The 57671-nt window shown below is 33.3% G+C and carries 62 protein-coding genes and 1 riboswitch (2 of these 63 running past the window's edge); of the genes, 29 read left to right on the plus strand and 33 right to left on the minus strand.

What is annotated here, in order from left to right; all coding sequences use genetic code 11:
* Together WKH56_RS06210 and WKH56_RS06215 are read right to left on the minus strand one after the other, a co-directional pair.
* A protein-coding gene (locus WKH56_RS06210) for a hypothetical protein (protein ID WP_342834906.1) crosses the window boundary here: on the minus strand, nt 1-684 show its 5' portion. The gene continues 60 nt to the left of window position 1, outside the view; the window shows 684 of its 744 coding nt (coding positions 1-684); the start codon lies at nt 682-684; its stop codon lies beyond the left edge, outside the window.
* A gap of 11 nt (nt 685-695) precedes the next feature.
* Nucleotides 696-1322, minus strand: a complete 627-nt coding sequence (locus WKH56_RS06215; protein ID WP_342834907.1) for a hypothetical protein — start codon at nt 1320-1322, stop codon at nt 696-698.
* A gap of 193 nt (nt 1323-1515) precedes the next feature.
* Here WKH56_RS06215 and WKH56_RS06220 point away from each other — a divergent pair, with 193 nt between their 5' ends.
* The gene (locus WKH56_RS06220; RefSeq protein WP_342834908.1) at nt 1516-1806 is read left to right on the plus strand and encodes a hypothetical protein; all 291 of its coding nucleotides are present in this window, start codon (nt 1516-1518) and stop codon (nt 1804-1806) included.
* A gap of 81 nt (nt 1807-1887) precedes the next feature.
* On the opposite strand, the gene WKH56_RS06225 is transcribed toward WKH56_RS06220, so the two are convergent.
* Together WKH56_RS06225 and WKH56_RS06230 are read right to left on the minus strand one after the other, a co-directional pair.
* The gene (locus WKH56_RS06225; protein WP_316910659.1) at nt 1888-2100 is read right to left on the minus strand and encodes a hypothetical protein; all 213 of its coding nucleotides are present in this window, start codon (nt 2098-2100) and stop codon (nt 1888-1890) included.
* A 175-nt stretch (nt 2101-2275) separates the two neighbouring features.
* Entirely contained in the window at nt 2276-2620 is a 345-nt protein-coding gene (locus WKH56_RS06230; RefSeq protein ID WP_342834909.1) for a hypothetical protein, read from the minus strand.
* A 528-nt stretch (nt 2621-3148) separates the two neighbouring features.
* Between WKH56_RS06230 and WKH56_RS06235 the strand changes: the two genes are divergently transcribed.
* Nucleotides 3149-3595, plus strand: a complete 447-nt coding sequence (locus WKH56_RS06235; protein ID WP_342834910.1) for a hypothetical protein — start codon at nt 3149-3151, stop codon at nt 3593-3595.
* Nucleotides 3596-3738: 143 nt separating this feature from the next.
* Here the strand turns inward: WKH56_RS06235 and plsY are convergent, their stop codons facing one another.
* Nucleotides 3739-4329 carry a glycerol-3-phosphate 1-O-acyltransferase PlsY gene (plsY, locus tag WKH56_RS06240; protein WP_342834911.1) on the minus strand — a complete coding sequence of 197 codons (591 nt, stop codon included), beginning with the start codon at nt 4327-4329 and terminating at the stop codon, nt 3739-3741.
* Nucleotides 4330-5074: 745 nt separating this feature from the next.
* On the opposite strand from plsY, the gene WKH56_RS06245 reads away from it, so the two are divergent.
* Nucleotides 5075-5266, plus strand: a complete 192-nt coding sequence (locus tag WKH56_RS06245; protein ID WP_316910655.1) for a hypothetical protein — start codon at nt 5075-5077, stop codon at nt 5264-5266.
* Nucleotides 5267-5380: 114 nt separating this feature from the next.
* Here WKH56_RS06245 and WKH56_RS06250 read toward each other — a convergent pair whose 3' ends face one another.
* The gene (locus tag WKH56_RS06250) at nt 5381-5881 is read right to left on the minus strand and encodes a hypothetical protein (protein ID WP_342834912.1); all 501 of its coding nucleotides are present in this window, start codon (nt 5879-5881) and stop codon (nt 5381-5383) included.
* 211 nt (nt 5882-6092) lie between these two features.
* Between WKH56_RS06250 and WKH56_RS06255 the strand changes: the two genes are divergently transcribed.
* The gene (locus WKH56_RS06255) at nt 6093-7055 is read left to right on the plus strand and encodes an ROK family glucokinase (RefSeq protein WP_342834913.1); all 963 of its coding nucleotides are present in this window, start codon (nt 6093-6095) and stop codon (nt 7053-7055) included.
* Between the two features lie 86 nt (nt 7056-7141).
* Here WKH56_RS06255 and WKH56_RS06260 read toward each other — a convergent pair whose 3' ends face one another.
* Together WKH56_RS06260 and WKH56_RS06265 are read right to left on the minus strand one after the other, a co-directional pair.
* Nucleotides 7142-7555, minus strand: coding sequence for a hypothetical protein (locus WKH56_RS06260; protein WP_342834914.1), 414 nt, complete (start codon nt 7553-7555; stop codon nt 7142-7144).
* A gap of 162 nt (nt 7556-7717) precedes the next feature.
* Complete coding sequence (locus WKH56_RS06265) at nt 7718-7852, minus strand: anti-repressor SinI family protein (RefSeq protein WP_342835591.1); 135 nt, start codon at nt 7850-7852, stop codon at nt 7718-7720.
* Between the two features lie 278 nt (nt 7853-8130).
* Between WKH56_RS06265 and WKH56_RS06270 the strand changes: the two genes are divergently transcribed.
* Nucleotides 8131-8298, plus strand: a complete 168-nt coding sequence (locus WKH56_RS06270) for a hypothetical protein (protein ID WP_316910651.1) — start codon at nt 8131-8133, stop codon at nt 8296-8298.
* A gap of 135 nt (nt 8299-8433) precedes the next feature.
* Here WKH56_RS06270 and WKH56_RS06275 read toward each other — a convergent pair whose 3' ends face one another.
* Both WKH56_RS06275 and WKH56_RS06280 read right to left on the minus strand, forming a co-directional pair.
* Nucleotides 8434-9042, minus strand: a complete 609-nt coding sequence (locus WKH56_RS06275) for a rhomboid family intramembrane serine protease (RefSeq protein WP_342834915.1) — start codon at nt 9040-9042, stop codon at nt 8434-8436.
* A gap of 287 nt (nt 9043-9329) precedes the next feature.
* Nucleotides 9330-10079, minus strand: a complete 750-nt coding sequence (locus WKH56_RS06280) for a DUF4931 domain-containing protein (protein ID WP_342834916.1) — start codon at nt 10077-10079, stop codon at nt 9330-9332.
* Nucleotides 10080-10423: 344 nt separating this feature from the next.
* On the opposite strand from WKH56_RS06280, the gene WKH56_RS06285 reads away from it, so the two are divergent.
* Nucleotides 10424-11275: a hypothetical protein gene (locus tag WKH56_RS06285; RefSeq protein WP_342834917.1), complete on the plus strand. Its 852-nt coding sequence runs from the start codon at nt 10424-10426 to the stop codon at nt 11273-11275.
* 150 nt (nt 11276-11425) lie between these two features.
* Here WKH56_RS06285 and WKH56_RS06290 read toward each other — a convergent pair whose 3' ends face one another.
* The 3 genes from WKH56_RS06290 to WKH56_RS06300 form a co-directional block, all read right to left on the minus strand.
* Nucleotides 11426-12895 carry a DHA2 family efflux MFS transporter permease subunit gene (locus WKH56_RS06290; protein ID WP_481861959.1) on the minus strand — a complete coding sequence of 490 codons (1470 nt, stop codon included), beginning with the start codon at nt 12893-12895 and terminating at the stop codon, nt 11426-11428.
* A 201-nt stretch (nt 12896-13096) separates the two neighbouring features.
* On the minus strand, nt 13097-13762 hold the full coding sequence (locus WKH56_RS06295) for an HlyD family secretion protein (RefSeq protein WP_342834919.1): 666 nt from the start codon (nt 13760-13762) through the stop codon (nt 13097-13099).
* 24 nt (nt 13763-13786) lie between these two features.
* Nucleotides 13787-14215 carry a MarR family winged helix-turn-helix transcriptional regulator gene (locus WKH56_RS06300; RefSeq protein ID WP_342834920.1) on the minus strand — a complete coding sequence of 143 codons (429 nt, stop codon included), beginning with the start codon at nt 14213-14215 and terminating at the stop codon, nt 13787-13789.
* A 297-nt stretch (nt 14216-14512) separates the two neighbouring features.
* On the opposite strand from WKH56_RS06300, the gene WKH56_RS06305 reads away from it, so the two are divergent.
* A complete protein-coding gene (locus WKH56_RS06305; RefSeq protein WP_342834921.1) occupies nt 14513-14722 on the plus strand; it encodes a hypothetical protein in 210 nt (69 codons plus the stop codon).
* A gap of 35 nt (nt 14723-14757) precedes the next feature.
* Complete coding sequence (locus tag WKH56_RS06310; protein WP_342834922.1) at nt 14758-14955, plus strand: hypothetical protein; 198 nt, start codon at nt 14758-14760, stop codon at nt 14953-14955.
* 66 nt (nt 14956-15021) lie between these two features.
* Here WKH56_RS06310 and WKH56_RS06315 read toward each other — a convergent pair whose 3' ends face one another.
* On the minus strand, nt 15022-15807 hold the full coding sequence (locus WKH56_RS06315; protein ID WP_342834923.1) for a nucleotidyltransferase domain-containing protein: 786 nt from the start codon (nt 15805-15807) through the stop codon (nt 15022-15024).
* Nucleotides 15808-15966: 159 nt separating this feature from the next.
* On the opposite strand from WKH56_RS06315, the gene WKH56_RS06320 reads away from it, so the two are divergent.
* Nucleotides 15967-16905: a hypothetical protein gene (locus tag WKH56_RS06320; protein WP_342834924.1), complete on the plus strand. Its 939-nt coding sequence runs from the start codon at nt 15967-15969 to the stop codon at nt 16903-16905.
* 55 nt (nt 16906-16960) lie between these two features.
* Here WKH56_RS06320 and WKH56_RS06325 read toward each other — a convergent pair whose 3' ends face one another.
* The 3 genes from WKH56_RS06325 to WKH56_RS06335 all read right to left on the minus strand — a co-directional run bounded on the left by WKH56_RS06325 (nt 16961) and on the right by WKH56_RS06335 (nt 19408).
* Entirely contained in the window at nt 16961-17458 is a 498-nt protein-coding gene (locus tag WKH56_RS06325; RefSeq protein WP_342834925.1) for a hypothetical protein, read from the minus strand.
* 451 nt (nt 17459-17909) lie between these two features.
* Nucleotides 17910-18461, minus strand: coding sequence for a hypothetical protein (locus WKH56_RS06330; protein WP_342834926.1), 552 nt, complete (start codon nt 18459-18461; stop codon nt 17910-17912).
* Nucleotides 18458-19408, minus strand: coding sequence for a hypothetical protein (locus WKH56_RS06335; RefSeq protein WP_342834927.1), 951 nt, complete (start codon nt 19406-19408; stop codon nt 18458-18460). The genes WKH56_RS06330 and WKH56_RS06335 overlap by 4 nt, the downstream gene beginning before the upstream one ends.
* A 260-nt stretch (nt 19409-19668) precedes the next feature.
* Here WKH56_RS06335 and WKH56_RS06340 point away from each other — a divergent pair, with 260 nt between their 5' ends.
* Together WKH56_RS06340 and WKH56_RS06345 are read left to right on the plus strand one after the other, a co-directional pair.
* Nucleotides 19669-20163, plus strand: a complete 495-nt coding sequence (locus tag WKH56_RS06340; protein WP_342834928.1) for a hypothetical protein — start codon at nt 19669-19671, stop codon at nt 20161-20163.
* Between the two features lie 390 nt (nt 20164-20553).
* On the plus strand, nt 20554-21093 hold the full coding sequence (locus tag WKH56_RS06345; protein ID WP_342834929.1) for a hypothetical protein: 540 nt from the start codon (nt 20554-20556) through the stop codon (nt 21091-21093).
* A 111-nt stretch (nt 21094-21204) separates the two neighbouring features.
* Here the strand turns inward: WKH56_RS06345 and WKH56_RS06350 are convergent, their stop codons facing one another.
* On the minus strand, nt 21205-21627 hold the full coding sequence (locus WKH56_RS06350) for a hypothetical protein (protein ID WP_316910636.1): 423 nt from the start codon (nt 21625-21627) through the stop codon (nt 21205-21207).
* A gap of 348 nt (nt 21628-21975) precedes the next feature.
* Between WKH56_RS06350 and WKH56_RS06355 the strand changes: the two genes are divergently transcribed.
* Together WKH56_RS06355 and WKH56_RS06360 are read left to right on the plus strand one after the other, a co-directional pair.
* Nucleotides 21976-22554, plus strand: coding sequence for a hypothetical protein (locus WKH56_RS06355; protein ID WP_342834930.1), 579 nt, complete (start codon nt 21976-21978; stop codon nt 22552-22554).
* 150 nt (nt 22555-22704) lie between these two features.
* The gene (locus WKH56_RS06360) at nt 22705-23145 is read left to right on the plus strand and encodes a YkoF family thiamine-binding protein (RefSeq protein WP_342834931.1); all 441 of its coding nucleotides are present in this window, start codon (nt 22705-22707) and stop codon (nt 23143-23145) included.
* A 47-nt stretch (nt 23146-23192) separates the two neighbouring features.
* Here the strand turns inward: WKH56_RS06360 and WKH56_RS06365 are convergent, their stop codons facing one another.
* Nucleotides 23193-24083 carry a peptidylprolyl isomerase gene (locus WKH56_RS06365; protein WP_342834932.1) on the minus strand — a complete coding sequence of 297 codons (891 nt, stop codon included), beginning with the start codon at nt 24081-24083 and terminating at the stop codon, nt 23193-23195.
* 308 nt (nt 24084-24391) lie between these two features.
* On the opposite strand from WKH56_RS06365, the gene tkt reads away from it, so the two are divergent.
* Both tkt and WKH56_RS06375 read left to right on the plus strand, forming a co-directional pair.
* Nucleotides 24392-26386: a transketolase gene (tkt, locus tag WKH56_RS06370; RefSeq protein ID WP_342834933.1), complete on the plus strand. Its 1995-nt coding sequence runs from the start codon at nt 24392-24394 to the stop codon at nt 26384-26386.
* Nucleotides 26387-26562: 176 nt separating this feature from the next.
* Entirely contained in the window at nt 26563-27147 is a 585-nt protein-coding gene (locus tag WKH56_RS06375; protein ID WP_342834934.1) for a hypothetical protein, read from the plus strand.
* 31 nt (nt 27148-27178) lie between these two features.
* On the opposite strand, the gene WKH56_RS06380 is transcribed toward WKH56_RS06375, so the two are convergent.
* Nucleotides 27179-27535: a YolD-like family protein gene (locus WKH56_RS06380; protein WP_342834935.1), complete on the minus strand. Its 357-nt coding sequence runs from the start codon at nt 27533-27535 to the stop codon at nt 27179-27181.
* Between the two features lie 165 nt (nt 27536-27700).
* Here WKH56_RS06380 and WKH56_RS06385 point away from each other — a divergent pair, with 165 nt between their 5' ends.
* Nucleotides 27701-28264 carry a cob(I)yrinic acid a,c-diamide adenosyltransferase gene (locus tag WKH56_RS06385; protein ID WP_342834936.1) on the plus strand — a complete coding sequence of 188 codons (564 nt, stop codon included), beginning with the start codon at nt 27701-27703 and terminating at the stop codon, nt 28262-28264.
* A gap of 1373 nt (nt 28265-29637) precedes the next feature.
* On the opposite strand, the gene WKH56_RS06390 is transcribed toward WKH56_RS06385, so the two are convergent.
* Nucleotides 29638-31101 carry a hypothetical protein gene (locus WKH56_RS06390; protein WP_342834937.1) on the minus strand — a complete coding sequence of 488 codons (1464 nt, stop codon included), beginning with the start codon at nt 31099-31101 and terminating at the stop codon, nt 29638-29640.
* Nucleotides 31102-31774: 673 nt separating this feature from the next.
* Nucleotides 31775-32965, minus strand: a complete 1191-nt coding sequence (locus WKH56_RS06395; RefSeq protein ID WP_316910627.1) for a replication initiator protein A — start codon at nt 32963-32965, stop codon at nt 31775-31777.
* A 753-nt stretch (nt 32966-33718) separates the two neighbouring features.
* Between WKH56_RS06395 and WKH56_RS06400 the strand changes: the two genes are divergently transcribed.
* Nucleotides 33719-35278: an ATP-binding protein gene (locus tag WKH56_RS06400; protein WP_342834938.1), complete on the plus strand. Its 1560-nt coding sequence runs from the start codon at nt 33719-33721 to the stop codon at nt 35276-35278.
* A 70-nt stretch (nt 35279-35348) separates the two neighbouring features.
* On the opposite strand, the gene WKH56_RS06405 is transcribed toward WKH56_RS06400, so the two are convergent.
* The 5 genes from WKH56_RS06405 to accD all read right to left on the minus strand — a co-directional run bounded on the left by WKH56_RS06405 (nt 35349) and on the right by accD (nt 40067).
* Entirely contained in the window at nt 35349-36335 is a 987-nt protein-coding gene (locus WKH56_RS06405; RefSeq protein ID WP_342834939.1) for a hypothetical protein, read from the minus strand.
* A 122-nt stretch (nt 36336-36457) separates the two neighbouring features.
* Nucleotides 36458-36901, minus strand: a complete 444-nt coding sequence (locus WKH56_RS06410) for a Dps family protein (protein ID WP_342834940.1) — start codon at nt 36899-36901, stop codon at nt 36458-36460.
* 157 nt (nt 36902-37058) lie between these two features.
* Nucleotides 37059-37754 carry a hypothetical protein gene (locus tag WKH56_RS06415; protein ID WP_342834941.1) on the minus strand — a complete coding sequence of 232 codons (696 nt, stop codon included), beginning with the start codon at nt 37752-37754 and terminating at the stop codon, nt 37059-37061.
* 498 nt (nt 37755-38252) lie between these two features.
* Nucleotides 38253-39203: an acetyl-CoA carboxylase carboxyl transferase subunit alpha gene (accA, locus tag WKH56_RS06420; RefSeq protein WP_342834942.1), complete on the minus strand. Its 951-nt coding sequence runs from the start codon at nt 39201-39203 to the stop codon at nt 38253-38255.
* Nucleotides 39204-39215: 12 nt separating this feature from the next.
* Nucleotides 39216-40067 (minus strand): acetyl-CoA carboxylase, carboxyltransferase subunit beta, encoded by an 852-nt coding sequence (gene accD, locus WKH56_RS06425; protein WP_342834943.1) that lies wholly within the window; start codon nt 40065-40067, stop codon nt 39216-39218.
* 169 nt (nt 40068-40236) lie between these two features.
* On the opposite strand from accD, the gene WKH56_RS06430 reads away from it, so the two are divergent.
* Nucleotides 40237-40944 (plus strand): hypothetical protein, encoded by a 708-nt coding sequence (locus WKH56_RS06430; protein ID WP_342834944.1) that lies wholly within the window; start codon nt 40237-40239, stop codon nt 40942-40944.
* Nucleotides 40945-40998: 54 nt separating this feature from the next.
* Here WKH56_RS06430 and WKH56_RS06435 read toward each other — a convergent pair whose 3' ends face one another.
* Entirely contained in the window at nt 40999-41778 is a 780-nt protein-coding gene (locus tag WKH56_RS06435) for an SDR family oxidoreductase (RefSeq protein WP_342835592.1), read from the minus strand.
* Between the two features lie 159 nt (nt 41779-41937).
* Here WKH56_RS06435 and WKH56_RS06440 point away from each other — a divergent pair, with 159 nt between their 5' ends.
* Nucleotides 41938-42204: a hypothetical protein gene (locus tag WKH56_RS06440; RefSeq protein WP_342834945.1), complete on the plus strand. Its 267-nt coding sequence runs from the start codon at nt 41938-41940 to the stop codon at nt 42202-42204.
* Between the two features lie 344 nt (nt 42205-42548).
* Nucleotides 42549-43220: a hypothetical protein gene (locus WKH56_RS06445; protein WP_342834946.1), complete on the plus strand. Its 672-nt coding sequence runs from the start codon at nt 42549-42551 to the stop codon at nt 43218-43220.
* Between the two features lie 38 nt (nt 43221-43258).
* On the opposite strand, the gene WKH56_RS06450 is transcribed toward WKH56_RS06445, so the two are convergent.
* Nucleotides 43259-43408: a hypothetical protein gene (locus WKH56_RS06450; protein ID WP_342834947.1), complete on the minus strand. Its 150-nt coding sequence runs from the start codon at nt 43406-43408 to the stop codon at nt 43259-43261.
* A 146-nt stretch (nt 43409-43554) separates the two neighbouring features.
* Between WKH56_RS06450 and WKH56_RS06455 the strand changes: the two genes are divergently transcribed.
* Complete coding sequence (locus tag WKH56_RS06455; RefSeq protein ID WP_342834948.1) at nt 43555-43836, plus strand: hypothetical protein; 282 nt, start codon at nt 43555-43557, stop codon at nt 43834-43836.
* Between the two features lie 145 nt (nt 43837-43981).
* Complete coding sequence (locus WKH56_RS06460; protein ID WP_342834949.1) at nt 43982-44887, plus strand: hypothetical protein; 906 nt, start codon at nt 43982-43984, stop codon at nt 44885-44887.
* A 183-nt stretch (nt 44888-45070) separates the two neighbouring features.
* Here WKH56_RS06460 and WKH56_RS06465 read toward each other — a convergent pair whose 3' ends face one another.
* Nucleotides 45071-45805 carry a hypothetical protein gene (locus WKH56_RS06465; protein ID WP_342834950.1) on the minus strand — a complete coding sequence of 245 codons (735 nt, stop codon included), beginning with the start codon at nt 45803-45805 and terminating at the stop codon, nt 45071-45073.
* Between the two features lie 403 nt (nt 45806-46208).
* Here WKH56_RS06465 and WKH56_RS06470 point away from each other — a divergent pair, with 403 nt between their 5' ends.
* The 5 genes from WKH56_RS06470 (at nt 46209) to WKH56_RS06490 (ending at nt 51343) form a co-directional block, all read left to right on the plus strand.
* Entirely contained in the window at nt 46209-47516 is a 1308-nt protein-coding gene (locus WKH56_RS06470) for an efflux RND transporter periplasmic adaptor subunit (RefSeq protein ID WP_342834951.1), read from the plus strand.
* A gap of 2 nt (nt 47517-47518) precedes the next feature.
* A complete protein-coding gene (locus WKH56_RS06475) occupies nt 47519-48205 on the plus strand; it encodes an ABC transporter ATP-binding protein (protein WP_342834952.1) in 687 nt (228 codons plus the stop codon).
* Nucleotides 48202-49374, plus strand: coding sequence for an ABC transporter permease (locus WKH56_RS06480; protein WP_342834953.1), 1173 nt, complete (start codon nt 48202-48204; stop codon nt 49372-49374). The genes WKH56_RS06475 and WKH56_RS06480 overlap by 4 nt, the downstream gene beginning before the upstream one ends.
* 372 nt (nt 49375-49746) lie before the next feature.
* Nucleotides 49747-50358 carry a SafA/ExsA family spore coat assembly protein gene (safA, locus tag WKH56_RS06485; RefSeq protein ID WP_342834954.1) on the plus strand — a complete coding sequence of 204 codons (612 nt, stop codon included), beginning with the start codon at nt 49747-49749 and terminating at the stop codon, nt 50356-50358.
* A gap of 413 nt (nt 50359-50771) precedes the next feature.
* Nucleotides 50772-50855: riboswitch (cyclic di-GMP riboswitch) on the plus strand.
* Nucleotides 50856-50878: 23 nt separating this feature from the next.
* Nucleotides 50879-51343, plus strand: a complete 465-nt coding sequence (locus WKH56_RS06490) for an intermediate filament family protein (RefSeq protein WP_316910605.1) — start codon at nt 50879-50881, stop codon at nt 51341-51343.
* A gap of 294 nt (nt 51344-51637) precedes the next feature.
* Here WKH56_RS06490 and WKH56_RS06495 read toward each other — a convergent pair whose 3' ends face one another.
* Nucleotides 51638-53311: an IS200/IS605 family accessory protein TnpB-related protein gene (locus WKH56_RS06495; RefSeq protein WP_342834955.1), complete on the minus strand. Its 1674-nt coding sequence runs from the start codon at nt 53309-53311 to the stop codon at nt 51638-51640.
* A gap of 430 nt (nt 53312-53741) precedes the next feature.
* Between WKH56_RS06495 and WKH56_RS06500 the strand changes: the two genes are divergently transcribed.
* Nucleotides 53742-54737: an acyltransferase family protein gene (locus WKH56_RS06500; protein WP_316910603.1), complete on the plus strand. Its 996-nt coding sequence runs from the start codon at nt 53742-53744 to the stop codon at nt 54735-54737.
* Nucleotides 54738-54952: 215 nt separating this feature from the next.
* On the opposite strand, the gene WKH56_RS06505 is transcribed toward WKH56_RS06500, so the two are convergent.
* The gene (locus WKH56_RS06505; protein ID WP_342834956.1) at nt 54953-56620 is read right to left on the minus strand and encodes a DNA cytosine methyltransferase; all 1668 of its coding nucleotides are present in this window, start codon (nt 56618-56620) and stop codon (nt 54953-54955) included.
* 216 nt (nt 56621-56836) lie between these two features.
* Between WKH56_RS06505 and WKH56_RS06510 the strand changes: the two genes are divergently transcribed.
* A complete protein-coding gene (locus WKH56_RS06510; protein ID WP_342834957.1) occupies nt 56837-57511 on the plus strand; it encodes an SOS response-associated peptidase in 675 nt (224 codons plus the stop codon).
* 64 nt (nt 57512-57575) lie between these two features.
* Here WKH56_RS06510 and WKH56_RS06515 read toward each other — a convergent pair whose 3' ends face one another.
* On the minus strand, nt 57576-57671 hold the end of the coding sequence (locus WKH56_RS06515) for a sunset domain-containing protein (protein WP_342834958.1). The gene runs 99 nt beyond the window's last position; the window shows 96 of its 195 coding nt (coding positions 100-195); the start codon falls outside the window, past its right edge — the gene reads right to left on this strand; its stop codon occupies nt 57576-57578.

The raw sequence follows: 57671 nt of genomic DNA on the forward strand, positions 1-57671 counted from the left end.
ACTTGTGGTTTCAAAATGATTGTGATGGTGAGGGTGATGATGATTTCCTTGATTATAATAGTGGTGTTTATCGACAAACACAGTGCGGAAATCGTCTCCATTATCAATGTTATTTCCTCTGTCCTGTTTAATACGATTACCTTTTCTGGTTTCAGCTCTTTTATAGTGTTCAATGGCACCAACTACAGTTAAACACAATATCATAACTAACATACAATTTGAATTTAATAAAAGAGAATCTTGCGAAGGATCAAACAAAGTCTTAATGCTGCCTTCGTGAAAATTTGCGATTAAATACCCCCAAAAGATGCTCATAACAATAGAAATACTGTATGTTCCTGCTTTAAAGATAAAAGAATATGCAACAAAACCTAGTAGAAATAACGCGTGATATTTGTTGTGTAATGGATGAAATTTGTATCCTGTACAAGTGAGGAATAGGAAATAACCTAATAAACTATAACTTAATACACTTGCGCCTAAATTACCTGTAACTTTATTCGTCAGTGTAAGACAAGATAAGAAAAATAATACGAGACCTAAAGTCATTCCATTTGAGAAAGAAATTCCGATATCTGTAGTTTTTTCTGAAAGTAAATTAATTAAGTCGTTTGCTGCAGTGTATAGAAGAAATAGTGAGCTTAATCCTATTAGTATCCAATCGTATCCTTTAATTAGTTTCATTTGAATTCTCCTTAGAAATTATATTTATTATTTTCATTTGTTTTAAAGTTGGTTTCTTTCGTCTTAAAATTATTTTTATTTTTACTATATGATTCTTTTCTCTTGTTCTGAGTATTAGCTGTTTTTTTAGCTTTTGTGTTTCTTTTTTTAAGTAATAAATACTGAATCGCTAAATAAATAGACGCAACGAGCATCATTGAACCAACTATTTTTAGTTTTTCAACTAGTATTGGGTTGTGTAAATCAAAAATAAAATTAATGTTTTTACTATTAAATAAAGTAATGAATACGTAAGTCCAAAAACCAGTTAGAGCACTTGTTATTACATCTGTTTTAAATCTTCCTGCTGAGGCAAACGCGGCACCGCCAAGCGAAGTAGCGGCTATTTTCCAACTCGGTAAACTAGTAAAGTCAAATAAAATATCTAATAATAAATAGATGATTGCTAAGTAACTAACGAATGTTAAAGCGCCGGAAATAAACGTGTTGCTCCTTCTAGAAAAAACAGAAGATAGTGAAATAATAAAAGGCAACATCCCTAAAAAGGTAAAAGGGTACTCGGTTGGAGAACTTGAATACCAAAATGCTCCAAACAATATACTTATTGATACGAAACACCAATCTAACAATTTAAACATTATAAAAACTCCTTTAATAGTGATTTCTTTTGTACTTGTGCATTCTGAGTATAATTTAATTTTTGCTTTTTTAAGGAAATAGAGAAAATATTAGAACGTATAAATAGAGGATATTAGCTAGTAAGTTGGGCGCTAAATATATAAGCACTGGTAGAAAATTTTAACGTATGTATAAGAATTGTAGGTGACATAAATGGAGCGGAAAGTGAGACGTTTAAATTATAATTTTTACGAAATGGACAAATATGCAAAAGAATCGGGTAAAAAACTAAAAGATTTAAGTGACGATGAAAGGGAACCTTTTGTTTTAGGACCCTTGCCATTCAATCACTGTTGTTTAAGAATGCTTAAATATGCTCCTTGTTATATTTGTGAGAAAGAGACGCCTTGGTTAGACCGCAAACACGGTATTTATCTTTGTAATAAGGAATGTATGAAGGTAGCAGATCTTAGGTATGAGGTGGGGGAGGACTTTAATACATAAACCGTTGACCTTAAGATAGTTTAAAAACAAAAATGCGGAGCTGTAATAAGCTCCGCATTTTTGTTTTTAGTTCGCAAATTTTTAACTACTTACTCTAAAATTAGAGTGTACAACATAATCATCATTGTTCAACATAAGAACATTTTGAGTGTTCAATAATAACGCTAATGCATTGCTATCTAAATAAGAGTCAACTTTATAAAAAGAAAGGGTAGACTTTTCTATCTTAAAGATGCCTTTTGTTACTTCTCTTACTACTATGTCCGACTTATTGAAAATAGGATTATTTCTCATAAGAACCTCCTCTGCGTAGGGTGTATGAATACTAAAACGGGGAATATAAACATCGCTTTAATATTGTTAGTGTAAGCAAACTAAATTTAAAGATACCTTCTGTTATTTCTAAAATGCTTATCTTGCTAAAAAGAAAAAGAGACAGTTCCTATTACAAGGAAGTCTCTTTTTGTATTCAAAACCATTTAGTAAAGTCCTCTTCAATAACTGGTTTTTCAATTGCTATCAATTTGAATTGCTCCAGATTAATGCATCTTGGTACACCGTGTAAATCAATTACATAGCAACTACTCGCCATTAGTTTTAAGGCTTTCTCTTTTTGGAATGTTGTTTGGTAGGCCGCATATATACTATTGGATTTAAATAACACAAAGTCGTTTTCTATTTTTATGTGAGAAAAGTTGTTGAACAGAATTGTGGGGCCAGTATTTTGTACGTAAAACTTATGTTGTACAATGCCTTGTTCAAGGTGCAGCATATATTGGGTTTTAGTTTTCTCTTCTATTAGAGAAGTATTCATAATATCTAGCTCCTTAGAAAAAATGAAAATAACAGCACAGCATAATTAAAAATTAGGTTGTTGTTAAAAAGATATGAGAAGCACTATTGAAATATGTCTAATCTACATTTGTTAAGTCATTTGTTGATAGATATATTTCTTAACTAATGAAAATGTAATAAGTAGAAGGGATAGTTAGCATTGCAGACGGTTAGTTTTAATAATGCGAATGCTCCCAGCTGCTATTTAGTAATGAGGGATTTTTAGGTTTAAATTGCTTATGACAAGTGTGTAGTAGGGGAGAGAGAGTTTTGATTAGTGAATTTTAATTATATTAATTTTTATAAAGAGAAAAAATAGATAAGTGAGAGGTTTTAAACCTTCTCCTATCTCCTATCTATTCTTAAGATGTAATTAAATATAGTTATTGTTATTACTTTTTTAGCAGTTGAAATTTCGTGTTCTTCTATCTGCTCATCAGCTTCTTCATTTTAAACACATATTTTTTCCAAATGAAGGCAGAATAAAGAAAAAACGCAAGGGAAAATAATGATAGGACTTATTCTAGCTATTACGGTATTTAATCTTCTTTTATTTATCTTTAAAGTAAAGCTTCCAAAGCAACACATTGCTCATATTTGGATGTTTACTGCAGCTTTTCAAGCGACGTTTGATTTCTATGTTGATATTAAATATCAAGGATATTGGTACTTTTCTAAGAGTGTTGATTGGGCTTCGCTACCAACGTATTTGGTATTGGTACAACCAGTTAATGTATTATTTTTAAATTTCTATCCCTTTCAAGCTTGCAAGAGAAAGAAAATAAAATATGTCCTTTGTTGGGAAGTTGCTTTACTATCGTATGAACTTATAACGCTGTTACCAGCTCCTTGGGGATATTTTCATTATGGGTGGTGGAATATATATTATTCTGCTCTTATTAACCCGCTGCTGCTGTATATCTTAGTGACTTACTATAAACACTTTATAAAATAGGGCACCGTTTATATGGACAGATAATAAAGGGTTTAGTGTTCAAGAAACAAAAAGTATACTTTGGCTAACATAAGAGGAGGCTAGCTAAAACCGTAAATAAAGAAGACCATTTCATATTATAAATGAAATGGTCTTCTCTGTGGTTATATCCAGGTTACTTTGGGCTCTGTACCCTTTGCAATACGTTTAAAATTCTTTGTATGTTTGACCGTAATAAATATAGCAATAATGGCTGCAAATATAATTAGTACTATATCTCCTACAAAAAATGATGTTAGAAATACAACTAAAGCGCCGATTGAAGAGGATAGGGACACATATTTAGAAAATTTCAATGTAATTAGAAAAGCTAAAATCCCTAAAATAAAAGATAAGGGGGAGAAAGCAAGGAATACACCAGCGGTAGTTGCTACTGACTTTCCACCTTTAAACTTTGCAAAGATCGGGTAACTGTGTCCTAGAATTGCAATGAATCCAGGGATAAGCATATGTAAGTCGCTGTCCAGAATAAGCGGTAGACAAGCAGCTAGCGAACCTTTTGCTATATCACCTATCATTACAAGGATACCGGCTTTCTTTCCTAAAGCGCGAAATGTATTTGTGGCGCCTAAGTTGCCGCTTCCGTGTTTACGAACATCGGTTTGATAGAATCCTTTTCCAATCACTAAGGCAAAAGGAACAGATCCAATTAAATAGGCTAATAAGATAATTATTATGTTTGTTAGTACATTCATTGTTGGCACCTCAGATTATATTTTTATTGTTATTGTTAATTGTTTTTCGATAGCTTAATAAAAATGATATTATTTTGTTTTAACGACTCCGATTAATATGTATTTGTTGAATAATTAGAGTAGTGCTTCCTACACAGTGCAATGAGTAATCTTCTTGTTTTCCTTTGCTCAACCTCCTCGAGATTTTTAATATCATACCAGATTAACAAAAAAATAATGGATAATATCAAAAAGGCAATTATTATTCAGTCATATAACATAGGTGAGGTGGTCTTTTAGAAAGAAGCTTCTGAACATATGGATTTAGTACTTTTAAATTCAATAAGATTTTTAGGGATTCACTCATATTTTTTATTATTTTAAGATATTTCTGAACTTTTTATTTTTAATATGTATTAAATTAGGTTGGTATGGTCATTATAATTATGTTTAATGTGTTCAAGTGAGGATAAAAGAAGTCGTAAAGAGAGAAAACAAAAAAACCTTGCTACAAAAATAGCAAAGTTTTTTGCGCATAAGCTGCTCTGATTTCTTTCCACAGAAAATCAAAAAACTTGTAATACAACTTTTTTAGTATAGCATAAATTGCTAAAAAACAAAAGAAGTATTGGGTATATTGCATCATATAATGCAACTTTTTTTACAGGAAATAAGGTAAAAGAATTAACAAATCAAATGAAATATAATAAAATTGAAAATGGTGTTCCGAAATATTAACTTCTTAAAGCTGAAAGGGGTCCTGCACTTGCTGTTGTGGACAAATATTAAAGAACGAGAAGTAGTTATGTACAAAAACTGCCAAGCAAAGATTTTAGAAAAGAGAGTGCCGAACAAAATAGTCATTCGAAATCTGGAATTCCCCGAAAAAGGCAATTGGATATCAGCCGAGCTTGATGTTGAAGCTGTCGAAAAATTTGAGAAGAGTAAAGAGCACTAATATAAAAACGTAATGAACTAACTTATTGTATATGAAAAGCCGACTTTAACATTTTAAGTCGGCTTTCTTGTTTATGTTCTCTATTTTTAGTTATGTAGAATTTACCGATAATTATTATCGGTGGTTATCGTGTTTTGTAACATTCGCGCTTGCTAGAGGAAAGCACATCGTGAATTCTCGATCTATTAAAGGATGCTTAAGAACTATTTCTAGATTGCCATTAATATATTTTGGAGACTCTACCCTATAACCAACCAGCCCATCGGGGTCTGTTAATAGTTTAAACTTTTGTTCAGCTGTATAAGTGTAAATTGCTTCGTATAGGTCTTCGCGCAAACTTCCACTGTAAAGCTGTGTAACCTCTTCAAAGTCACTTAAACTAATACCGGTTTCTTTTTCAAAGCCAAAACAAGAATAGGTGCTTTTGCCTTTTCTGTCGTAGTCTAAATGATATACTTTGCCATTGACTCTTATATTTATCATTAAGTTATCGTCGAAACCTTCATCAATAGTGTCTTCAAAAATAATACCTTTTAGTTCTTCTTTCATCTTAGAGTTACCCTTGTTTACTGCTGTTTCCCATTTACTTTGAATTAATTTCTTTGTTATTGTCATTTTGAACACTCCTTAAAACTTCATTATACGTATACAGTGTAGAGCGTATTAAAAAAATAAGTAAAAAAAGAAAAAATAATACTTGAAGGGAATTTAAGAATAAAAAAAGAAAGTTACTTTTAAAGACGAAAGTACATAGTGGAGAAATGTAAACGTTGTTATATGTTTCTTGAAAATGTAAATAAACTTGAATAAAAAGGTGGTTATGATTATGAAAGATAAAAGCATTGGAATTGATATAGGTGGAACTACTGTTAAAGTAGCGTTGTTTGAGGTTAAAGGAGAATGCCTTGCTAAATGGTCTATTCCTACTGATAAAACAAATAGCGGATTAAATATTGTTCCTGATATCAATGAAACCGTTCACAATAAAATTGATGAACTTAATTTGGATAAAAAAGATTTTGTAGGAGTAGGCGTTGGCGTGCCTGGGTTTATAGATTATGAGACAGGTGCAATTGCTCACGCTCCTAATATTCCTTGGAATAAGAATTACCCGTTGAAACACGAATTAGAAAAAGCATTAGATTTACCTGTTGAGTTAGAAAATGATGCTAACTTGGCTGCTATGGGTGAAATGTGGTTAGGTTCTGGAAAAGGTAAACAGGATGTAGTTATGGTTACGTTAGGCACTGGAGTAGGTGGGGGAATTATAGTCAATGAGAACATAGTACGCGGTTCTAACGGAATGGGTGGAGAAATAGGGCACATCTTTTCAAAAGATAACGGGATTACCTGTGGATGTGGAAAAGAAGGGTGCTTAGAAACTATTGCAAGTGCTACGGGTATTGTAAGACTCGGAGAAGAAAAAATTAAAGAATACCTAGATGCAACAATCTTATATGACATTAAACAGCAAAAAGGCAAGCTAGATGCTAGAGATGTATTTGATGCAGCAAGTAACGGAGACTCCTATGCTCTTGAAGCGGTAGAAGAGTCAATGAAGTATTTAGGTATTGCTTTAAGCCATATTATTCACGCGAACAATCCGGAAGTGGTTGTAATAGGTGGAGGCGTTTCTAAAGCTGGAGCATTCTTATTAGAACAGGTGCAAAAGCAGGTTAAAAAGTACACACTTCCTAGAGCATACCAGGCTATCACATTTGAACTTGCTACCTTAGGTAATGAAGCTGGTGTAATAGGTGGCGCTCATCTAACAGATAAATTTAAGTAATGGTGTCGTGGTTATTGTTTGGAAACTGTAATAAAAAATAAAAGACTGATAACACTACTGTGTGTATCAGTCTTTTTGGATATGTATTAAAGTTTTTTATATGCCTTTTGAATTGAAGCCTTCTTTTCTTTGACAAAGATTTTTAATATGGATATGGATTGTAAAACCATAATTACACATAAAATAAATGTGATCCAACCCCAAGGATAGGAGTAAGTTGCAATCATAATTACACCATCCGGATAGTGCATAAAGAATAGAAAGTACAATATCGGAATGGCGGCAAAAGGATAATTTAAATGAGGATCTTTTCCTTTATGAATTAGGAGAATTGATCTAATTGCAAAAAATGGTGATAGATACAAAATAAATAAGAAAGGTTTACCTTCGAACCAAGGCACACTAAACCCACTAACATCTCCTCCAAAATCGCTATACCAGGGGCCGAAAAAGGCAATTAATAATACTGCGAGAACATAAAACTTTGGTTGTCTAAACATAAAAATGCTCCTTTAATGTTATTTGAAAAATTATACTATGTATATTAGTAATTAGTATTATTTTTTAATAATTTTTATTTATGATTTAAAGCAGAGTTAGCTCGGCCTTTAAACACAACAAAAACCTTAATTTATACAAAATTAAGGTTTTTTATATAAAAACTACACGCGAGAATGAATAAATCTTTTTATTTCTTCTTTAGTAACACCTATTCTTTTAGCTTCTAACATTAGCTCAATCCATTCAGGGTCAAGCTTCTGACTTGATACACAAATATCAGCAACCTCCCAACAAATTTAGTATTAAACTGTAAATATATCTCAATATTATAGGTTGAAAAGCTTACAATTAGTGTCGTTATATGTCGAAATTTAAAAATATTTTCTTGTTGATTTTTTTTACTTACTATGTAAATGAAATCAATAATATTTGTGCTTTCCTCTCATTAGCTAAAGGGATCTCTCCTAATGTTTTTTTTAATTATGGCCGCTATTAAAATACAATAGAGTAAATGTATACTACTAAATTAAGAATTAAACCCGTAACAGCAGTAATGTGGAAAGAGGGATATTAGGTGGATAAGGAAGTACCGACAGAAGTAAGAGAAGTAGTGGCGTATCATAGTTCTGGATATTCGCCTCGTTTTTTAAGATGTCCAAGTTGCGATACATCTATTGAAAAGTCTTGGGATAAGCCTGAGAAGTGCTCTAAGTGCAGTCAAAAGCTGCTATGGAAGGAATAGTAACCATTATGGATTTGCTAAGTCCTATGTTTAAAAGTATTAAAATTTTTAAGTGGATACAAAAAAAGAGCGGAATTGAATTATCCGCTCTTTTTATTCGATATAGCCAATGAATTGATGGAACTTACTATTTACTTAATGCATTGTGTTCTCTACGCTTGAAGTATTGTCGCTAAACAGCTGAGGCATTAAGACAACTAATAAAATACCGAGTAATATTCCTGATATTAAGCCTCCTAAATGACCTAACCATCCAACGTTCTCAAACAGAAAGCCGGACAGTAAAGAAGTAGCCACTAATCCATAAATGCCTTGTTTTGTTTCTTTTGAGAAAAAATTAGGTTTTCCTATGCATACAAAAATGTAAATTCCCATTAATCCAAAGAGAGCTCCGCTTGCTCCAACACCCAAAAAGAAGGGATTCATTAAATAGTTAAGAGTTCCTGTGCCAATACCTAATAGTAAATAACATAACAAAAATTTTATTTTTCCTAACAGTTTCTCAAGAAATGGTGTAAATACGTAAGTAGCAAATACGTTAAAAAGTAAGTGAGCAATACCTATATGTAGAAAGTTGCCGGTTATTAGTCTGTACCATTCACCTTTACCTATCATTTGCCCATCAAATATGTAATTGTTAAATATATCGGCAGCTATACCTTTATCTGTCGTAGAAATAACCACTACACCAAAATAAGCAAATAGATCCGCTAATATTAGCAGTGTAGTAATAGGATATGACAATATAAATTCTTTAAAGTTCTCTTTTCTAAGAAAAATATCCATAATCTTTGTTTTCTCTCTCCTTTTGGCACTCTTCAATTGTTCTTATATAATTTTTAATATGCAATAACAATCTATTATTTCATCTTATTTTGGGAATGTTACCCAACACATAGTTCCTATTTTAACAGATTTAGCAACCTTCGCAATATAAGTGAAATCTCTGTATTTCTCTTATATTGATCCTCATAAATAACAAATAAGAATTAAAAAAGAAAGACACCGGAATGGTCCTTCTCTTTTTGGGGTTAAAAATTTCTTAATTGTTCGGCTAATTCTTCTAAGTTATTCGGAGTTTGGTGTATCCCAAAGCCAAGGAGAAGAATAGAAGTGGGTCCTCGTGAAATGATTTTAACTTTTATACAATCATCCTCAATTTGAAAGGCGAGGTTGTAACATTGGTGTTTTGTGTTAAGAACTTGAAGAACAAATTGAACACTCTTTTGTAGATAAGCGCAAAATTTATTGAGATGATCTTTATTCTTTAGTGTTAAGTTTATTTCGAAGAATTCGCTTTTAGGCTTGTTTGAGAAGTTCCACTCTATTAATTCATTAGAAATAATAGGAATACCATTAAAGTCGTTATTATTTACTTCATAGCTGTCGTTTTGAAAACCTATGATTTGCATATGCGGGTGTTGAATACTGCCTCCTGAGAAGATACCGTGGTTTTTAAAGAAAGCAATGGATTTATAGGAACCTGTTTTTTCAAGGTCTGCATAATAACTTAAGCAAAATTTTAAGAGCCTTTCTAAGTACTCTGCAGAATAAGTCCCAATATGTTCGTTGCAAGAGTTATGTTCAACAATAACAGCAGGATAACTACCTTCTAATACAGGATATTTGTTTTTAACTATTAAAAACTCACTAGTCTCTCGTAGCATATGGCCTTCTTTATTTAATTCCTCTCTATTGCAAAAGGGGCACTTATAGTTTTTATTGATAAGGGTATTAGGTTTGTTGTTGCCAATGTTTGTTTTGTAAGTGATATGGGTCAATTTAAAACCTCCTCATATGAACAGTAGAAATATTCGTTCTCATTTTAACGATTAATTAAGTAAGTAGGGAATTTAGACAGAAAATGTAGAAGAGGCTTTACATAGCAAATAAGTACCGTAATTATATTCGTTTTCCACTAAACAATCAGTAATGAAGAGCGTATATTTTCTTTGCTTTTTAATAGATGTAAGTGTATTGGTTTTTTCTTTTGTTAAATTTACGTAGCAAAAAAGTTCTACTAAAAGGATAACTTTTCTTTTTGTGAAAAAATCTTTCGGAGTATGAAATATATGCTATTATTGTTGAGGTGATAAAATCTGAACGATAGAAAAGGAGAAAGAAATTGAAAAATTTAAGAAAAATCGGCCTAGGTCTTGTGGCGTTATTATTGTCCATCAGCTTAGTGGCTTGTGGGTCAACAAAAGAAGAACAAAAACAAGAAGCGGCTAAACAACAAGAGCAACAATTAGCAGAAAAAGCAAAGAAAGAGTACGCGCAAAAAATATCTAAATTAGAGAGTAGATACAAAGACTACACAAAAGAAAAAGGGTATATGGGACCGGAAGATTTTGGTGCCTTTCGAGAGGATTTTAATATATTAGCTAAGTCAATTAAGAGTACAAATATTCTGGAACATAATGATGACGAAATAGATGATCACTTAAAGGAATTAAAAGGCGAAGTAACTAAATTAAAGGATGACCAAATAATTAAAGCTAAAGAACGCTATGGCTCAGCTAAAGATGTTTACGAAGCTGTAATGGGTAGCAAAGTGCATTATTTATTACGTAACGTAGATACGAATTATTATGGGAATGAATTAAGAGCATTTTCTAACAAGCGTAATGCAGATGAAGGTAGTGTAAATCTAGAAAAGATTGATATAGATGCAAAAGAGGCAATTAAAAGTATTCAAGATTATCCTATGGATGATGTAAAAGAACTAAAAAATAAGTTAGAAGAGTATAAATCAAGTTTTAGTGATGAACAATACAACGAACTATACTTGGCTTTTCTTAGTTTCTCATCATCTTTAGAAAAACAAGTCAGTGCTCTACAAAAATTGCAAATTTATTATATTAATGATGGTACAGATGTAGGTGATAATATAGAAGATGCACAAACATTCTATTCAGAGGCTAAAGACAAAATCTCTAATTTTGAAACAGAACTAGAGGTAGAAATAGCGAATTAATTTCTATTATAAATTTGTATAATAAAGAAAAAACTGCTTCCTCCTAAACAGGGAAGCGGTTTTTATTTTTCAAAATAGTTTTTAATGTATTTTAGAAAAAAAGTTCATTAAAGTAAAAAGCCGTTTCCTATACAAAGAAACGGCTTTTTATTATTCCTCTCTATTAATCTTTGGTGTACGCAAAAAGAAAGAGAGTAAAAGTGCAACCAGACCTAATAATGTAGCAAATAAGAATGCATCGTTAATGCCATCTATAGTCGAAGTTTTTATTGCTTTAGCATATAGCGACATAATACCGCTATTACTTAACTGACTAAGTTGACTACTAAAGAAATCATTGTTGGTTGTTAGTGTATTAGTGTAGTTCGAAAGATGTTCAGTAGTTTGCTGTGTCATAATTGTAACGAGTATAGCGGTACCAATCGAACCTGCAACTTGACGAATTGTATTGCTTAAAGCTGTACCGTGAGAAATTAAATGTTGAGGTAATTGGTTCATACCTGCAGTCATAATCGGCATCATAATTAATGACATACCGAACGAACGTAAGATGTAAATGCCTAAGATGTGGCTATATGGAGTTTCACCAGTAAGTTTAGTGAATTCATATGTAGCATAAGAAGTAATTACAAGACCAACTATTGCTAATACGCGAATGCCGTATTTATCAAATAACTTACCAGCGATAGGTCCCATTAAGCCCATTATTAACGCACCTGGTAATAACAGTAGGCCTGACTGAAGTGGTGTAAAGCCTCGAATGTTTTGTAAGTAGATTGGTAACAGTAACATAGCACCGAACAAAGCCATTGTTACAATTGAGTTAATAATAATAGTAAGGGTATAGATGTCGTATTTAAGTACTCTTAGTTCTAATAGGGGCTTTTCAACCGTAAGTTGTCTCCATACAAACAAGAATAAGAAAATAACACCTAACGACAGACCAATAACAACTTCTGGACTTGACCAGTGTTTGCTTCCCGCTTCACTGAAACCATATAATAACCCACCGAAACCGACACTTGAAAATAGAATGCCAAAGAAGTCAAAAGCGGGGTTTGATAATTCTTTTTTAGGGTGGAACCAAGCCGCAGCAAATAATAGGTTAATAATTCCTAAGAAGAACATACCGTAAAACATTACATTCCAGTGATAGCTCTCTACAATCCATCCTGAAAGTGTAGGACCAATAGCTGGAGCTAGAATCATTGCAATTCCCATTGTACCTATTGCAGTTCCACGTTTCTCGGGAGGGAAAGCGGTCATAAATACGTTCATACCTAAAGGCATAAGTATACCTGCTCCTATTGCTTGGACTACGCGGCCAAACATCATAACAGGGAATGAAGTAGCTAATGCACAGATTAATGATCCGATAGTAAAGGAAATCATAGCAGTAATAAACAACTTCCTAAATCCATACCGTTCTATTAAGAATGCACTAATAGGAATTAGCATACCGTTTACAAGCATAAACCCTGTAATTAACCACTGAGCGGTTGTAGTGCTTGTATTTAAATCGCCCATTATAAGGGGGAGCAATACATTAATAACTGTTTGGTTTAGAATTGCTATAAACATACCAAACAATAAAACGAATAGTATTTTACCGATCTTCATAGGCTTTTGATTCGGGTCGGCACTAGGTTCTGAATTTACAGCCTTTACAGCTACATTTTTTTCAGTAGTAGTGGCTTTGCCATTATCAGAAGCAACTGAAGCTTTTTTCTTTTTAAGAACATATGAATTAATTAGTGTTATGACAATAACACAGAGGACAAAGTATCCTAGAAGGTAGAATTGGGACAAGTCAACCCCTCCTTACTTGTGAATTTTAACAGTGACGTTCATACCAGGTAGAATATTTTTGCCGGCCGCATCAGTAATAGAGATTTTAACAGGAACCACTTGTTTTACTTTTGTGTAGTTTCCATCTGAATTTCCAGAAGGTAACACAGAGAATTCACTAGCAGTTGCTAAGCCAATTTCTTCAACTTTACCTTTTAATGTGTCGTTTTTAAGTGCATCGACATATAAATCAACTTTTTGTCCTATTTCAACGTCTTGTACATCCGACTCATCGATATTAGCAGTTACATAAAGCTCATCGAAATTATAGCCGTAAGCTAATGGTGTGCCTTGTGCTACTAATGAGTTAGAAAGAGCCTTGTTTGAAACAATAGTTAAATCAGTTGGAGCTGTAATATTAGTAGAAGAGCTTTCTTGAGGATCTTCTAATGAAGGGGAAGCTACGTGGCCGATACTACCGTCTTGTTTAATGACTTTTCCTAATGTTCCATTCCAATCAGTAAGTTTACCGGATACTGGAGCAGGAATGATAACTTGTTTGCCGTCAATTTTAGCGTTCTCTGTTTTAATATAGTTAGTTGATTGGTCATAGAAGTGGTAACCCCCAAAACCTGCAGCAGCTAGAACCGCTACTGTAGCTACGTTTACTGCAATAATTTTTTTAACATTAGTTGTCAAGATGAATACCTCCTAAATATAAAATTACATCTTGTTTGAAGCTAATTTTTGATAGATTTTAATTAACATATCCGTTTCTTCAACAGAAAGGTTGCTATGTAGGCTCCGTATCATTTTATTTCGTTGAGAAACAATCTTTGTCAAAAAAGACTTTCCTAAGCTTGTTATTACTAAACGAACAATACGTCTGTCTTCATCACAGCGTTCTCTTACAATAAAACCTGTGTTAATTAATTTTTCAGTAAGACTAGTAATTGCGCTTGGTGTAATATCCATCTTATCTGCAAGCTCAGTAACTTTATTTGGACCACTGTCGTTAAGTATTTCTAAAATAACGCATTGAGAAATAGAAATATTGTTTTCCTTACCGATAAGCTGGTACTTGTTATGTGCGTTTTTTAAAAACTTTTCAAAGTTTCGTGCAAGTCTTGATTCTCTAGAAATATCGCCCACCTCCTGTCGAAAAAGTTTTAAATCCTAAATAGTTAAGACCCTTAAATATTAATCTTTAAAAAAAGTGTTCCTTTGTATTTTTTAAATTTTTAGGATGAAACGTAAAAAATTATAATTAAATCCAGTAAAAATCAACTTAAAAAATATTAATTTAATTTTCTGAAACTTTTATTCGTGTTAAAACGTATAGTAAGTATAGGGAATTTCAATTTAATCTCCTTTTTACAAAAAAGTGTTTGAGATACAGACGGATTGTTTGTAAGTTCTATTTTGTTTAAGTGATATGGAGGGATGAGTATGGAATTAGCACTTCTGATTGTTGGAGGGATATTAACTGGTGGCGCATATATGTGGTATTATGCTACGTTAGGGAAAAAGATCACTGAAGAAGAAAAAGCGGCCGGAAGGGATTTAACATATGAAATTAATCCTTTTACTGGATCAGCTAAAGATGTAAAAGAAGAAAGCATTACAAATTACAAAATAAATAGCCGAGACTTGTATTAAAGCTTTATAAACTTATAACAAGAGGAGTGGAGAAAATGACAATGTGGATTTGGGCAGGTGGTTGTATATTATTTTTGTTGGCAATGGGGTATCTTGCAGATCGTTTAGCGTTAAGAAGAAATATTGAATTTAGTCCGGAGGATGGAATTAAAAATGCTACAGATGCAGAACAAATATATGTGGAGAACTATTTAAATGAAACAAAAAATACGAATAACAATATACCGCTTTAATAGATATAAATAAAAGGCTTTTCCGCTGCTGCTTGCAATAGGGATAAGCCTTTTTGTTTTACGATATTACTTCCAAACTTCGTCTAAAGTGTCTCTAAACAGTTGATCTAATTTATCTGTAGGATCATCTAATTCTACAGATAAAGTTCTAACGTACTTGTCTAAACGATCAATCTCTAGGTTTAAAAATTGATTGATAACATTAATACGTGGTTCCAAATCTAACTCATCACCACTAATTTTACGTTTTAATAGCTTGCTAATTTCTTCCTTCAATTCGCCTTCTGGTAACAGTTTCTCTAAGAGAATGGGAAATTCTAATGGCGGAAATTCATTGTATTGTTCAATCCACTTAGCAGCTAGCACAGGTCTTAATACGTAGAAATATTTTTTTATTTTTACTTCGTCACCTTGTAAATATTCTCTAAAATTGTTTCTGGCCATATTCAAATAGTGATATATACAAGAAGTGGGAGTAAAGATATTAGAATGTAGTTCTTTCATTTTATCAAATGTTGAATGCGCCTTGTAATATACAATGTTTGATTGCATCCATTCTAATAAAGGTGGATTTGACTTTCTAAAAAGCTTTAATGTCTTAGTTAAGTCCCAACCACTAATATCTAGTAAATCATTAATTGGAAGCTCTATTACATCTCGATTTTTACCGACTCCCATTGGATCAATACCTAAGTATTTATTTTCCTTATGTACATAAATAAATCTGACATCATAATCACTATCTTTTGATGGGAAGTCCCACGCTCTACTTCCAGACTCACAAGCATATAAGACCTTAACGCTATAATCTTCTTCAATTTTCTTTAAAGCTGCAACAATTGTTTCTCTCATAACTTTACCTCATTTTCTTTTAATACTTTTTGTATACAAAAGCTATTATTATTTCTCCTATTATATTTCAGAATGGATGAAAAATGGTAAACAAATAAAAAAAGCTTCCTTTAAACCCTAGTTTTGGTACAATAATTCTAAAGAAAGAGGGGGATTACTATGGGGTTTAGAGACAAAATGAAATCATTCTTTGATACAACAGAGACGAAAAATTTCCCGTATGTGAACAAAAAAGAAGCGGGGGCTAAAGTACTTGTTGGAAAAGTAGAAGAAAAAGTATTAATGCCTCAACAAACTGTTCGCAAGGAAAAAAGAGACGAACTAGAGGTACCCCTAACTGCTAATGAACTTAAATGGGTAGAGAGCTTTAAAAAGAAAGAGTGCCCAAAATGTCAGTACATATTTGAACAGATTAAAGGGGATAAGAGGTGTCCGGAGTGTAAAAGCAAGATCCTTGTTAGAGTTCATTATCAAACAAGAGAAGAGTGCCTTTTGAAAGAAGAAGAGGTTCAAGATTTTAATCGTTTGAAAGAAAGCTACAGCAACATTAAATGGTGTTTAAGGGTGTGTGTAAGAAACGGTATGCTTTCTAAAGACTTTTTAAATGAATGGAAAACGGGCTCTACAGAGGAAACTGCTTTTAAAGTAATGTGGAAATACGTAAGTGCTTTAAGACCTACATATATTGAGGAAGGAAAGTTAGGATCCTATCGAAATACTGTGTTAACACAAGCGGAAGCTTATACTCGTAGAAATATGGAAGAGAAAGCTTATAAAGCTTATTTAAGTGTAGGTTTTTGGGACACTAATGGTCCAACAAATACGCAAACAACAACTGGAGAGAATAAGTTTGAATGTCAAGATGCTCCCCAACTTCGTCAGACGTTAAAAACAATTAAGGATTATCAAGAAAAAAATGACCTTTCGTTTGAGCAACTAGAAGCAGATTTCATTTCAGTTGTAGAAAAGGAATTGTACAAAGATAAATTACCTTTATCAGCAGAACAATGTTGTTTGTTTTTCTTTAGAAGATACAGAGAATATTTGAGTGAGCTGAAAGAAAATGAGAAAAAAGCAATTAGAAATCAGCTTGTATAAGATAACCCTGTGAAAAATCTACCTATGATGGGTAGATTTTTTGTATGTATTATTTCTATACAGGAATTGAACGCTTTTGCTGGTTGTAACGATGACCAGATATAAATTCCTTAATGCAGTTATCAATATCTGTGAGCGTAAATTTCTTTTGTTGATATTTATCATATTCATATTTAATGTTCTGATAACAGTGCTTAAATACGTCTGAAATATCTATTTTCATCTTAGTTAAATTCTTTCTAGTAACGATAGGTAATCGAGCTTCCATAAACCATCGTACCTTTTCAGAACTTGAATCAAAATTAATGCCGGAAAAATTTAAGTATCTATTAAAATATTCAGTTGTACGATTTACTAAGTCATCATCATTAACTAAAAAATTGTCATTTTCTCTTACTATTAATTTTCCTATACGCATATTAGATGTCATAAACAAAAACCTATCAGAGTAATTCTCCATAGGAGTAAGGCTTACAGCTACAGCAATTCCGTTGCTCATAGTGAATGTTGCAAATTTTTCTGTTCTTTCTACTTTTATATGTGTTAATTCCATTATTCTGCCTCCTGAAAGACTCCATATTTTCGCAAATTATAGCAAGGAAATTATTTTTATTGGAAAATAAGTTAATTTTAAAATAAGAAAAACACAAAAAACCAAGTCGTTATTTTATGACTTGGTTTCTAATTAAAGGTGTAGCCTAGTCTAGAGCTCTGCTTTTGAAAGGTCAGAGTCAACCTATCTTGTGTAGTCATTTTCTAGGCAGCCGCTTCCTACTGTTCGCCATCATACACCTTAATGTCTAATTATCTTTTAAAAAACGTTTTCCTTTAAAGCTTAGTAAAAGATAGGAGAAAGTATTAATTAAAAACCCCTTGCCAGAATGGTTAGCAAGGGGTCATACAAAGTAGGAGAGTTTTACTGAAACTTGTAATAGTTATAGCCTAAGACTGTTAAAAATATACCTTGTATGGTTACAAAGAAAAACAGGAGTGAATCCTGTTTTTTAATATTTCCAGTCGATTTTGTTTGTATTACTGGTTAAATTAAAACCGCTAGAAAATGCTTTTTTTCCTACTCGCATTGTCATTGAGTTATCTTGAGTAAATGTGTTCTCAAGCTTTACTGATCCTAAGCTTTTAACTAGGTATGCTGGATTAGAGGCTTTATGAACGAAGATAGCACGGTTTCTATATAATTGTAGTGATTTTAAGTATGGAGAATCGTTTTGTACAAAGTCTCCTGTTAAAACTCCTGCGTAGTTATGACGAAGTGCTACGTTACCGTCAAATGTCTTTACTACACGTAAGAACTGCTCAGCGTTGCCGCCTTTGTCGTTTTTATAGAAATTGTTATATACATTTACGTGATCACCGTATGTAGCAGCTACCATAGCGGTCATAGTTCCATAAGCTGTATTGTTACGGATAGTAATTCTATCCCCACGGCTTATATAACCATAATTGAAATTAACTGATGTGTTATTCTCAAATACAATATCCTCAGCTGTTGAGTGAGTACCGTACCCACTATTACCAGAAGCTAGTGTATATCTCACTGGACTACTGCTGTATTATTAGCGGCGTAACCAGAACGAGAAGGGGTTACACCTGAGAAGTCAATTCCGCGACGAATATTTGTGAAATAGCTATTTGTAACTCGTGTATAAAGACCGCCATAATCTTGGATACCGTAACCAGAATTAATATCTTTTGTTGTGCCTAGGTTTGCGTACATTCTATTTACAGTTGTCTTGTATGTGCGATCCAATAGTATTCCAAGCGTTTTAGAATTTCTAACTTCTACATTTTCTAACTTAGAGTTATTTGTTGCTTCGACTAATACTAAAGGCTTGTTAGAGTTAAAGGGTTGAGGGTAGGAAAAAGAAACGTTCTCCATTACTAATTGCTTGTCCTCGTATCCTGTAACGGTTACTTTCTCTCCGGAAACATAGTAAGAATCTCTTAAAGCTGTTTCAAAGTAAATTTTGTTTTTTTCTACTTTGCTAACACGTAAAAGTTCACCCTTACTTAAATAACCTCGATTATCCCATTTCCAAAGCTTTGAAGATTTTAAATGAATTAAGTCTCCAGGTTGAATTCCTTTTGTTGAATAAACAACAATATAATTTTGCCCTTTCTTAGCAGAATCCCACATTACTGTATTTAAAGTTGCTGCGTTGTGAAAAGTGAAGGCCACTTCTTTGTTTCTCAACGTTGTTTTAACAATGTTGGCTTTTCCACCAGTTGTAGTAATTTTCACAGTGTGATCCACTGTAAGAGGTTTGTTTATATAATAGGTAGCTCCACCTTTTAGAACTACATTTTTTGATGCATTTAAAGCTCTTTGGAGAGCAGCTGTATCTGGAAGGTTGTCACTTCCGTTTGCTCCGTATTGTTCAGGGGTTACTGCCTTGTCTGTTAATGCAAATGTGTGGTCCATTGTTGTAAATTGAAAACCACATACAACTAGTGCTCCCACAGTCCATTTATGAATTGATTTCATATATTCACCTTCTTTCGAAGCGAATATACACAAATTAATGACTTATGGATAAAAATTAGAAAATTTAAAAAAGGGCTAATATGTAAGTTTTAATAGGATTGGATGTGCTTAGTCATAATTTACCTCAACTGATTTTATAGTTACATTTACACCCTTAAAATACTTTTTTTTCATATACTAAGAATTTGATAAACATATTTTCCTATAAAATGTTATATATTAGGATGTGTTTTAAAAAATATTCGATAGGGGGCACTTTATTGAAATATGTCACATTTGTAATAGATCCTTTTGGGAAAGTAGTCAGAATTTATGTGGATGAGTGTTGTAACGGATTGAAAACAGCAATTGCAATGATATTAGGGACTATTTTAGGAATGATTATTATAGGACTTATATTTGCTTTTGTAATGGACAAAATTTATGAATTTAGAACAATTATTATTACTTTGTTTTCTGTCATAACACCTTTAATTATTATTTTAGGAAGAGCAAAAATAAGTACTCTCTCTTCTTTTTTAAATTTCTGTTATAAACTTTTCATAGCTCCTCTATTTGTCATAGTTATGTATACAGGAATTACGTACAAAACCACCTGGTTTGATAACATTGATTATTCTAGTATTTCAGCTTGCATTCCCTTTTTATTATATCTGTTTTTATTCCCTGTAATTTGCTGGTATATTAGTGCCGTACTTGGAGGCTTAGTGGAATTGCTTGCTGGAATAGACGAAGAGAAAAAATCATACAGTTAATAAGAAAGGCGGCCTTCAGAAATTCGAATGCCGTTTTTTTATTCGCTTCCAAAAACCATTTATTTATAATTAACATTTTTCCACCCTTTAAATGGGTACTAAGTCATATCCACAATCATACATATGATTTTTATAAGGAGTAGCTAATAGGGTTTCTATTTCTAATTAAATATCTAACTAACAAACGCCTTAATCTGTGCATATTAAAAATTTATTTTCTGTAAAGAAATAACAAATCGCTCTATAATAGGGTTTTGCTTAATTTACTTAACTACTAACTTACTAGTTAAGTTCTTAAAAGTTGTTGTAAACTTGGATAGATGTGCCAAATAAATTGAATTCTAAAAATTCATTCTCGGAAAAATCTTTAATTTAAAAGGGGAGGAAATTATGTATTTTAAACCGCAAAAAGCATTTAAAACAGATGAAGGGCATACATTATTGGTTGGGGAGTTGGGGGAGGAAAGTGTTTTTAAGGTCCGTTTTAATTTGGAAAAATTAGACCACGATGGCGAAGTCAATATTAAAGTAGGAAAACTTCTTTTTGACGGTAAAGGGAACTATATTAAAACAATAGATAAATGTTTTAATAAATACGGAGAAATTATAATTATAGGGAAGATTGAAGGTAGTGCAAAAGCGTATATACCTAACGTTAATTTTGTGAGATGGAGCAAAATATACTCTTATTGCTTCTTTGATTTTGATCATAACTCTTATTTAGAAACGTTTAAAACATCTAAAGAACAACCCCTATTTGACTTCTTGTATAAATTTAATAATAAATATGAAATAGGAATACCAAAATTTCTTAAAGGGAAAGGAGGGGACGAAATTGAGGAAATAAAAGATTTGCATAATGGAGAAGAGTTTTCAGTTATAACTGGTATTAAAAAACTTGCTGCGGACAAAGTGCCAAATTACTATTAAGAGGGTTAATGATACACTAACTCTAAATTTTCTAGTTATTTGCAGAGCCCTTTAAAAATAAAAATTAAAGAAGACACCAATATATAACTGGTGTCTTTTTTATTTAAAAATTTAGTTAACTGACTTGAATATTATTTTCTTTTGAAACTCAGAAATGAAGGTGCCTTTTTTGTTTGGCTCCTCTGGAGATAAAGCTATTACAATGCTTTTAAATTGATCTTCTACTTTCTTATTTAACCTTGTGTATAGCTTTTTGTTACTTCTGCGACAAGTAGTGCTGGATAAAGAAGCTTTGCTGCTGTTATCCAAATAGATATTAATCTTTTGGAAACCAGGCACCTTTCTGTCACTTTCTATCTTTAATTTTAAATCTTTAAACTGTAAATGAAGAACTTCTACGCTCTTATAAGGGCTTACGTTGTTTCTAATGACATTTGTAAGTAACTTATTTAACGTATAAGATATTACAGTTCTTTCAATTGCTAATGATATATCTTCTAAAATTAAAGACAATTCTTCCTTAATAAAATTCAATGAACTCACATCCTTTGCTTATTTTTAAGAGTGTACCTTGTAATTGATTAGATTAGGGTAAATACTTGAAAAACATAAGCGGTTAAACAAAGGTGAACACGTTAATTTGGTAGAAAGATGAAAGTAGAAATTTTTTCTCCAGATAGTGATTTAAGTTTTGTTCCTACGAGTATGAGTTGATATACTAATTATACCAAAAACTTTCTATTCTTTTTTTATGTAAGTAAGAAAAAGGGTGCTAAAATACTTCCGTAATATCAATAGAAAGGAAAGTAGAAAAGCAATTATACATAAGTTACAAAACTAACTAAAATTAAGAATTTGCTGTGTTGAGGAAGGAAGAAAATAGTGAAGAGAAGGCTATTAAATAAACAAAATAAGAATAAACACAATCCAATATTAGAACCTATTAAAAACGTCTATAAAACAAAAAATGAGCAATACAATAACAATAATAACGAATACGTTAGCGGTGAAAATACAATCTGCCATTTTGAAATAAGTTCTATTCAAGATTGGAAGTTTGGAATAATGCTACGTAAAAAGAACAAGTTGTTATTTTTTGCTGAACATAAGGATTTATCCAAAAAATTTAATCCAGAAGATGCCTATGTATCAGAAGAGATTGAAGGAGGAAACGATGTAATAAGACGAATTATTCCTCTTCTAAAGGATTTAAACCTTAACTCTGAAAAGCATTTTTCTCTTTCTTATGAAATTGGAAAACTACCAGAGATAATGAAACCTAGAGAAGTATTTGAGCGTTGCTCGGATGTTTTAAGAGAAGAATTCTTAGAAGAAGTAAGTATCTCCGGTGTAACTGTTAATAAGCCTAATCAAACTGGACTTAAAAATGGAGATTCTGTAATGGTAGGAAGCCGACGATTTACCGTTCATATTGAAGATGAAAAGATCACCTTCAAATAAAACATTTAGGCCTTATTGTTAAATTGCTAACAGTAAGGCTTTTTTTGTTTTGCAAGAGCTAGTAACGGAAGTTTCTTTGCTTTTTTTACCAAAAGAAAAAATAGCTGCTAATATATTTTTATAAATCGAATATATTGGAGGAAATTAATAATGAAAACTGAGAAAAGTTATTACGACTTTACTACGGAAGAACGAATTAATGACGAAGGCAAGGTTGATATTAAACACGATTTAAGAGGAATAATTGCAGATCAAGGTTATATCTATACAAAAGAAGAGTTTGTAAATATAGAAAAAAGTTTTATGGCTAAGTTAATAAACAACAACTATGTACAATTGGCTATAGAAACTATCGAAGAAAGTGATTTAAGAAAACCGGTATTTACTATGAATAATCTTTTAGAAGGCTACATTTATGAATTAGATTCAATAATTGCTGTTGAAAAATGTAAACACAATCAACAATTTAAACTAGAAAAAGTGGATGAACGTTTAGGTTTAACGGTTACAATGTTAGAAGGGAAAGACAAAGGACGAGTACGTTATCCTTTCCCTTCTCAAATAAAAAATAGTTGCACACTAAAAAAATAAAATTATAAAAAGGCTTATTGCATAGTATTTAGCAATAAGCCTTTTCATTATTGTGCAGATGTTGAAGCAGTTGAAGTAGCAGAGTCGAGAAGAGTTTTAATAGACTTTTTGAGGTCTTTGTCTTTAATTTCTACTTCATCGTCTTTTTTCAACTTTTTAATAACATCTTGATATGATTTAGCGTGCTCAGAAAGATAAGCTTTTTCCACCTGATCTTTAGCTTGCTCATATGTTTTCTGTTTACGCTCTGTTACTTTAATAATGTGGTAGCCATAATCAGTTTTAATTACATCGCTAATTGTATTAAGTTTAATAGAGAATGCTGCGTCAGAGAACTCAGTTACCATATCCCCACGTTTAAACTCACCTAGATCGCCACCGTTAGAGGCTGTAGCTGTATCAATAGAATATTCTTTAGCAAGTTTTGAGAAGTCTCCGCCTTCATCAAGTTTTTTCTTAATTTCGTTAGCAGCCTTTTCATCTTGAACAAGAATATGGGAAGCTTTAGCAGTTTCAAACTCCTCTTTGTGCTTTTCGTAGTAAGCTTTCAGTTTCTTCTCGCTCTTATCTACACCGGCAGTAACAGCTTTTTGTTGAATAAGAGATAGCTCAATTTGTTTCTTAAGAGCTGCTTCATTTTTAATGCCGCTACTTTCTAATGCTGACTTAAATTCTTCATCGGAAGAGAATTGCTTTTTCACCGTTTTTAGTTCTGCTTCTATTTCCTTGTCAGTAACAGAGTAATTGTTACGTAAAACCTTTTCTTCAATAAGTTGCTCTAATGCAGTTGCTCCGCTCGTATCTACCATTTTGTTATAGAGATCATCTTTAGTAATATTACCTGATTTTGTTTCTACAAGATTGTCGCTACCTAAAGAGCAAGCAGATAATCCAACTAAAGCAGCTCCTAGAGTAACCGTTGCAATAACTTTTTTCATTGATTAGTGACTCCTAACTAATAAGTATTTAAATTATAGAGTGAATTATATGGTTATGAGATTATACAAAAAAAGGGGAGATATAGAGTTTTTTTGTCGTGTCTTCTATTACAGATAAAAAAGCGGAACTTATAGTGGAGAAAAAGATAAATTAGGACTAGTATAAAAAAGATAAATTTTAATGGTAAGTAACCATTGTCTTACAATTTATCTATGGAATAGAATCACTGTGTTCCATACTTTTATTTGCATTGATTTGCAAGGAGGTGTAAACGGCAACATTTACAAGAATGAAGCCGATATATATTATGACAAAAAACATAGAACAATTAGCAGTAAATACAATTCGTACATTATCTATTGATGCTATTAACGAAGCTAACTCTGGACATCCGGGGCTTCCAATGGGCGCAGCGCCAATGGCATATACATTATTCAGTAAACATTTAAACCATAATCCTAAAAATTCAAAATGGTTCAATCGTGATCGTTTTGTTTTATCAGCAGGGCACGGTTCAATGTTACTTTATAGCTTATTGCACTTAACTGGCCATAACTTATCATTAGAAGATGTTAAGTCATTCCGTAAATTAAATAGCAAAACTCCTGGCCATCCAGAGTTCGGTCATACAGATGGTGTAGAAGCTACTACCGGTCCTCTTGGTCAAGGTATTTCAACAGCAGTTGGTATGGCTATGGCTGAAGAGCACCTACGTGCACGTTACAACAAAAAAGGTCATAACGTAGTTGATCACTATACATATGCTTTAGTTGGTGACGGTTGTTTAATGGAAGGTGTAGCATATGAAGCAGCTTCTATGGCTGGTCATATGAAACTAGACCGCTTAATCGTGTTATACGATTCTAATAATATCTCATTAGATGGTGAGTTAAACTTGTCATTCAGTGAAGATGTGAAGAAACGTTTTGAATCATCTAATTGGCAATATTTAAAAGTGGAAGATGGTAATGATTTAGCTGCAATTGAAAAAGCGATTGCTGAAGCGAAGAAAAATACTACGCAACCAACTATCATTGAAGTGCGAACTACAATTGGTTTTGGTAGCCCTAAAGTAGCTGGTACTAGCAAAGCTCACGGTAACCCATTAGGCGAAGAAGAAGCGAAAGCTACTAAACAAGCTTATGGCTGGAACTATGATGAAAAGTTCTTTGTACCTGCAGAAGTAAAAGAACATTTTGCTAACTTAGCGGACAAAGGTGCAGAGAAAGAAGAAGATTGGAATAAACAATTCGCTTCTTACAAAAAAGATTTCCCTGAATTAGCTGAGGAATTAGAAAAAGCTATCCGCTTAGAGTTTGATGAGAAAGAAGTAGCTACTTTCGAAACAGGCACAAAAGTTTCAACTCGTAATGCTTCAGGTAGTGCGATTAACTTCTTTGCTGAAAAAGTACCTTACTTGTTCGGTGGTTCTGCAGACTTATCTGGTTCAACAATTACAGATATTAAAGGTGCAGGTAAATTCGCTGTCGAAGGTTACGATCAACGTAACGTTTACTTCGGAGTACGTGAGCACGCTATGGGAGCTGCGTTAAATGGTATGGCATTACACGGAGGCGTGAAACCTTTTGGTGGAACATTCTTCGTATTTAATGACTACTTACGTCCAGCTATTCGTTTAGCTTCAATTCAAAAGTTACCGGTAACCTATGTGTTCACTCACGATTCAATTGCAGTAGGGGAAGACGGTCCTACACACGAGCCTGTTGAACAATTAGCAAACTTACGTGCAATCCCTGGTTTAACAGTTATTCGTCCTAGTGATGCAAACGAAACAGCTTCAGCTTGGGCTTATTCATTAAGCAAGAAAGATGAGCCAGTAGCATTAGTTTTATCTCGCCAAAACTTAGAAGTGTTTGAAGAGACTAAAGGGAATGTAGAAGCTTTATCTAAAGGCGCATACGTCTTAAAAGAAGCAGAAGGCACTCCAGAGGTTATCTTAATTGCTACGGGTTCTGAGGTGGAACTTGCGGTTAAGGCGCGTGAGGAGCTAATTAAACAAGGCTTAAAAGGCGTTCGAGTAGTAGCTATGCCAAGCTGGGAGTTATTTGAGAAACAACCTAAAGAATATAAAGAATCAATTCTACCAAGATCAGTGAAAAAACGTGTAGCAATTGAAATGGGAACAACTTTAGGCTGGGAGCGTTACGTTGGTTTAGATGGAGCAATTGTAGGTATTGATACATTTGGTGCATCTGGTCCAGGATCTGAAGTATTAAACTACTTTGTTTTTACAGTAGATAACGTAGTAACTGTAGCTAAAGATTTAGTAGCTAAGAAGTAATAAGCCGCTAAATACATAATGTAAAAAGGCGTTTAAACAAATGTTTGTTTAAACGCCTTTTTTCTAGATTAGAAAGAGTGGATACGCGTGAAAATAATTTTAGATGAACGAATAAAGTTGTTTCTTTAAAGCGGTGTGTTTCAAGTGGGAAAGCTTTTTCTGGAGGTGTTTTAAACGTGCATAAGATAAAAAAACATATATGGATGGAGCAAGCACTAAAATTAAATCAAACAATAAAAATGGAAGTGGATTTATGGTGTATTTATTCCGCTAAGAGTCTAAAATTTGAGGATTATGTTAAAAAAACGAAAATTAATTTTCAGGAATCTACCGTAGAAGAAGCTCTTAAAAGATACTATAAAGAAAATGAATTCTTTACCAATCACTCTTTTCTTCCTGCAGAGTTAGAAAAAAGCTTTAATGAAATTACTGGAAGAGGGCTTGATATTGATATTAAATATAGTTACAAAGAGGGAATAGAATTTATACCATTTCACATCGGTGGAAATTGGACAGATAAGGAATTACAAAGCCTACTAAGGAATGGATTAGAGTATTACAAAAACAATGCAATTGAAATAGCGATGCGGTTTGGGAATTCTACTGAAGAATTATATGAAAAATGGCTACTTGGATATTTTAAACAAGAAATAGTACAAGATCCGGAAATTCAAAACGCCTTTAAAGCAAGGGTGCAATTCTTTAATGAATATATTGAGCATATTGCTACAGATAACAAAACACATAGAAGCACCTTGTAACTAAAGGGTTCCTATGTGTTTTTTGTTTTAGTCATTCAAATGTAATAGCCACAATATTTTCTAATTCCATTTTGTTTTTAAAACCAAATAAGTCTATAAACATAAAGGTTTTACTGTTAACATCTACAGCAACTATCTCTCCAGGTTCAGTGTCGCAATGGCCGTTCTTATAATGTGTTAATTGAATTGTTCTACGACTGTGCAATGCTTCCCCTAAAGCTTCGTTAATCTCTTCCTGTTGTTCCTCAGATAGGAGTGGCTTTTCTACTTTGTTTAGTTCATCAAAAACTTTCTTTAATCCTATGTATTGTTCTGGTATGGATGCAAAAGGTCTCCATTTCCTCATTCCTCTATCGTTTATCTCTTTACCTTTAAACTCATTTTTCATTTCAAACCCTCCACAGAACATTTGTTCTTATTTTAAATCAAACTCCTTTCGCTATGAAAGAGCTATATAAAAAAAGGGAAGGGTTCTATACTGTATTATCTCTCATTATTTTTAGTTTTTTCAGGTAAAGAACCAATTAACCCTTAATATATAAGGGAAAGGGGAGTGGTTAATTTGTCAAAGATTTATACTAAAACAGGTGATAAGGGTACAACATCTTTAGTTAATGGTAAGAGGATTTCAAAAGCTGATATTCGGGTTGATTGTTATGGGACTGTTGATGAATTAAATTCATTTATTGGTCTGGCTCTCAGTCAATTATCTTTAAGGGATGCGGAACTAGAAAAAGACATTAGAGAAACGTTTCATACGGTTCAAACGAAATTGTTTTATGTAGGAGCTGATTTATCTACGCCTGCTGCAGATGAAGTGAAGTGGCGTTTAGAGGAAAGTGACATTCGATTTCTAGAAAAGAAAATTGACGAGTGGACTGCGTGTGTACCAGAACTTGCTTCGTTTATTTTACCTGGAGGAGTAGAAGCTGCTGCATCTTTCCACGTTGCTCGTACTATTTGTAGAAGATCTGAAAGAACAATTGTAAGCATTATTGATGTAGTAAACCCTCTGTCTCTACAGTATGTTAACCGCTTATCAGATTTCTTGTTTGTCGCGGCAAGATATATTAACTACCTACAAGGGAACAAGGATACAATCCTAAAAACTACTTAATGATTGGCTAATTAAAAAACCGTATAAACTACGGTTTTTTTACAAAAGTATCGTACCCTAGATGCCTGTTTACAGTTTTATAGACTGAAAGTATCGTACCCTAGATGCCTGTTTGGACAAAAAGTATCGTACCCTAGATGCCTGTTTGTAGTTTTATAGAGCAGAGTATCGTACCTTAGATGCCTGTTTGTAGTTTTATAGACTAGAAGTATCGTACCCTAGATGCCTGTTTATGCTTTTATATTAAATAACGCTCTTTATGATATCTCTCGTATTCCTAAAAATAATTGAACCACCTTAATAAGTATTGAACAAACCTTTGGGATGATTATGTTCTACACCTATTCATTTACCAGTGCTTGTAAGCTAACTGGTTGTTTAAGAAGGTATCTATATAGGAATTGAATACAGCAGTATCTTTAGGGAGGGGAAGCTTACTAGCGGGTATTTATTGCAGAATTTTTAGATGTGGTGGATTTTGCAGAGACCAACTAGTGCTGGTAGATCTCAGTAGTATATTTAGTTCATCTGACTATGCTTTTGATGTTCTAAGGGTATTTTGTGTGCGTTTTTAATTAAAGCCTGCAAGGGGCTTTTAAACCTTGTGCATATGCAGTAAAATCCTGAATACATATATAAGATGTTTTGTGGTTAAACTACCCATACTCAGTTAGCTTAAATAATGTATGCAACTATATTTAAGTTCTACAGATTTTCACTGTTTAACATACAATATACGCAACAACGCTCTGTGCGCTATATTAGCTTTTACGATATCACACATAAAATGTGTTTAAGTTGCATTTAGTCAAATAATGTTGTTTATTGTGAAAAAAATATGGAAATAGGTTACCTAAGTTATAAAAAAAGTGAAAAAAATTAGACATAGTTTTTATTCATTATTTTGAATGTGAGCTGAAAAGCTCTTAGTACCTTAATTAATAAGTATATTTAGTACATTCTTTCAGTACAATAATTTAGAACCTTTATTTAGAACCATTAATAACTTAGTACTTATAAAGCTTGCTGTTAAAGGATTTCTAGCTCGGTTTAAAAACAACGAGAAGAACGAGAAAGCTATTTGCAATTAGTTCTTATCTTTTAACAGGAATGTTTGGCAAATAACAAATAAATATTAACTAATTACATAATAAAAATAATATTTCACTGTTATTTAAAAACAATTTACATAACTTTTTTAACAATTCACAGCCAATATTTCAGTAAAAAAAATAAGCCTAATGGCTTTTTTTGTCTGAAAATCGTTATTTTAGAGAGAAATGACATAAAAAAATCTCTTTTAATTAAAGGGAAAGGTAGCTTATATAAAAACTGAAACGCTAAAGCCCACTCACCAGAAGGTCAGTGTTTGCCTATGCGCTTACATCAGTTAAATTTTGCCTATGTTCTTGCTGAAAGGAAAAATAATCCTTGAGCGATTGCTTTTCAGTTTCAAATAAAGCAATAGATCCATTTGTAAACAATGCTTTATTCCCATAGGATTTTACTTGGTCTGTAAGCTTATCTAATTGTTCGTATGTACGAGCTTTAAGTGAACGTAAGCTGTCTAAAGCACACTGTAGGCTAGTCCAATTACGCTTTTTCTTAACTTTTTCAACTTCTTCGCTTGAAGCCGTTTGTAATACTTCTACATCTTTGGCAAGAGCGTCATAACGTGAAATAACCCATTTTTCATACCAGATGCTTAAAACATCGCTGATATGTGCCACTCTGTTATATTTTTCTCGAATCGGCTGGATGTGCTCGTAAACTTCAATAAAACCTACTTCTTCACCAAGCGCTTGAGTAGAAACTTCTTTATGTAAGAACTCGTTATTCAACAAACTTTTAATGCTTTCGCCTTGGTGAACGTAGTTTTTCATTTCTTGCGTAACTTCATCGCAAATAAGCGTACTAAAGTAGGCTGAGGCTTGCTTAGGGTTCGCTAATAGTTCAGGTTTAGAATGGAATGCTAAAGAAAGCTTCTTAATAGCTGCGTTGTAAATAAAGCGTGCTAGTTTTAAAAGCTCGTCTTTGGCACCACTAATAACCCCTTGTTTCATTGATTTTTGTTTTTCGATCTTTAAAAGGGACTTGTATAGGGACATACCAACACCTTCAATTTCCTTGCAAAGTTCGTCGTTTATGTATTCTGGGAAACCAGCTTGATAGATATGTTTACGTAAAAGGTCTCTTTCTGTTTGGTTTTCAAGAAAATCATTAAGTGTTCCTTTTTTAAAAGAAAAAACGATGGCATCAGTATGGTTTTCTGTATAAGAATATGGATTATTTTCCAAATTAATAGAAACCACGTTATTAAGATCAGAGTCCTTAATAGCGCGAATAGAGTCTTCTAAACGTGACTTAGTAAAGAAGCGATTGCCCTGATTCTTAGTATTGGGCACAATTTCGTGATATTTAAACATTACTTTTTCGGATTTTAAAGTAGACATACGAAAAGCGGCCATTAAGAGTAGGCGTTTTGCATTAAGAGGTAACGAACGAAATGCTTCAGTGTAAAAGAACGAATACTTCTTGCAGTACTTGTCAGTATGTTTATTAAATCCAAGGTTGCGAGTAGGGCCTAAAGTGAAACGATATTTAGTTCCTTCCTCTGTTTCGTCAGGAATGAATACATTTTGACGTTTGGAAGAAGAAAGTCTTTTAATCATTTCCTTCATATATTTTCTTTTAGTACCTACACAATTCGAAGTTTGAGTAGGGGAGATTTGAATGACTCCATCCCAATCAACATTTAGCAAGGAGACAAGACAAACATCGAATTCTTTAGACGATACATTATGTAATAAAAAATGATACGTTTCTTCAAAAATCATATTTGTTTTACTCCTTTCGCTAAATTTTTTGGTATAAGAAGATAATACCCAAAGACAAGAAAATATAAAATATCGTACCCTAGATGCCTGTTTATCGTACCCTAGATGCCTGTTTTAATTGAACACACGTACCCTAGATGCCTGTTTACGAAAAAGGAGGGTATCGTACCCTAGATGCCCGTTTGAACAAAAAGTATCGTACCCTAGATGCCTGTTTGTGAAAAAAAGGGGTATCGTACCCTAGATGCCTGTTTTATTAGAAAATATCGTACCCTAGATGCCTGTTTTAAATATAAGGTGAGAAGGACGATATCAAAAAAAATAGTAACGTTCTGAAAAAGTGTTGATATCATTAGTTTTTTAACAAAAGATGTAGTTAATTTACTTTAAAAGTAAATTAATTAAGTAAATAGTTTGATATCGTACCCTAGATGCCTGTTTGGACAAAAAGTATCGTACCCTAGATGCCTGTTTACGAAAAAGGAGGGTATCGTACCCTAGATGCCTGTTTGGACAAAAAGTATCGTACCCTAGATGCCTGTTTGTGAAAAAAAGGGGTATCGTACCCTAGATGCCTGTTTAGATGAAAGTATCGTACCCTAGATGCCTGTTTACACTAAAAAAAAAATTAAAATTTTTTTTAGAAAATAAAAAACGCTACGAATTGTAGCGTTTAATTAAGTGGTAAGTTTAATTGTTCACCGTTTATAAGCGGTTTTTGTTTGGTTTTTGAAAGGATATTAATTAACCATTCAGATGGTTTAATAACTAAAGAATGGACTCTATTTCCTTTTTCTGAACCCATAAAGTAAAACTTTTCTATGACTTCTGCATTTACTAAATCTTCGCAAGCTCTTTCTACAACTTCTTTGTTTCGGACTGGTTTTGGTGATTCCAACTTTAATTGTTTGTAGACGACATTGATTGGAAGTAGATAAGTTTGGTCTTCTCTAATGTATTCTTCTTTGTTCGCCATATTACCTATTCCACTTATCATAGAATAAATTGCCTTGCTAGTATCTGTTCTAAGTTCATCCCATAAGGCTAGACTGATTAGAGAATAATATCCGTTCTCAATGGACTCATATATGTGTGGAGAAAATTGAATTTCGTATTTTCTTGATCTAACTCTTCCGCTCTGATCTTCATCAACAAATTCTCTATCAGCAATAATAAGATTAAAACGTTCTGTAACATATCTTGTTCCTGTTTTAATATCGTATGCATCTTGAAAGACAACAGAAGTATTTCTTAGTTTTTCAAGTGAGTCCCTCAACATTTGATATTGGCGGCCACCATACCCCATATTCATTTTGTCTAGCAATTGATACTCAGTGAATGAAAGCCAACTATTTTGTCCTTGGTCGTCCCATAGAGCGAATAAAGCAAAGAGTGTCTTCGCATCATTTAGCGTTAAAAGAAGTCCCATATCATTGTGATAAGTTAGTTTTCTAACTCCTTCCTGCTCAAACGTTATATAGCCTTGCTTTTTCCCTTGATCAATTAATTTTTTACTTCTGCCTGGATAAAAAGGAGTGGCGTTTAAAATGTTAGTATCAACCTTACTTGTTAATCGACTGTTAACACGCCTAAGCTCTCTAGCTTTTTCGACTAATTTTACGGCTGTTTCAATAGTTTCAATGACTGATTTTTCAATGACTTTTCCGTTCTTTTCTTTTTGTTTATATAGTTTTAACTCTTCTTCCTGCAGAAGATCTTTTGCATCTTTAAAATCATTAAGTTTAAATTTGCGCATTGCTTCTATTCTTTTAGCTGCTTCTAAAAATGTTGCTTCGTCATCCTTCTTATCATTTTGAATAAGTTCGGCTGCAAAATCCTTTACTTTATCTGAGAATACACTCATTGGTACAACCTCCTTGAATTACTTGCCTATAGTTTAAAAGAAAAATGTGGAATCCACAAGTTAAATGAGAAAATAGTACCGTATCTCCGTTGCACCTTTTTCTAAAAAGAGAGGGAAAGTACCGTACCTTAATTGCACCTTTTTCTAAAAAGAAAGGAAAGTACCGTACCTTAATTGCACCTTTTTCTAAAAAGAGAGGGAAAGTACCGTACCTCCGTTGCACCTTTTTCTAAAAAGAGAGGGAAAGTACCGTACCTCCGTTGCACCTTTTTCTAAAAAAAGAGAGGGAAAGTACCGTACCTTAATTGCACCTTTTTCTAAAAAAAGAGAGGGAAAGTACCGTACCTTAATTGCACCTTTTTCTAAAAAGAAAGGAAAGTACCGTACCTCCGTTGCACCTTTTTCTAAAAAGAAAGGAAAAGTACCGTACCTTAATTGCACCTTTCAAACTTTTTAACATTAATTCAAAATATTTATATATTTGCTAATAACAGTATGGCTATATTACGGAAATTAAAAACTTGTAGCTGTTATTGTAATTTTATCTTTACAAATAAAGAAGTTTAGTTTAAAAATAGTAGATAGAGTTGTGACCCTTTATATATTTCGCCCAAAAAAAATAAATGGGTTTTTTACTTTTTGGGGTTTTTTATAAATCAAGATATTTAGAATTTAATTATTTTTTTTAAGAAAAAAACAATTAAATAGTAAAAAAGATAGATGTAATAAGAAATGATTGGATAGGTGACCTAATTGAAGGAACAACATAGTAATACTGTAGATATAACTCCCAGTGTAAGAATTTTTACGGTTTTAAGAAACACTGGTTTTGATATTAAAGCAGCCACAGCAGAATTGCTAGATAATGCAGTAGATGCAAATGCCAGGGAAATTGATTTGTATGCTTATATTAGCGATCAGGGAAAGAAAAACCTATTAGTAGTTGACGATGGTATGGGAATGTCAACAGATGCATTGAAAGCTTCTCTAACATTAGCTGAATTGTCCAAGGGTGGAATTGACGAACTTGGTAAGTATGGTATGGGATGGAAAACTGCCGCTCTAAGTTTAAGTAGAAAATTTGAGATTTTTACAATGACAGCTAAAAGTGGAATTGTAATGTATGCAGAATTTGATGTAGATAAGATGGAAGAAAAAAATAAGTTTGAAGCAGAAATCCGAGAAGCTACTGAAGATGAAGCGAATTTTTTCCTTAGTAAATTAGGAAGAGGTAAAAGATCAGGTACAGTCATTCGTATAGCTGATTGTGATCGATTTGATCCTAGCGCAACTACATATGCTAATCAAATGGAAATTTATATTGGTAAGTACTTTAAGAATTTTATTGAAAAAGGTCTTTCGTTCACTGTTAGTGATGTTCCTGGTAAAGGAAAAAGAATTAAACCTATTGATTGTTTAATGCGTAACGATCAAGAAACACAAATTGTAGCGGATAGAGAAGAAGTGAAAATTTCTTACTCGGATGGCGGTAGAGATGCTACTACAATGGTTTTAATTACTGCTGCCGTTATGCCAAAACCTTTTGCTAGAAATGAATACGATGAAATAGTTGCTCGACCAAAAAAACGTGATGAAGTGCCTGTTACAAAAGCAAATCAGGGTATTTATTTCTTTAGAGAGCAAAGGTTGGTTGCTCCAGCACGAGCAACACTTAATTTGTTTGGAGACAAAAATGGTGCTAAAACAAGATTTAGAATAGAGATTTACTTTAAAAGTGAGTTAGATAATGAAATAAATATGGACTTCCATAAGGAGAATGTTAAGCCAACGTCAAGGTTAGCTAGTCAGCTTAGCGATGCAATTAGACCTTATATGCGAAAAATGGCAGATATTATTGATGCAGAAGAAATGGAAGAAACAAACAAGAGAGCAAAAGCAAGGTCATCACAGATATGGGAGGCTAGCCCAATAAAAGAATGGGATGAAAAGGATAAAATTGCTAGCGCGGAAAGTGTTAATGAGTTTTTAAGAACTGCTAATTCAGATGAAATATTTGATGCGTTACAAAAGAAACACAAACCTCTTACTGATTCTCTTAAGCGTGATAAGCCTGACTTAGGCGAATATAGTGGAAAGTCTCTGACGGAATTAGTTTCTGATCTTAGCTCAGTGGACTTTAGTGACAAGCAAACTGCTACAGTCGCTCCTGAAGTTAATTATATGGATGCGGTAAGTTATTCTGCAGCGGTTGGTAAAACTCTAAAAAGTAATTCTACTCCTAAAGAAGTAAAAGAAGCGATTTTGGAGAACTTAGGTTTAGGTCATTTAGTGAAAGAAATTTTAAGTAAATAAAAGAGTTAAAAAGCTTGTCTTAATATTAAGACAAGCTTTTTCTTTATATTTGGATGTTTCTCTTGAAAAATCATAACTTAATTAAGAGATTTTTTAAGCCACGCTTTAAAAGTTCCATATCTTGTACTGGGTTTGAAACGTCTCCACCTTTAGCTTCAGATGTTAGTTTAGCTAAATGTTTAGGTTTCTTACCAGGCTTTAGTGTCCAGCTATCTTTAATACAAAGCTCAAAATGCTTGTACTTTGTTATGGTTCTATCAGCTATGCATTCTGCTATATAGTTAATTGTGACATTATCGCATTCTTTTACTGTTTTCTTAACAATATTAATAGAATTATGATTAACAGCAGTGGCATCTAGTTCTTCTAGTTCGCTTGCTTCTTGCTCAGTTTGTTTCAGTTCAGTAGGAATGCTTGAAATATAAGAGTTTTCTTCATCGATACTATCGAGTTCTTTGGTATCTAAAACTGTTGTATTGGATAACTCTTTCTTTTCTCCGCTCTTTCCCAAAACATTGGAAGGTTCAACAGTTTCTTTAGGTTCATTCTTATTACTGTCTTCAGGAGTAATAGAATCTTTTTCTTCGGAGGAATAAGTACTTAAATCATCCGTAGTGTTGCCGGTAGCGGCTTTTTCTTCATTAATATCGCTAGTATTAGGTGGTGTTGTTTCCTCAGTTTCATTAATTAAGATATCTAAAGTCAATTGTGACAAACCTCTTTGGATATCGTTTGAACGGTCCTCTAATATAGAAGGGGGAAGGGTATTATTCGCTTGGTTTGTTTGCTCTTCCTTTTTAATTTTATCTTTTATATCTACTATTTTATTAGAACAATTCAAAGTGGAATTCCCAAAAACTTGAGTGATTTCTTTTTCAATTCTTTCTTCTTCGACAAGTGCGCTTTGACTTAAGGTGGAATCTGGAAAGACTCTTGCTAACTGTTCCTCATCATTTACAAATAAAGTTTCAAGGTTGGAAGCTTCTTGATAACTCAATTCCTCTGAAGTTAATTTGTTAGATTGATTAGTTTCTGTTAATGCATTTAATGCGCTCATTTTGAACACTCCTTTAAGTAAGTTTATGGGAATATTATAGAGTGTTATTTAAGAAAATAAGGAAAAAAATCAATTTATAAGGATGTATATCTGGTGACATAAAAAAATAAGAGCCTAAGCTCTTATTTACCTAAAAATGATTTGAATTGCCAAATGCGGTCCTCAAAATAAGTAATAATACCAATAAAGAAATCTTCACTTACAGGATCATTAGCAGCATCAGCTAATTCAATACCTGTCTTTAACTCAGAAACTAATTGAGTATAATCTTTGATGACGGTTTCTAACATACTCTGAGCATCTTTAAACTCTTTTTGGTTTTCAACAAGTGTTGTGTGCTCTAAATATTCTTTTAAAGATGTAATTGGTTTTCCACCTACCATTAGTAGACGTTCTGAAAAGTCATCTACTCTCTCAAAAGAATACTTAAACTCTTCACGTAATTCGTTGTGTAATGTAAAGAAACTAGACCCATTCACATAATAATGAAAGTGGTGAAGCTTCTCTGTTAAAACAGCGAAGTTCGCTACTTGTTGGTTTAAAAAAGTATGTAATTGATTTGACACTAAAACATCACCTCGTATTAAAAGAAAGTAAAAGTATCATAATCTGAAATGAAAAAATATGTAAAGAAAATGAAAAAAGTGCTAAGCGATTATTTGGTAAGAGTAATTTCTAAAAGAAAAAAACCCTTCGCAAAAAGGGTTTTAAGGTGTATTGTTATTAACTTTGGGTCTGTTTCAATCCATATCTTCCTAGAAGTAAGCGAGAAGGGAAACCAGACCAACTCTGATAATTATCAGAAGCTAAAAGGAATTCTTTATCATTAATTATATTGAAATGATTAAAGAAATCGCTATTAGCACAAATTTCAATATTTATCTCTCCAATGAAAACAAACATTGCATTAGGGTTTACTTCGTATAATTTTTCTAGTGCTCTAAACGCAGTGTCGTTAGCTTGAGGAAAGCTGCAGATAACAATATCTGTTTCAGATCCGTATTTTTCTACAGCATCTACGGCATCTATACTTTCGATATCAGTTAGTGTATCTAAATTTCCCCAAAGTGTGTCGTTACCTTGCCAAGAAAAGTTATCTGTTGATTTAACATCAATTCCTTTTAAACGCAATGCGTGTGAGAGCCAACCTCTGCCGGCCATTATTTCAAGACATTTTCTTCCGTTAATCCATTGGACTAGCGGATTTATCCATCTCCAAGAAACAAAACCTATCATTCCAGCTTTAACGTATGTTTCTCTTAAGGAAAAAGCCTCAATAAAATTAAAAGACATAGAATTGGCTGTGTATTCGTGTGAGTACTCTTTGGGCATTTCTTCTGGTATTTCTGAGACTACTGTAATCTTTTTAGAAAGAGATTCGTCTTTTAAGTTGTTTGTGTTATTAAACCTGTTTTTCATATAGAATATCTCCTTTAAGTTTTTAATATTTTAATACGAAAAAATATTAGCAGGAGTAAATTATAAATAAACCTTAATTTAAGGAACGGTATGTACTATCAGAAAATAACTCAAGATCAGAACCATACTTAAAGATAATATCTTTTCTAACGTTTTCTTTTGCTTCTTCACTTAAAAGGTGAGAGGTTAATACGGAAGAATCGTAGCTGCGTGTTCTAACAAGGTCTCTTTTTTTCTTATTATTGCAGGATTTGCATAAGGGAATATGGTTAACTGGTTGTTTAATAAAACAGCCGTGACACTAGGCTTCGTATTGGTAATCAGACATCAAAAGATACCTCATATAGTTAATTATTTGTTGGTTAATATATGTATTCAGCAGTGATTTTGCTTAAGAATTACAATACTAATAGTATAGCAAACAGCTTTCTAAGAAAAGACTCTAAAAAAAGAACCTTATTTAACCGCGGATAATCGAGTTAATAAGGTTCTTTCAATTTATATAAAACTGCCTATTACACGGAATTTTTTGTATCTATGTTCCGCTAGTTCCTCTTTTTTAAATTTAGAAAGCTCAGTTAATGATTTTTCTAATTGGTTGTGTATGTACTCAGCTTGAAGAGGGATATTCTTTTGAGCTCCGCCTAAAACCTCTGGAATAATTCCATCAATAGCTCCTAGTTCTAAGAGGTCAGGAGGAGTAATCTTCATTGTCTCAGCCGCTGTCTGAGCTTTAGAAGAGTCCTTCCAGAGTAATGAAGCAGCTCCTTCTGGTGAGATAACACTGTAGTATGTATTCTCTAGCATAAAGATATGATTTCCAACACCTAAAGCTAGTGCGCCACCGCTACCACCTTCACCAATAACAATACAAATAATAGGAACAGTAAGTCCGGCCATTTCGCGCAAGTTACGAGCAATTGCTTCCGATTGACCACGTTCTTCCGCTTCTTTCCCAGGGTATGCACCTGCTGTATTAATGAAACAGATAATAGGGCGGTTAAACTTATTAGCTTGTTGCATTAATCTTAAAGCTTTTCGATAGCCTTCGGGGTGAGGCATACCAAAGTTACGTTGTAAATTTTCCTTAGTTGTTTTTCCTTTTTGGTGTCCAATAACTGTTACGGGTTTGCCTTGGAATAATGCAATCCCACTTACAATAGCTTCGTCATCACCATATAAACGATCACCGTGTAGTTCTATAAAGTCATTAAACAAATAACGAATATAATCAAGGGAAGTAGGGCGTTCAATATGACGAGCAAGTTTTACTCTCTCCCAAGGGGTAATACGTTCGTGGGCGTTTTTTTGAAGGGTTTCAAATTTTGTTTGTAGAGAAGAAATATCATCTGATAAATCAATATTTTGTTCTGTAGAAAATTTCTTTAATTCAGCAATCTTAAGTTCTAACTGTTCTAGTTCTTCAATAACATTAGTTTCTTTAGTCAAAGCAATTACTCCTTATAGAGAATGGATTTTAAGAATTGTAGTTAAATTATCTTTCATTTCTTTACGGGGGACAATCATATCAAGCTGACCATTTTTTAATAGGAATTCAGCGGTTTGGAAATCATCAGGAAGTTCCTGCCTAATCGTTTGTTCAATTATTCTTCTACCAGCAAAGCCAATTAGAGCTTTTGGTTCTGAAATATTAATATCGCCTAGTGAGGCAAAACTAGCTGATACACCACCAGTAGTAGGGTGAGTAAGATAAGAAATAAATAACAAGCCTTCTTTATTCATTTTATCAAGCGCTGCGCTAGTTTTAGCCATCTGCATTAAGCTAAGAACACCTTCTTGCATTCGAGCACCACCAGAAGCAGAAAATAGAATAAAAGGCACTTTCTTTTCAATAGCTTTTTCAATAGCACGAGTAATTTTTTCTCCTACTACAGATCCCATACTCCCCATACGGAAATTGGAATCCATCACACCAACAACAACAGGAAATTCGTTAATTGTTCCTTCGCCCGTCATAATGGCATCGTTCATCTTTGTTTTTTTCATATCTTGTTTAAGTTTATCTTTATAACCCTCGAAATTCAGTGGGTTGTCTGAAGAAAGTTTTTTATCATATTCGACAAAAGTACCAGCATCTATAAGGAATTCAATACGGTCTTTAGCAGAGGTGGGCATATGGTGACCACAAGTGGGACATACAAATAAATTATTTTTTAATTCTTTTGTGTAGGTAATATTGTTACAAGAAGAACATTTGCTAAACAAGCCTTTAGGTACGTTGTCAATAATTTTTGATTTGACTTCTTGAGTTTGTGTTATAAGTTTATTTTTTGAGAAGAAATTTTTTAACATTGGGTTACTCCTTTTTGAGTGGTCAGACCACTTAAGTACTTATAAAGTTTTTAGGAGAAAAAGATAAAAACCTTTAATGGATTTGCCGGAATGCTTGATGGAAGTATGCTTGTAAAATATTCTGTTAATAATGGCGACTACTAAGCTTTAATGACAAGGAGTGCTAAAAATGGAGAGTTGGTTTGATAGAATCGTTGTTGAATTAGAGGATCTATTGTGTGGAAGATGTGACTTTTTGGATGAGTTAATTGCTAACGATATTCTAACTTTTAACGTCTTGTATTATGATAAGCCGCCTAGAATTTCTTTTACGCTGGTAGAAGCTATTCAGAGGGAAGGGGCCGACACAACTACTCTAACCGAGTTTGAGATTGAGTATAATCAGGCTGAAGAATATTTTTATTTTGAGGTTGTCGGTGAAGGTGACGGTAATAGCGTGAGGGTGATGCTTGAAGATACTGATAGCTTATTGGATTTCATTCATAACCGCGTTCACAATATAATGGATATGGAAGAATACAATGGTGTTATTACAAGCGATGGTCAGGTATATAAAAATGAGGAAGAATTACTAGAACACTTCAACTTTTTTGCTAAGGAAAGAGAAGAAAACGATAGCAATTTAAAAGATGTTGAGTGGTTCTCAAATATAGAGTCCATAGCAAAAATGGACGTTCCGAAGAAAAAAGAAATGAAAAGTATTATTGAGTTTGGTGTAAACGAATTTAAGAAAGAATTCGCCATTAAAAAGTCACTATTAGTTCGAGGAGAATCTAATGAATATATAGCTGGCGAAGCACAGCTTTCCTACTTAATTATTAATAAGGAAGAGGCAAAGCAAATAATTGAGGAACTACAGAAATATACTGCGTCCTAATAAAAAAGAGCGGCTTAACATAATTAGTGTTAAGTCGCTCTTTTGGTCTTAGAATTAACCTAAAATGTTGAAGCCTGAATCTACATATACTACTTCACCAGTAACACCGCGAGATAAGTGACTAAGCATAGCAACACTCATATCGCCAACTTCTTCTTTTGTAACGTTCTTTTTTAATGGAGCTTCTTCTTCAATTTTGTGAAGAATTTCATTGAACGAACCTACACCTTTTGCTGATACTGTTTTAACCGCTCCGGCAGAAATAGCATTAACTCGAATGTTATCTTTTCCAAGGTCAAGTGATAGGTATTTCACGCTTGATTCTAAGGCTGCTTTTGCAACGCCCATAACATTGTATCCTGGAACCGCTCTTTCAGCTCCTAGATAGCTCATAGTAATGATAGAACCCCCTTCTGTCATATAAGGTTTAGCTTCTCTTGCTACGGCAATAAGAGAGTATGCGCTTGTATCTTGAGCAAATGCATAACCTTCTCTAGAAGTATTAATAAAGTCTCCTCGAAGATCTTCTTTCTTAGAACTTGCTAGAGAGTGTACGATACCGTGAATAACACCAACAGATTCACCAATTCGTTGAAACGCTTCTTTAATGCTGGCGTCATCATTAGCATCACACTGTACAACAAGAGGTTGTGGTAAGTCGTTTTTATTGATAATGTCTGTTAGTTTTTTTAGTGAACGATCTGATCTATATGTATAAATAACATTTGCTCCGGTTGCATATAGTGATTTTGCAACTCCCCAGGCTAAACTGCGCTCGTTTGCTACGCCCATAACTACGATATTTTTATTCTTTAGTTTTAAGATATCTTCCATATGTAAGTAATCCTCCAAGTAATGCGTACCCATTTGTTGAGTTACGTTTTTCAATAATGCTTACACATTATATGTTAAAAATAACGTGAATTAAATAGGGGTACTAAATGAAAAATAATTCTGACAGCTCATTGAAAACGTTCTAATAAGTAGCATTTAATGAAAAAGTTGGCGGATAATATTATAATTGTTGCTTATGCTACTAGTAACAAACAAAATTGGAGTGTTAATTTTATGTCAGAAGTTAAGATGAAAGAAAGCAAAGAATTGCCTGTAAGCCAGTGGGTAAGAGAGTATCTAGAATATCACGGAACAGGCGAAATGAACTTAGGACCACTGAATGAAGAGGTAAGAGTAAGAGATACTAAAGTTCAACAAAGTAAAGATAATTGGATTGCAGCATATAAGGAATATTATGAACTGTAAAAAGAAGTCTTCAACTCGCATAAGATGTGCGTAGTTGAAGACTTCTTTTATTGCAGTTATTTCAGAACTTTAATTCTTGTCCCGCATTTGCAGATGTTTATGTGTTCTTTTAGCTCAACTGTTTCGTTACATTGTGGGCATTTATAAGGTGTGTTGGTCATAAGTAATCTTCCTCTTCTTTGTGTTTACTCACATAATAACTCTTTTAAGTAGTTTCGTGCACTAAAATATAGAGTCAAATTAACAAATGTGAAACTACTAAAACATTTAAACACGTTTTATGTTAAAATATCCAAAGATGTTTAATTTTGGTGTTTGTTAAAAAGGAAAGAGGGGCAAATAATTTGGCTAAACAAAAATCTAATATGCTGCGCTTTGGCATTATATCGGCAAGTGTCATTGTTGGGGTTATCGTTATCACAGTAGTTGTTTATAACCTTAGTATGAAGCCAAGTAATGCAAAAACAGAGGAGATCCAAAAAGAAGCAAAAAGCTACATTAGTGAACATTTCAGCAGTTCAGTTCACCTCATCGGAACAGTTTATGACAATATGGGCAATATGAATTATGATTATGCTGCTAAAGCGGAAGACAAAAAAACAGGAACGCAATTTGTTATTTATCGTAGTGGGGAAACTAATAAATTAGTAGATACGTATGTTGCGCAAAAATGGTCTGATGATGTTAGAAAAGATACTCTTCCTTATGTTCATAAAAAGCTCGGAAAGAAAGCGGATGTACTTGCATATTATGACGATGAGATAGGTGAAAAGCTACGCCTTTCCCCTTTAAATATGGGTTCTTACAAAGACCGTGATGTGTATGTAACAGTTCGTGTGTCGCTTCCTCGTAAAAAGAAGACTACGGATAATAAAGAGTTTAAAGAAATGGTTTCTTATTTGGAAAAGGATTTAAAGATAAAAAGTGGGCAATTGATTGTAGGATATGTTGCTGAGAACGGTGAGATATTAGAAGATAACGAATGGCATAAAACGTTTGGTTCACAAACTAAATAGAGCGCAAAAAAGAAGAGGGTTCGTTTCCTCTTCTTTTATTATTTTTTGCAAAAACAAAACTTACATTTTTCTTCTAGTTCGCATTCAGCTAACAAAGAATCACAATAAGCATTAATTTCCTCTTTGTATTTAACTGCTAATACAGCTGCAGCTACACCGGTAGCAACACCTAATAGATATTTTTTCATAGTGTATCACCTCCTGCGTAGCAGTCTAATGATAATTGTTAAAAAAGAAAGAAAAAGCGAAAAACAATTTAAAGAATTTAAATATGTTTTGAAAAAAGACCTCTATAATGTCAGGGAATGAATAGAGATTTAAAGAGGAATTTTAAATGCAAGGTGAAATGTTTTTTTCGGAAATTGAAGTACAGTCTAATGAAAAGGTAGAGACTCAAGCAACACACATTGCTAAGTGGTTACAGATTGAATTTGATTTGATGGAAAAGAAAGAGTTTATGTATGTTTTTGCAAAAAGTTGTGAAATAAAAGAGCAACAAGAGAAAATTAACGAAAAGAAGGTAAAGTACGGTAATAAGGTTTTGAAGGACTTTCCTAAACCTGTTAGCCTACTGGTTAAACAAAAACTAAAACAAACAACTGGACTGCCCTTTTAGAATAGGCTTTTATAAGGAACTCTATTGAAACTTTTTTGTGTTTCAACCGTATATATAAAATAAGGGAATTATGTTATTTATTACATAGAAATTATGAAAACAACGTTATTTAAAGAGAAAAAGCAATGGAAAAAGGGGACTTCAAATGAAAAAAGTAATGCTAATTGTTTTATCATCTATCTTTGTGTTATCAACAAATATACAGGTCGCACAGGCTTTTAGCTCTGGTAGTAGAGGAGGATACAGCTCAAGTTCTAGGTCTAGCTACAGTTCCAGGTCTAGTTATAGCTCAGGATCAAGCTATAAATCTAGTTCAAGTTCTTCAAGTTCTAGTTCTAAACCAAGCACGAGTTCAAGTTCTAGTCCCAAAAGTAGCGGAAGCAGTTATAAATCGGGAGTAAAAAGTTATAAGCCTTCTACTTCAGACACAACTAAAAAAACTACTACTAATACACAATCGAGTAATTCAGAAGCTAAAAAAGATACTGGTAAAGTTTCACTTACTAAACCTGATACTAAAACCCAAAATAAAACGGAAACACCTGAAACGAAAAAAGCTACTACTAATTCACAAAATAATGCAGCTACGAATCAACAAAATATTAATGGCAATAATAACTTATCAAAAGATTCATCTGACTACGACTATAAGAGAAAACATCGATATACTGGGCCGGTACCAAATAAATCAAAGTTCTTATACACCGCTCTTGGCGCATATTTAATATACAAGTTCACTCAACCAAATGGTCAACCTGTATATGCGAACGTTGAGAATGGCAAAGAAGTAGAAATGGATGATGTAAAGGATTATAAAGAAGTAAATTCTATTCCTGAAGATGTAAATGTAAATTCAGACTTAAAAAAAGATGTAAATGAATTAAAGACAGAGAACCAACAACAGATAGCAGCTGATAAAGCGAATGAAAAGGCCTTAAAAGAAGAAGCTGAAAAGAAAGACAAAACGCGCTTATATACAATTATTGGTTTGGTTGTCGCTGTATTAGCAGGCATATTATTTATAAATAAACGAAAAGGAAAAGTTAGTTAACTAACTTTTCCTTTTTTTTCGTATGGGACACATTCTGAACAGAGTGAATAACAATGCTCACAAATGCTAATCTCTATTTTTCTGTCTCCGTATAATACACTGACTTCTTTCATTTTATCCCTACACAAATCGCACCATTCATCATTAATACGCATTTTATCTAATAGCCTCCAAGTATCTGCTTTAAAGAATAACTGATTCGTCTACTTTTTCAATAGTAAACTTTTCTCTTACGATCTTATATTGCTTTAGGTACTTCTCGGCATCTTTTTCAGTTTTAAATTTCCTTGCTACAGAATGTTTATCCTTACCTTTTGAACATAAACATACTGAATTTAATTTTCTAATGTAATAGCCTTCATTGGAAGATAAGACAAAATAAAAAGGGTATTCCTTGTACTCGCTACGGTTGCGTTGTTGTCTAGGTAAATTTAAATTTTGTTCGTTAAAACGTAAGTTCAGTTGCGTTATGCCATCTTCAATTATTACGCTTTTATTTTTAATTTTATCAAGAGTTTCTAAAAGCTCAATTGTTGAAGTGATTGGGTGTTCTTTTTCACTTCCAGAGCTCGCTTCGACAATTACCAATGTATTACCGTGTTCGGTAAAGTACTCAACAGACTTAGCTGTATTAGTCCCGTTAACAAACCATCTTTTAAACTCATCTTCTTTAAAAGAAGAATTTCGAGTGCGGTAGAAATCGTAGCTGTTATATGAATTTGCTAATTTAAAAATTTCTCGTTCAGAAAACAAGATCTTGTTAGTTTTGTCTTTATTAAATACGCTCCACGTTTTAACAGGTGTCTTCTTGCCGTTTAAGGTTAATTTAAACTGGCCGCTGTTTCCGTGTTGAAATAAGGGGATATATCTGTCTCCAACAACAATAAATTGTCTGCTGTAAATAATCTCGTAGTTCATAATTACTCTCCTTGTGCTATGTACCTTGTTGGATAATGTATGAAGTATAAAAAAGAAGATAAAAAAATTCTTATATTTACATACAATAGGTGTCTTATATTTTTTAATTAATTAGTTGTGTACATATTATAAAATACTCAAAAACAAAATCGGAAAAAAATCACGTGTTTTTTAAAATTGGTGAAAAAAATAAAAGAGAACAACCTAATGCTGGATAATACTATATTTTTTTGTGCTTAAAGTTAATAAGTGGAAGTGAAAAGAAAATAAAACGAATTTTTTATTTCTATAAATATTTATAAAAAACACTCTATTTCAGGAATTAAGAAACAGGCGTGTAAAGAAAAAGTAGAGAAATTAATGAAGAGGTAGATCCTTTTTTTGTTTTGAGGGAGTGTTTTGTTTGAGAAAAAAGACAGTTATTATAACGGCTTCAATATTAATTGCAGGTGGTGTAGTAGTTGTAGGATATAACGCATTAAATAAAGACGATGTAGTTAAACAAGAGCATACAATTATTGCTTCTAAAGGCGATATTCAGGTTAATATTACGGCTAACGGTGTAGTAGAAGCTACTACGGTTGATAAAATTGTCCCTTCCGCTAGCGGGAAAATAAAAGAAAATTATTTAGAAGATCAAAAGTTAGTTAAAAGGGGAGATTTATTGGTTACTTTTGAGGGAGGAGATTTTGGTCAAGAGTTAGCTCAACAAGAAGCTAGTTTGGAAAAACAGAAGATAGATTTAAAAACATTAGAGAATAATTTGGAGAAAAACAATAAGAACTTAGCCATCTTTTCGCCTTATGATGGATCCATTAAGGATGTTTTGATAACTACAGGGGATAGTGTGCAAGTAGGTCAAACAGTGGCTTTAATTGATAAAGAGGGAGAAGTTAAGGAATTGAAGGCAAAAGCCACCGGTGAGGTTTCAGTAATAAATGTAGAACCAGGGACGTGGATTTCATCAGGGAATAATGTTATTCAATTAACCTCAAACAAAGATTTAGAAAATCAAATTGAAAAGCAAAAATTAGACATAAGAGGGACAGAGAAAAGCATTCAAGATCTTAAAGAAAAACAAGAAGTTCCTGAATCGATTTATGCACCTTTCGATGGCGAAGTAACAGTGGCAGAAGAAACGGCTGTAGGTAGCACAATTAATATAAATTCAGTACTCGGAACTATTACAAACTATTCAGAGTTTAAATTAGCGTTAGCTATAGATGAATTAGATATACCAAAGGTGAAAATTGGGCAAAAAGTAGAGATTACTGCAGGGGCGTATTCTGGAGAAAGATTTGAAGGTGAAGTTATTAAGATTGCAAGTCAAGGCAAGACGACTAACGGTGTATCTACATTTGATGTAGAAGTGTCTATTAAAGATTCAAAAGAGTTAAAAGCAGGAATGACAGCAAATGCAAAAATTGTTGTTTCTAAGCAACAGAATACTCTTTTGGTTCCAGTAGAAGCTGTGAAAACAAAGAATGGTAAAAAGGTAGTTACAGTAGAATCAGCTAACGGAACAAAAGATTTTCCGGTAACTACGGGATTAAATAATGAAAATTACATTGAAATTGTAAGTGGATTAAAAGAGGGAGAAGAAATAGTTCTTCCTGTTACTTCTGCTCAGACTGTAAACCCTATCTTTGGTGGTAATGGCGAAAAAACAAAAACGTTAGGATCATCTAAGGGAACGCAAGGGGGTAATTAATTATGCTTATTTCTTTAGAGAAAATTAATAAGCAGTATACAGTTGGAGATGAAGTAGTAAAAGCCTTGGATAATGTGTCGTTGGAAATAGAAAAGGGAGAGTTTTTGGCTATTGTTGGTCCTTCCGGTTCTGGAAAATCAACATTAATGAACATTCTAGGATGCTTAGATATTCCTACTAGTGGAAAATACATTTTGGATGGTATAACGATTGAAAAAGCCAAAGAGAATGAACTCTCAACAATTCGCAATCAGAAAATAGGTTTTATCTTTCAAAACTTTAATCTTCTAACAAAATTGTCTGCTATTGAAAACGTAGAACTGCCGCTAATTTATAGAGGAGTAAAACAAGGGGAGAGAAGGAAAGTAGCAACAGAGTCATTAGAAAAGGTTGGTCTGGGGGAAAGAGTTCATCACCTTCCTACAAAATTATCTGGAGGCCAACAACAGCGTGTAGCTATAGCGAGAGCATTAGCAGGAAATCCACCAATACTTCTTGCGGATGAACCCACTGGCGCATTAGATTCAAAAACCAGTAAGGCTATTATGGAACTACTTAAAGAGTTAAATAAACAAGGACATACAATTGTTATTATTACTCACGATTTAGAAGTTGCTAACCAGGCTAAAAGGGTAGTTCAGATAAAGGATGGAAAGTTAGGGAATGTCACAGTGGGTGGTAAGAAATGAATTTTTTTACGGCTATAAAAATGGCAATGAAGAATTTAAAATCACATAAGTTACGTTCTTTTCTTACAATGCTCGGAATTGTTATTGGTATTTCATCAGTTATCACTCTCATATCGATTGCTCAAAGCTCTACACGGATGATTACAGATGAAGTCAAAGATTTAGGATCCAATTTAATTACTGTAGGAATTGTAGGTAGGGGAACTACGACTTCAATTGACTACAAAGAAACACTAGATTGGAAAGAAAAAGAAGGTATTGAAAAGGTTTCTCCTGTTATAAGTGGTAATGTAGAAGCGAAATACAACAGCAAGAAGGAAACAGTAAGCATTGATGGTATAACTCCTAATTACGAAGATGTGCAGAACTTTCATATTCAATCTGGAAGATACATAATGCCAATTGACGTAGATACAAGACAAAAAGTAGTATTAATCGGAGCAGAAGCAGCTAAGACGTTCTTTGGAAAAACAAATCCAATAGGTAAACAGCTCTCTTTAAATGGATTGCCTTTTACGGTTGTGGGACTACTTGAAGAAAAAGGGGAGTCATTGTTAAGTTCTTACGATGATAAGATATTGATACCTATTAGTACTTCAGAGAGATTACTTTTTACATCGGGTGTCAAAGTAGTTAATATTCAGGCTAGTAGTGCAGAAGATGTAGAGTTAGCTATTTCAACGATAGACAAAACATTAAAAACGAAATTTAAGAACGATACAAATAGTTATAGCATATTAAATCAGCAGGATCTATTGGATACGATGGATACAGTTACTCAAACAATGTCGTTGCTATTAGCGGGTATTTCAGGCATCTCCTTATTAGTAGGAGGTATAGGAATAATGAACATAATGCTTGTATCTGTAACAGAAAGAACAAAGGAAATTGGAATTAGAAAAGCAATAGGGGCTAAACGAAAAGATATTCTGAGTCTGTTCCTAATAGAGTCGGTTGTTCTAACGACAATTGGAGGAGTAATTGGCATTCTTATTGGAATTGGTGGAACATATGGAATCTCTAGTCTAATGAATGTAGAACCATATGTAGCACCTGCAATAGTTATATCTTCATTTATATTTTCTATGCTAATAGGTATTGTGTTTGGTATTTTACCGGCCAACAGAGCAGCAAAGTTAAAACCAATAGATGCATTGAGAAACGAATAGTATAAAAGTTCGCTTTACATAAGCGAACTTTTATTTGGTTGATATGGTACTATTTCTTCAGTAGTGAACTTAATTAAATCATTTATATAAATGTAAATTATAGGATTTTAATTCAATATATCCGACTAGTTTTATACTTTTTTAAGCTTTACTGAGGCAATTAATTACAAGGTAATTCACACCAACATAATCATAAATATAGGACTTGATATACCTTTTTTTAAAGGATTTGCGTATAAAAATATCATAAATATGTAATTTAAGGTAGTTTTATAAATTGTTAGCATTAGAATGAAAAATTTACCTCTATCCCCCCGCTATTAAATTGTTGCATAATGGTCACTGTTGAAAAAAAGTGTGGAGGTAAGACAATTGAAAAAAGGTATTATTGCATTAGGTTTGGCGGCATCACTAGCACTACCATTAACTGCTCAAGCAGCTACTACATATACGGTCCAAAAGGGCGACACGATGTGGAAAATTGCTTCAAAGTATCACGTAGGAACTTCTGAGGTTATTAAGAGTAATCCTTCGGTTAAAAACCCTAACACTATCTATCCTGGTCAAAAACTTAACATCCCTACAGTTGATTCAGCTACACAATCTTTTGAAGAACAAGTAGTTACATTAACAAATAAGGAAAGAGCAAAACAAGGTTTAAAACCACTTACAATGAATTGGGAGCTTCAAAGAGTAGCCCGCATTAAATCAGAAGATATGAGAGACAAAAATTACTTTGATCACAACTCTCCTACATACGGTTCACCATTTGATATGATGAAAAACTTTAGAATTAAATACACTAGCGCTGGGGAAAACATTGCAGCTGGACAACAAACTCCGGAAGCAGTTGTTAAGGCTTGGATGGAAAGCCCAGGTCACCGTGCAAACATCCTTAACAGCTCTTACAACCAAATTGGTGTAGGTTATGCTAAAGGCGGAAGTTATGGTATTTATTGGACTCAACAGTTTATTAAAAACTAAGAAACATAGAAAAAGAAGCACTTTTATAAGTGCTTCTTTTTTTCTACTAAGTATTCTAAAAACTGCTGTTTTTTTAATTTGTTTAAGAACCTGCATTCATATCCCTCTGTCTGGTCTTCAGAATAGATAGCAAATCCATAATGATAAGTAATTTTGTTTTTTTAACTATTTCCACTAGTAAGCTTGAAGTGGGGAGTTCAGTAGTCTTAAATAAAAGATTGGTTTATTTTCTATTTTCCATTACATATATGTCCTTGAAATCTTGTTTTTGAGCAACTTAAATGATAAAAGCAAGTAAGAGAAATCCATATTTAATGAAGTGGCTAGGTATGGGATATCTAACATATGCTTTTATCAAAAATAAGAGGTATCTATACAAATAGGTTCAATGAAAAAAGAGTGAGTGAAAGTAACTCATAAGAGGGAGTTAAGAAGCAAGGTCTATACGTGGGCACTTGGATCTTGTGGAGCTATTAGTGCAACCGACCGCTTTCTTTTACATTGTGGGGAGAAGATAATTGTGAAAAAAATTAAAGTAAGTAAAAAAGCTGCTGGATTAGTTTTAGCGGGTACAATTGTAATTAGCTCAATGGGTACTACAGCATATGCCGCTTATGGAGACCAATGGAATGCATTAATTACAAAAGGTGTAGACAAGCTATATACAGCTGTGTTCCCTGAAATTAAACAAAAGACTGATGAAAAAGAAACAGCTATTATTGATCAAATTTCAAACGATGTAAGTAGAAATGTAAAATTGATTAGTGAAGATGTTAAAAAGCATAAAGAACAATTAATTCAGCGTAATGAGAAAGAATTGGATAGTTACTACATTCAAACAATATCTGATTTAGAGACAACAGCAAATAATGCTTCGAAGGTAAAGAAAGATGAATTGACTAGGAAAGCTGATCAGGAGTTGAATGAAGCAAAGAGAAATATTGATGCTAAAATTCAAGCTGAACTAGTAAATGCAACTAATTGAACTACCCCCACTTAGCAAGCTTGAAGTGGGGGATTCCTAAAACCTTTAAAGACTTAGGAACCCTTCCCGTTCAACGGGGTCGGTTAACCATACAAATTACAGAAGTGTCCCTTCGGGACAACCGCACATACAGTTCTTTCTATGTAAGCAAGTGCTTGTAGCGGGTACCCCAACCTTCATTTGTATGGAATCGTTTGAACATCCTTGCAATGCACCCAAACCTTAGAAAATCGCTATCTGCTCCGGTAGCGTTAGTAAGTATTTGGTACAAGAAGTTCAAGTTATGTATATTGCTTATGCAAAAGCTTTCTTTAAATGTTTACTTTCTTTTTCTGTTAATTCTTCGTGTGTAAGATTAATGTGCTGAAATGGTTTATTTACATTGAACAGTTCATAGAACAATTCCGTTCGTACATTGAACTTTTTATTGAGTGCCCACCATTGTTTCCAGTAGGGCAACTGTTCACGCACAATATGATGACGAAGCACCTGTGGTGCTTTTTCTTTGTAACCAAGACCTTTACGGCCAATTGTATAGCTAGCTGCTTGGTGAATAGAGATACCAAATTTACGCATATATTTAAGTTTGCCTGTAATAGATGTGTACGCTGGATTCACAACCATTACAGCTACACCCATCTTTTGAGCACGGCTTTCAATAGCTTGCGTCATTTTACGGTAAGCGAAGACACTTTTTAAACGGTTAGCCTTTTTATTTCCGTAAGCATCGCCAGTCTTGGAGAGTGTCGTATCAATGTCTTCCATTACAATTGGCTTGTTCTTGCGAACAGCTAAGTCTACAAGCGCTATGGCTTCTGCTTCAAGGATTTTTGTTGATTGACCAGTTGTTTTTTTATGTAGAGAAAACGAAAGCTTTCCACTTTCTAAAAAATTACCGTCCTTTGAAACATCTGTCCAGGCGAAGTGATCCACATTGCAATCTACACCAATGACGCCATCAGACGTAGAGAAATTTATGGACACTTCTTCTTCAACATCTAGTAAACATTTAATAATGTAATAGTCTTTGTGATCTTCGACAGACCAGGAGATAGGTTTTCCATTCGCCTTTTTATCTTTACAGTTCCGTTGGCGAATAACCGTTTGATTAACTTGTTCTTGTCCATAAGGAAAAACTACATTTGAAAACGTCACAACTTTTCCCGAAAGGGAAGTCATATGTAAGTCGCTTGTATCCGGTTGATAACTAAAGACAAAGTTCCCTGATGCTGAGTCTTTACGCCCTGAAATTAGTACTTGTTTGTTTCGTGCAGCTAAAAAGAGTTCTCGCCAAGACTGATGATCTTGTGCAAACTCTTTTTTTGTAAATTGGTGTTTAAACAACTTTTTCGAGCCAAAGACCACGCTGGAAATATGTGTGATTAACTTCTCTTTCTTACCTTCTAGACGAAAAAGGCGATGTTCTAAGCGCCCAATTTTTGCTTTAAGTCGTTTAATTGTGACATCTAGATATTGATGTTCGAATAAGTAGGTATTCATCCAAACGAGAGAACAACTCTTCAATTCTAGTGAAACCATTCCACTGGAGTGTAAAGTGTAGTTTCTATTTTTGGGAAACCATAGGTTTCCTTGAATGAAGCTTGCTTTTATCTTGCGAAGAGTGGTAAGGAGTGAACGTTCACTCTTAAGTTTTTTCTTTATCTTTTTAATCTTCTCGTCTGTTTGTTTGATATATAGCTTATTTAGTTCGGTTTGGGCTTTCAAGAGAGCTTGAGATTCGCGTACAATGCTGTTTGCCACATAATCGTTTACGCTAAACTTTCTTTTTACAACTAGGTGAATGCTTTCCTTATGTAACTCGCGTCCCCAACGTTTTTGACGGACAAGTGTTTGAAATACAAAACATTTGGCGCGATTAAACAATTTACTTAAGGCTTCCATTTCAGCTACTGTAAGGGCGTTTACGTCCTTTTTCCAAATGCGTTTTGAAAAGTACGTTTTCTTCATTTGTCTCCTCCTCCCGAACTGACGTTCTACCATTTAGTTAATAGTTTATAACAAGACAGGGAAATATTGCAACTCAGAGTTAAAAAATATTTAAAAAAGGCCGATTCATCCCCCACCTACTCGCTGGGCTACGCCCGTTCCGCTCCTTGAGGTGGGGGTCTTCTCGGCTATAATGATAAATAAGTGTTAAAGTAGGCCTAAGTGTACAGAATTACATTATAGGTCTACTTTTTTAAATGATTAAGCAGGCAAAGGAGTTTAAACAAAAAGCGCTTTAAGTGAAATATTATGATGTAAGTGTGTTGTCAAGCTTTTAAGTAGAAGAGAAAAAGGGAAGAAATATATACACAATTTAAAAAAGCTTGTTTGAATATAAGAAGAGAATGTTCATTTAAAAGTTAAATCTATTACTTTTATATTAGGAGGAGCTATGTCACGGAACCCTTATTTTGATAACCTAAAAGCCGTTTTAATTTTATTAGTCGTGCTTGGGCATACATTGTCAGAAGCAGTTAATGAAAATAAATGGGTTGCAAGTATATATATGTTTATTTATCTTTTCCATATGCCTGCATTCATACTAGTATCGGGATATTTTTCGAAAGCCATTAAAACAAAAAAAGATGTTTGGAAATTAGCTAAGAAGTTTCTAATACCTTATGTAATATTTCAGATTATATATACTTTGTACTATACAAAAGTATATGGGAACAAACTTGAAATGACGCTCTTAGAACCTCGTTGGGCTTTATGGTTTTTAATTAGTATATTTTGTTGGAATTTACTTTTGTTTATTTTTCCTAAAAACAGAGTGGGTTTACTTTTGGCAGTTGGTGTATCTCTGGTAGTGGGTTATGTTGGAAGTATTAATGAAACGCTGACATTTGCTAGGACATTTTTCTTTTTCCCGTTCTTCCTAATGGGATACTTATTGGATGAACAACATTTTACGAAACTAAAAATAAGGAGAAATGTTGTTGTATCTTGGTTAATATTTATTTCTTTATTTGTAATTGTCTATTACTTTGGTAATATAGACTGGAAAGAATGGTTATATGGAAGAATCCCTTATAGTGAAATAAGTAAAGGGCCGGTTGAGTATGGCTTTTTGAACAGAACAATTGTCTATTTATTTATGGCTGCGGCAACATATTGTTTTTTAACCATAGCACCAAAGAAACAATTAAGTATTACTAAGATTGGTTCGTTAACTTTAATTATTTATCTTTTCCATATGTTCATCTTAAAATATATACAAACTTCTCCTGTGTATGATTGGGTGGAACATACTAATCAATATTATGTTTTGTTCTTGTTACCAATTGTAGTGGTGTATTTACTTACAAGAAAAGCAATAGTGAAACTTGGGTTGTTTTTAATAGGGATACAAAGAAAAAGGAAAAAGAAATGGACACCAACAAAATAGCCTCATTCTAGCGTTTGAATAAGAGTTACTCTTTTGAAAAAAAGGGGAATAACAAAAATAAGTATTTAAATAAAGTCATTTAAATGTGTTTAACAGAATAGATAAGGATGCTTTTAATGAGATAATGAAAAAAACCATCTTGCGATAAGCTAGATGGTTTTTAATTTTTATGAAACGTACCAAAATTTAATTTTAAGAAATATTGTTTTTTAATTTTATACTAAGGCTCCTAGCTCTCCAAAAAGAATAGGAAGCAATTGTTCTTTTATAGTTTTCGCTAAGTAAGTGGATTTGCGATAATCCACGCAATTTTTAATCATTTCGAATATAGCAGTACGAGAACCGATAAAAATAAAGTTATCGGGAAGTGAGAATAATCTTGCGGCCTCTCTAACTGTTATAAAACGAGTGTCAAGAAGTGGGTGCAGGAAGGCTTCATCTTGGACGTGAGTAATAGTTGGCGCTTGCCCATTATAGATTAAGCGTTGACAGTAATTAGAAAACCTTTTCCCGCTAGCTCTTAAATGTTCGGGTACCCATTTTATATTTCCTCCTTGTGGAATGTACTTAATTCGTTCCCTTATTTTCTCTGTAGTAGTGAAATAGATGTCTTGCTGTGGTGCGTTTTCAATGTCTTTCCAAGCATCGGCCACTGTTCGATATTCTGCAACTGGTGGAAGTTCTAAGTGAGGGTTACCACCTTGGATACCAAAGATAAAAGCTCTTTTTCTCTTTTGGGCAGAACCTAAATCAGTACCTTTTATTACTTTTGCAACAATACCGAAATCGGCAAGGCGTTCTTTAATACGCTTGAGCATAGCTCCATCTTTGACTGAGAGAAATCTCTCCACGTTTTCAATTAGGAAACTCTTAGCTTTACTCCATTTAATAATGTTTAACGTCTGTTCAACGATTGGGTGGTATAAAGAATCGCTATCCCTAAAATTATTTTTAGTATTCAAAGCGCTAAAGGTAACACACGGTACACCTGCAATAACAAAATCCACTTCTGGAATATCATTCTCTGTAAGCTCCATTACATCTCTCATTACAATGTGATCTGAGATATTATGCTTATACGTTTGGATATGATAATCGCGAAGAGCTTTCTTTTCAAAACGGTCGTTAGCAAATACAATTTCGAAACCTTGATCAACAAACCCTTTGTCGAATGAACCACAACCTGAGAAAAGAGATAAAGTTTTAATAGATTTCTCCTTAAGCGGTTTGCTAATCTCAAGGTTTTGTCTACTACTCGCGACATCTTCTGATTCAGCTGTAAAGAAGTCGTAGATTGACATTTGTTCATAACCAGATGCTTTTGCAAGATCTTTAATATTAACGGCATAATGCTTTTTTGAAACAGCCGCTTTTTTTACTTTTGCTGATCGGAAATTAAGCACTTTGCCGTAAGATGTTTGCTTGCTCTTTTCTGCCTCTCTAGAAGTTACTAGCTCTTTCTCTACAGTTAAATAATGATTAGAAGAAGTATTAGAAAGACCTTTAACAGTTAAAATAATTTGTCCTTGGCTAATCTGGATTTCTACATCATTATATAGTTTGAAGAACTCAGTAATATCAGCTTTGTTTTTGATATCAATTACAGGAACTTCTTTTGGTGTTTTACCTCTAGCTTGTGTAGTTGTAGCAACGTGGTTTAAGGACTTCTTAATTGGAACAATAGTAATGCGTTTATTTTGCATATCCACTGCATACTTAATAGGTGTCCCTTTTTTGAAGCCGTACTCCTCTAAATATTGTGCCTCAACATAAATTCTATTTTTTTGTTTGTAATCTCGTCTTTTAATAATTTCAGTAACTTTTTTTAAAGACTCTTTGTATTTTTTGCCTCTATTTGAACATTTTCTAATGATATTTAACATTAAGATTCCTCCTAAGTTTTCCTTTGGTTGAAAAGATTATAAAAAGGAATCCCTTTATTTGGAGAAAAAAAGAATTTTAATCGTTAAATACGAAATACGGGTACACATTATTCTTGCTAAAAGTTTTCATTTAGTTTATCGGTTATAGGAAGAAGGGAAAGGTGACAGGATAAGAGAAACATAAAAGTTATAACTAATTAAATTTGAGGTGAAAATATGTGTGGACGTTTTTCTTTAACAACGGATATAGCGGAGCTTCAAGAACAGTTTAATTTTGATTTTAATGGAGAATTTGCATTTGGTTCCAGGTTTAATATAGCTCCATCTCAACAAGTTTTAACGCTAGGTTCTAGTGAAGGAAAAAGGGTTGGAACAACAATGAAATGGGGGCTGGTTCCTTATTGGGCTGATGATGTTAAAATCGGCTATAAAATGATTAACGCTAGAGGTGAGAGTGTTGATGAGAAAGCAAGCTTCAAGAGGCCTTTTAAAAGTAAACGCTGTTTAATTTTGGCTGATGGGTTTTATGAGTGGAAAAAAGAAGGAAAGAACAAACAACCCTTTAGATTTGTAATGAAAGATGAAAGACCTTTTGCGTTTGCTGGATTGTGGGAGGAATGGAATAGGGGAGAAGAACCGCTCTATACGTGTACTATTATAACTACTAAACCAAATAAGATTACTGAAGAAGTTCACGATAGAATGCCTGTGATTCTTAAGGAAGACGCATATGATCTATGGTTAGATCCTCAAATGGAAGATACAGAATACCTTAAATCGCTATTGGTTCCATATCCAGCGGAACAAATGAAAATGTATCCTGTGTCAACTATTGTTAATTCGCCTAAAAATGATGTCGAAGAGTGTTTGGCACCTTTAAATAGTATTTAGAAAAAGAAAAAACCCTTTTATAAGGGTTTTACGCATCTACCCGTTTTGTGCATTTAAAACAGGATTAAATTTTTGATCTGCGGTATCCGGCTTTTTCTGCTTGTTTTTCGTTTTTAAAATAATTCACAGGTTTAACAGAATAGTAGAGTCTACCTTCCGG

The sequence above is a fragment of the Priestia sp. SB1 genome (assembly GCF_038898415.1).

Bases quoted from the DNA above. Each gene is read 5' to 3' on its own strand.
- WKH56_RS06260 (WP_342834914.1), bottom strand. From the start codon at position 7,555: ATGTTTAGACAACCAAAGTTTTATGTTCTCGCAGTATTATTAATTGCC.
- WKH56_RS06365 (WP_342834932.1), bottom strand. From the start codon at position 24,083: ATGAAAAAAGTTATTGCAACGGTTACTCTAGGAGCTGCTTTAGTTGGA.
- WKH56_RS06455 (WP_342834948.1), top strand. From the start codon at position 43,555: ATGCAAGGTGAAATGTTTTTTTCGGAAATTGAAGTACAGTCTAATGAA.
- WKH56_RS06345 (WP_342834929.1), top strand. From the start codon at position 20,554: ATGTATTTTAAACCGCAAAAAGCATTTAAAACAGATGAAGGGCATACA.
- WKH56_RS06415 (WP_342834941.1), bottom strand. From the start codon at position 37,754: ATGAAAAACAGGTTTAATAACACAAACAACTTAAAAGACGAATCTCTT.
- WKH56_RS06235 (WP_342834910.1), top strand. From the start codon at position 3,149: ATGATAGGACTTATTCTAGCTATTACGGTATTTAATCTTCTTTTATTT.
- WKH56_RS06360 (WP_342834931.1), top strand. From the start codon at position 22,705: ATGAAAACTGAGAAAAGTTATTACGACTTTACTACGGAAGAACGAATT.
- WKH56_RS06250 (WP_342834912.1), bottom strand. From the start codon at position 5,881: ATGACAATAACAAAGAAATTAATTCAAAGTAAATGGGAAACAGCAGTA.
- WKH56_RS06430 (WP_342834944.1), top strand. From the start codon at position 40,237: ATGGAGAGTTGGTTTGATAGAATCGTTGTTGAATTAGAGGATCTATTG.
- WKH56_RS06440 (WP_342834945.1), top strand. From the start codon at position 41,938: ATGAAAAAGTTGGCGGATAATATTATAATTGTTGCTTATGCTACTAGT.
- WKH56_RS06405 (WP_342834939.1), bottom strand. From the start codon at position 36,335: ATGAGCGCATTAAATGCATTAACAGAAACTAATCAATCTAACAAATTA.
- WKH56_RS06290 (WP_481861959.1), bottom strand. From the start codon at position 12,895: ATGAAGATCGGTAAAATACTATTCGTTTTATTGTTTGGTATGTTTATA.
- WKH56_RS06495 (WP_342834955.1), bottom strand. From the start codon at position 53,311: ATGAAGAAAACGTACTTTTCAAAACGCATTTGGAAAAAGGACGTAAAC.
- tkt (WP_342834933.1), top strand. From the start codon at position 24,392: ATGACAAAAAACATAGAACAATTAGCAGTAAATACAATTCGTACATTA.
- WKH56_RS06255 (WP_342834913.1), top strand. From the start codon at position 6,093: ATGAAAGATAAAAGCATTGGAATTGATATAGGTGGAACTACTGTTAAA.
- WKH56_RS06215 (WP_342834907.1), bottom strand. From the start codon at position 1,322: ATGTTTAAATTGTTAGATTGGTGTTTCGTATCAATAAGTATATTGTTT.
- WKH56_RS06390 (WP_342834937.1), bottom strand. From the start codon at position 31,101: ATGATTTTTGAAGAAACGTATCATTTTTTATTACATAATGTATCGTCT.
- WKH56_RS06480 (WP_342834953.1), top strand. From the start codon at position 48,202: ATGAATTTTTTTACGGCTATAAAAATGGCAATGAAGAATTTAAAATCA.
- WKH56_RS06310 (WP_342834922.1), top strand. From the start codon at position 14,758: ATGACAATGTGGATTTGGGCAGGTGGTTGTATATTATTTTTGTTGGCA.
- WKH56_RS06325 (WP_342834925.1), bottom strand. From the start codon at position 17,458: ATGGAATTAACACATATAAAAGTAGAAAGAACAGAAAAATTTGCAACA.
- WKH56_RS06380 (WP_342834935.1), bottom strand. From the start codon at position 27,535: ATGAAAAATGAGTTTAAAGGTAAAGAGATAAACGATAGAGGAATGAGG.
- plsY (WP_342834911.1), bottom strand. From the start codon at position 4,329: ATGAATGTACTAACAAACATAATAATTATCTTATTAGCCTATTTAATT.
- WKH56_RS06220 (WP_342834908.1), top strand. From the start codon at position 1,516: ATGGAGCGGAAAGTGAGACGTTTAAATTATAATTTTTACGAAATGGAC.
- WKH56_RS06320 (WP_342834924.1), top strand. From the start codon at position 15,967: ATGGGGTTTAGAGACAAAATGAAATCATTCTTTGATACAACAGAGACG.
- WKH56_RS06305 (WP_342834921.1), top strand. From the start codon at position 14,513: ATGGAATTAGCACTTCTGATTGTTGGAGGGATATTAACTGGTGGCGCA.
- WKH56_RS06500 (WP_316910603.1), top strand. From the start codon at position 53,742: ATGTCACGGAACCCTTATTTTGATAACCTAAAAGCCGTTTTAATTTTA.
- WKH56_RS06475 (WP_342834952.1), top strand. From the start codon at position 47,519: ATGCTTATTTCTTTAGAGAAAATTAATAAGCAGTATACAGTTGGAGAT.
- WKH56_RS06450 (WP_342834947.1), bottom strand. From the start codon at position 43,408: ATGAAAAAATATCTATTAGGTGTTGCTACCGGTGTAGCTGCAGCTGTA.
- WKH56_RS06315 (WP_342834923.1), bottom strand. From the start codon at position 15,807: ATGAGAGAAACAATTGTTGCAGCTTTAAAGAAAATTGAAGAAGATTAT.
- WKH56_RS06395 (WP_316910627.1), bottom strand. From the start codon at position 32,965: ATGAGTGTATTCTCAGATAAAGTAAAGGATTTTGCAGCCGAACTTATT.
- WKH56_RS06230 (WP_342834909.1), bottom strand. From the start codon at position 2,620: ATGAATACTTCTCTAATAGAAGAGAAAACTAAAACCCAATATATGCTG.
- WKH56_RS06510 (WP_342834957.1), top strand. From the start codon at position 56,837: ATGTGTGGACGTTTTTCTTTAACAACGGATATAGCGGAGCTTCAAGAA.
- WKH56_RS06225 (WP_316910659.1), bottom strand. From the start codon at position 2,100: ATGAGAAATAATCCTATTTTCAATAAGTCGGACATAGTAGTAAGAGAA.
- WKH56_RS06460 (WP_342834949.1), top strand. From the start codon at position 43,982: ATGAAAAAAGTAATGCTAATTGTTTTATCATCTATCTTTGTGTTATCA.
- WKH56_RS06465 (WP_342834950.1), bottom strand. From the start codon at position 45,805: ATGAACTACGAGATTATTTACAGCAGACAATTTATTGTTGTTGGAGAC.
- WKH56_RS06505 (WP_342834956.1), bottom strand. From the start codon at position 56,620: ATGTTAAATATCATTAGAAAATGTTCAAATAGAGGCAAAAAATACAAA.
- accD (WP_342834943.1), bottom strand. From the start codon at position 40,067: ATGTTAAAAAATTTCTTCTCAAAAAATAAACTTATAACACAAACTCAA.
- WKH56_RS06335 (WP_342834927.1), bottom strand. From the start codon at position 19,408: ATGAAATCAATTCATAAATGGACTGTGGGAGCACTAGTTGTATGTGGT.
- WKH56_RS06435 (WP_342835592.1), bottom strand. From the start codon at position 41,778: ATGGAAGATATCTTAAAACTAAAGAATAAAAATATCGTAGTTATGGGC.